This is a genomic window from Xanthomonas vasicola pv. musacearum NCPPB 4379 (assembly GCF_000277895.2).
Classification (GTDB): domain Bacteria; phylum Pseudomonadota; class Gammaproteobacteria; order Xanthomonadales; family Xanthomonadaceae; genus Xanthomonas; species Xanthomonas vasicola.
Genome location: NZ_CP034655.1, coordinates 3,168,225 through 3,225,301 on the forward strand (window position 1 = coordinate 3,168,225; position 57,077 = coordinate 3,225,301).

A 57,077-nucleotide genomic window follows, 5' to 3' on the forward strand; every position below is an offset into this window, starting at 1 on the left:
GCCTGCTTGCTCTCGCTCTTGCCGCCGGCCTCAGCCTGCCGGCCGTTGCCCTGGCCGCCGAGCCGTTCGTTGCCAGCGACATCCGCGTCGACGGCCTGCAGCGCATTGCCTCCGGCACCGTGTTCACTTATCTGCCGGTGAACCGCGGCGACACCGTGGACGATGCCAAGGTGGCCGACTCGATCCGTGCGCTCTACCGCACCGGCTTCTTCGAGGACGTGCAACTGGACCGCCAGGGCAACATCCTGGTGATCACGGTCAAGGAGCGCCCGGCGATCAACAAGCTCACCGTAACCGGCAACAAGGACATCAAGTCCGAGGAACTGCTCAAGGGCCTGGGCGACATCGGCCTGACCGAGGGCGGCACCTTCGACCGTCTAAGCCTGGATCGCGTCACCCAGGAACTGACCCGCCAGTACAACAACCGCGGCAAGTACAACGTGGAGATCACTCCGACGGTGAGCCCGCTGGACCGCAACCGCGTCGATGTAGCCATCGCGATCAAGGAAGGCAAGGCGGCCAAGATTCGCCACGTCAACCTGGTCGGTACGGAAAAGTTCGCCAACGAGGATATCCTGGACAACTGGGAATCCAAGGAGCACAACTGGGCTTCGTGGTACCGCCGCGATGACCAGTACTCCAAGGAAAAGATGTCCGGCGACCTGGAAAAGCTCAACTCCTGGTACCTGGACCGCGGCTATGTGGACTTCAGCATCGACTCCACCCAGGTTTCGATCAGTCCCGACAAGCGCGACATGTTCATCAGCGCCGGCGTCACCGAAGGCGAGCAGTACAAGATTTCCGAGATCAAGGTCACCGGCGACACCGTGCTGCCGCAGGCCGACATCGAGCGTTTGGTGATCCCCAAGGCCGGCGACATCTTCTCGCGTGCGTTGCTGGAGTACAGCTCCGATGCAATCACCAACACGTTGAGCAACGTCGGTTATGCCTTCGCCAAGGTCAACCCGCTCCCGACCCCGAACCGCGAAGACCGCACCGTGGCGGTGAACCTGCAGGTGGTGCCTGGCCCGCGCGTGACCGTGCGCCGCATCCTCTACAAGGGCAACAGCCGTACCTCCGACGAAGTGTTGCGTCGCGAAATGCGCCAGTTCGAAAACACCTGGTACTCGCAGGCGGCGATCGACCGTTCCAAGATCCGTCTGCAGCGCCTGGGCTACTTCGAAAGCGTGGACGTGGAAACGCCCGCGGTGCCCGGCAGCAACGACCAGGTCGATGTGGTCTACAACGTCAAGGAGACCACCTCCGGCAGCTTCGTGTTCGGCCTGGGTTACTCGCAGAGCTTCGGTGTGACCACCTCGGTGCAGTTGTCGCAAAACAACTTCCTGGGGGGCGGCAACCGCGTGGCGGTGGAGGCCTCGCGCAGCAGCTATCAGCAGCGCTATGCGTTCTCTTATACCAACCCGTTCTTTACCGACGACGGCGTGTCGCTGGGCTACAACCTGTCCTGGCGGTCGCTGGATTATTCGGACTTCAACACCGCGCAGTACAACAGCAAGAACGGTTCGGCACAGGTGGTATTCGGCGTGCCGATTACCGAGAACGATACCGTCTCGGCGATGGTCGGCATCGACAGCAACCAGATCAACACGTTCCAGGGCCAAACCCCGCGGTCGATCATCGACTACATCGATGCAGTCGGTTCGCGTACCTTCCATGCCTGGCGCACTGAGCTCGGCTGGGCGCGCGATACCCGCAACGATTTCTTCATGCCGACGCGCGGCATGTACCAGCGTGTTGGCCTGGAAACTACCCTACCCGGCTCCACGGTCGAGTACTACAAGCTCAACTACCAGATCTCCAACTACTGGCCGATCATCCCGGCGCTCGTGTTGAACACGCGCTTCGAGCTGGGCTATGGCGATAGCTATGGCAGCGACACCACCCGCGTGTTCACCAACCCGGATGGCTCGACCCGGACCGTCACCGCCAGCGGCCTGCCGTTCTATGAGAACTTCTACGCTGGCGGTACCAACTCGGTGCGCGGCTTCGAAGACAACACCTTAGGCCCACGCTCGGAGCGCACCATTAACTACAGCCGCGGCCAGCCGCTGGGTGGTTCGTTCAAGACGGTGGGCTCGGTGGAAATGTATTTCCCCAAGCTGTTCGATAGCCCGTCGGCGCGCATTTCCGCGTTCTTCGACTTCGGTAACGTGTACAGCGGCGTGGACAATTTCAAGGCCAACGAGTTGCGCGCCTCCACCGGTGTGGCGCTGTTGTGGCGCGCCCCGGTCGGCCCCATTTCGATCAGCTACGCGTTCCCGCTGAAGAAGGAAGACAACGACGAGATCGAGCGTCTGCAGTTCACCTTCGGCGGCCAGTTCTAAAGATCGGCACGCGACACAATGGCGGCCCGGATGCTCGGGCCGCCTTTGTTTGTTGAACACCCTGGTGTGAAGCAGACTTAGAAATACGTGTTCCAGACGTTGCCCAGGCAGGTGGCGGTAGCAGCCAATCGGACGAGTCCACGCATTGCACCTGCTGGTCCCACACGCTCTGCGCGTCGGCGCGTTGCTGGGCGAAGTCATCTGCCGATGCACTGGTGACCGCGCCTAGCAGGATCACGCTACCGAAAAATGGAGAGGACGGTTTTCATATGCTTCTTCCTGGGTTAGCCGCGTCGTTGCGGCCCGGCAAGAGATACGCTCGACTGTTTAGCCAACCTTTGGCGGCGTTTTTTGTCCCGTAAAGCCAGCTACTTACTGTTTACGCGAGGTGTACCCTGATGCGCTTGACCGCCAGTGCGATTGCCGAACAATTTGGGTTGACCGTCGTTGGTGACGGCACCACCGAAGTCAACGGCGTCGCTACCCTGGCCCATGCCGGCGCTGGGCAGCTGAGTTTTTTGTCCAACCCGCGCTATCGCCCACAACTAGCTAATACCCACGCCGCTGTCGTGGTGTTGCGTGCCGACGATGCCGACGCCGCCAAGGGCACCGCGCTGGTCGCCAAGGATCCGTATACCGCGTTCGCCAAGATCGCCGCGCTGTTCGATGTCGCGCCGGTACGCGAGCCTGGCATTCATCCATCTGCGGTGATCGATTCGACTGCACAGATCTCGGCCAGCGCGCACGTCGGTCCGTTCGTCAGCATCGGTGCGCGTAGCCGCGTCGGCGATGGTTGCGTGATCGGCACCGGCAGCATCATCGGCGAAGACTGTGTGGTGGACGACGGCAGCGAGCTGCTCGCCCGCGTCACCATGGTCACCCGCGTGCGGCTGGGCAAGCGCGTGCGCATCCACCCGGGCGCAGTAATTGGCGCCGACGGCTTTGGCTTGGCGATGGATGCCGGCCACTGGATCAAGGTGCCGCAGCTCGGCGGCGTGGTGATCGGCGACGATTGCGAAATTGGCGCCAACACCTGCATCGACCGTGGCGCGCTGGAAGACACCGTGCTGGAAGAAGACGTGCGCGTGGACAACCTGGTGCAGATCGCCCACAACTGCCGCATCGGCGCACACAGTGCCATTGCCGGCTGCACCGGCATCGCCGGTAGCGCCAAGATCGGCCGTTACTGCCTGCTTGGCGGGCATGTCGGCGTGGTCGGCCACCTGGAGATCTGCGACAAGGTGGTGATCACCGGCAAGTCTGTCGTGCGTAATTCCATCCATGAGCCGGGCGAATATTCGTCCGGCACCCCTCTCACCGACAATCGCACGTGGCGCAAAAATGCCGCGCGCTTCAAACAGCTCGATGTGCTCGCTAGGCGCATCCTGGCTGTTGGCAAGGAGAAAGAATGAGCCATCCCGCTTACGAACTGCCGATCGACGTCAATCAGATCCAGACGCTGCTCCCGCACCGTTACCCGTTTCTGCTGGTCGACCGCATCATCGAACTCGATCTTGAAACCAAGTGGATCGTGGCGCAGAAGAACGTCAGCATCAACGAGCCGTTCTTCCAGGGCCACTTCCCCAATCGCCCGGTGATGCCTGGCGTGCTGATCATCGAGGCGCTGGCGCAGGTCGGTGGCTTGATGACCCAGCTCGGCCTGGGCCGCGATGCCTTGTCGCAGCTGTTCTACATGGTCAAGGTCGATAAGGCCCGCTTCAACAAGCAGGTGGTCCCGGGCGACGTGTTGATCATGGAAGTACAGATGAAGCGCCTGATCCGCAACGTGGGATGCTTTTACGGCGAAGCCAAGGTCGATGGCGAGGTGGTGGCCAGTGCCGAGGTGATGTGCGCCGGCGCTCGGTAATCACCCGCTTTCGGAGTAAGACACGATGCGTGATTCAACACCTTTGATTCATCCGACGGCGGTCATCGATCCATCGGCAACGCTGGCCGACGACGTGCGCGTCGGCGCCTTCTCGCTGATCGGCGCCGATGTGCAGATCGGGGCGGGCACCGAGGTGGGGCCGCATTGCTCGATCCACGGCCCGACCCGGATCGGTCGCAACAACCGCTTCATCGGTCACGCCGCGATCGGCGGTGAACCGCAGGACAAGAAGTACGCCGGCGAGCGCACCGAACTGGTGATCGGCGACGGCAACGTGATCCGCGAATTCGTCACCATCAACCGCGGCACCGGCGGCGGCGGCGGCATCACCACGGTCGGCAACGACAATTGGATGCTGGCCTACACGCACGTAGCGCACGACTGCCATGTGGGCAACCACTGCGTGTTTTCCAACAACACCACGCTGGCTGGTCACGTCACCGTGGGCGACTACGTGATCATCAGCGGCTTCGCCGGCGCGCATCAGTTCTGCCGCATCGGCGCGCACGCCTTCCTGGGCATGGGCGCGTTGACCAATGGCGACGTTCCGCCGTTCACCATGGTAGGCAGCGAGTCGCTGGGTCGCCCCCGCGGCATCAACAGCGAAGGACTCAAGCGTCGTGGTTTCGATGCCGAACGCATCAGCGCGATCAAGCGCGCCTACCGCACGCTGTATGTCGCCGGCCTGCTGCTGGCCGACGCAAAACTGCAGCTGGCCGAACAGGCCAAGAGCAGCGACGATGTGCGCGGAATGCTCGAGTTCATCGAAGCAGCAGAACGGCCGTTATTGCGATGACGGGAATCGGGAATCGGGAGTCGGGCATCGAGACAGGCGTGCATGATCGCGCGCCTGCAGGCGGCGACCCGACGGCTCTGCCGATTCCCCATTCCCCACTCCCCATTCCCGTTGCGCATGCGCGCCCTCCCCGCTTCGCATTGATTGCCGGCGAGGCCTCTGGCGACATCCTCGGCGCGGGGCTGATAGAGCAGTTGCGGCTGCGCTATCCGAATGCCGAATTCGTCGGCATCGGCGGCGATGCGATGCGTGGGGTCGGTTGCCAGACCTGGTTCGATGCCAGCGAGTTGGCGGTGATGGGCCTGACCGAAGTGCTGCGGCACTTGCCACGCTTGCTCAAGCTGCGCAGCGCGTTCCGCGAGCGCGTGCTGGCATGGAAGCCGGACGTGTTCATCGGCATCGACGCGCCGGATTTCAATCTGCCGGTGGAGCGCTGGCTCAAGCAGCGCGGTATCAAGACCGTGCACTACGTCAGCCCCTCGGTGTGGGCATGGCGCGAGAAGCGTGCCGAAAAAATCGGCGTCAGCGCCGATCTGGTGTTGTGCCTGTTCCCGATGGAGCCGCCGATTTACGCCAAACACGGCGTGGACGCGCGCTTTGTCGGCCATCCAATGGCCGACGATATCGCCTACCAGGCCGACCGTGAGGCTGCACGCGCCAAACTCGGTCTTTCCGCCTCCAGCACCGTGCTGGCGGTGCTACCCGGCAGCCGGCATGGCGAAATCAGCCGGCTCGGCGACGCGTTTTTCCAGGCTGCCTGGCTGGTGTCCGAACATATCCCAAACCTGCACGTCTTGGTGCCGGCGGCCAACGCGGGCTGCAAGCAATTGCTGGCAGAGCAGCTTTCGCGCTCGTCGCTGCCAGTGATGCGCTCGCACCTACTCGACGGCCAGGCGCGCACCGCGATGCTGGCCGCCGACGTGGTGCTGTTGGCCTCCGGCACCGCCACGCTGGAAGCGATGTTGGTCAAGCGCCCGATGGTGGTCGGCTACAAGGTCGCCCCGCTCACCTACCGCATCGTCAAGCTGCTGGGGCTGCTCAAGGTCAACCGCTACGCCCTGCCCAACATCCTGGCCAACGACGACCTTGCCCCCGAGCTGATGCAGGACGACTGCACGCCCGAGCGACTGTGCGTGGCGCTGCTGGACTGGTTCAAGCACCCCGATAAGGTTGCCGCGCTGCAACCGTGTTACCTGGCACTGCACGCCGAACTGCGTCGCAATGCCTCCGCACGCGCAGCCGATGCAGTGGCTGAGCTGCTGACGCAGCAGGAATCGGGAATCGGGAATGGGGAATCGGTAGGAGCTGGGCCGTGAAGCGCTCTGCGTCCAACGGTGACATTGTCTTTCCGGCGAAGCAAAACGCGCTTTTCCACGATTCCCCGTTCCCGACTCCCGATTCCCGTTTGGTCGCCGGCGTCGACGAAGCCGGCCGCGGTCCGCTCGCTGGCCCGGTCGCTGTTGCCGCAGTGGTCTTCGACCCCAGCAAGCCGCGCATCAACGGGCTGGACGATTCCAAGCAGCTCACCGCCGAACGGCGCGAGCAGTTGTATGCGCGCATCGTCGATCGGGCGCTGGCGTGGTCGGTGGTGTTGATCGACAGCGAGGAAATCGACCGCATCAATATCTACCAGGCGACCATGCTCGGCATGCGGCGCGCGGTGGAAGGTGTGGCGCATGTGGCCGGGTTTGCGCGTATCGATGGCAACCGTGTGCCCAAGGGGCTGCCCTGCCCGGCTGAAGCGCTGATCGGTGGCGATGCGCTGGACCGCGCCATCATGGCCGCCTCGATCGTGGCCAAGGTCACCCGCGACCGGCTGATGCACGAACTACATACGCAGCACCCAGAGTATCGCTTCGACCAGCACAAGGGCTACAGCACGCCGGTGCACCTGGCTGCATTGAAGACCCACGGGCCATGTCCGCAGCATCGACGCAGTTTTGCACCGGTGCGGTTGGCGTTGGAAGGTCGTGAACAGGGATCAGCCGCGATCCATGACCCGGAGCAGTTGCAGGTCGCGCAGTTGGTTACATCTCTCTAACGAGGCCCAGCAGTCCGTACTCGACTCGCCTGGCTGCTTCCGATGCTTCCGAGGCCAAAACAGCTGAGGCAGGAACTGACTGCCGCCGCTGTCGAAGGTGCGATGGTCCGCAACCAACCGTCCTGCCTGCTTGTCGGGATCAGGAGATCAGGAGAGCTGCAAGCCGTGCAACCGGCCAAGGCCGTTGAAGAAATAGATCGCCACCTCGGCCTGCCTGCGCGTATCAGAACCCGGTCACGGTCGCGAGTTGCAGGATGCGCGAGTCCGTTCAGGCACGGATCGTTCCACCCGCACCGGCCCGGCAATCCCATCACTTCCAGACGCAGGTCCATAGCGCCCCAGCGCCCCGGACGCCAAGCGATTCACCAACATTTGGAGCGGCTAACAAAGGTAGCGAGCAGCTGTCAGGTGGGCACGGACGGCGCGCTCAGAACCGCAGTGTACGAGCGGTACATGCCGATTCCGAGCACCGGCCGCGCCCGCCTGGCGGCTGCGCAGTCGTTTTGTTAGCTGCTCTTAGGCACCACGCGCTCGGCTCCGAGGTGTCACCCCAACCCCGCCGCCCCAGCTGTCAAGCCTTGTTCGTCTCCGCCCCCGCCGGTACCCTGACCGCGCATTATTCCGGTCTCGCATGTCCACTTCCCGCTTCGTCCATCTGCACGTCCACACCGAGTTCTCGCTGGCGGATTCCACCATCCGTGTGCCCGAGAAACCGGATCAGGCTGACCCGAAAAAGGCCAAGCAGGCCAATCTGCTGAGCCGCGCAGTCGAGCTCGACATGCCCGCGCTGGCAGTCACCGACCTCAACAACCTGTTCGCGCTGGTCAAGTTCTACAAGGCCGCCGAAGGCGTTGGCATCAAGCCGATTGCTGGTGCCGATGTGATGATCGCCACGCCGGACATGACGCCCTGGCGCATGACCCTGCTGTGCCGCGACCGCGAGGGCTACTTGAGCCTGTCGCGGCTGCTCACGCGCGCCTGGATGGAAGGCCACCGCCCCGAAGGTGGCGTGGCGATCCATCCGGAATGGCTGCAAGCCGGCCATGCCAACCTGTTTGCGCTGGCTGGCCGCGACAGTCTGGCCGGGCGGTTGTTCGGCGAGGGCCGCGCCGACCTGGCCGAGCAGCAACTGGCCGACTGGCAACGCGTGTTCGGCGATGGCCTGCATCTGGAACTCACCCGTACCGGCCGCGATGGCGAAGAACGCTTCAACCAGTTCGCGCTCAACGCAGCCGGCGTGCGTGGGCTGCCGGTCGTGGCCAGCAACGATGTGCGCTTTTTGTATGCCAGCGACTTCAATGCGCACGAAGCGCGCGTATGCATTTCCTCGGGCCGCGTGCTCGACGACCCCAAGCGGCCGCGCGACTACAGCGACCAGCAATACATGAAGTCCAGTGAGGAGATGGCGGCGCTGTTCGCCGACATCCCCGACGCGATCGACAACACCCACGCGCTGGCGCAACGTTGCAACATCGAAATGCGCCTGGGCACCTACTTCCTGCCCGCCTACCCGGTGCCGGAAGACGAGACGCTGGACAGCTGGATCCGCAGCCAGTCGCGCGACGGTCTGGCCGCACGTCTGGAAAAAAGCCCGCTCGCGCCCGGCAAGACGCGCCAGGACTACGTGGACCGGCTCGAGTTCGAGCTGGACACCATCATCAAGATGGGCTTCCCCGGCTACTTCCTGATCGTGGCCGACTTCATCCAGTGGGGCAAAAACCAGAGCATTCCAATCGGCCCGGGCCGCGGTTCCGGTGCCGGTTCGCTGGTGGCCTGGGCGCTGCAGATCACCGATCTGGACCCGCTGCCGTACAACCTGCTGTTCGAGCGCTTCTTGAACCCCGAGCGCGTGTCGATGCCCGACTTCGACATCGACTTCTGCATGGACCGCCGCGACGAAGTCATCGACTACGTGGCGCGCAAGTACGGCCGCGAGCGCGTCAGCCAGATCATCACCTACGGCACCATGGCCGCCAAGGCGGTGGTGCGCGATGCCGGGCGCGTGCTCGGCTTCACCTACGGTCTGGTCGACAGCGTGGCAAAGCTGATCCCCAACATCCTGGGCATCACGCTCAAGGATGCGATGGGCGAAGGCAAGGATTCGGAGATGGCCTCGCCGGATCTGATCCAGCGCTACCAGGTCGAAGACGACGTGCGCGACCTGATGGATCTGGCGCGCCAGCTGGAAGACCTCACCCGCAACGCAGGCAAGCACGCCGGCGGCGTGGTGATCGCGCCCGAGCCGCTGAGCGAGTTCTGCCCGCTGTTCGCCGAACACGACGAAGACGGCCGCGGCAAGAATCCGGTGACCCAGTTCGACAAGGACGACGTCGAAGCGGTGGGCCTGGTGAAGTTCGACTTCCTCGGCCTGCGCACGCTCACCATCATCGATTGGGCGGTCAAGGCGATCAACGTGCGCCACGCGCGCGCCGGCATCGACCCGGTCGACATCACCACCATTCCGCTCGACGATGTGCCCACCTACAAGGGCGTGTTCGCCTCGGGCAGCACCGGTGCGGTGTTCCAGTTCGAATCCTCGGGCATGCGCCGCCTGCTCAAGGACGCGCGCCCGGACCGCTTCGAAGACCTGATTGCGCTGGTGTCGCTGTACCGCCCGGGCCCGATGGATCTGATCCCGGACTTCAACGCGCGTAAGCACGGCCAGCAGGAGATCGTCTACCCCGATCCGCGCACCGAAGCCATCCTGAAAGACACCTACGGCATCATGGTGTATCAGGAGCAGGTGATGCAGATGGCGCAGATCGTCGGCGATTATTCGCTGGGCGGCGCCGACCTGCTGCGTCGCGCGATGGGCAAGAAGGTGCCGGCCGAAATGGCCAAGCACCGCGAAATCTTCCGCGAAGGTGCGGCCAAGGGCGGCGTCAGCGCAGCCAAGGCCGACGAAATCTTCGACCTGATGGAGAAGTTCGCCGGCTACGGTTTCAACAAGTCGCATGCGGCCGCCTACGCATTGGTCAGCTACCAGACCGCGTGGCTGAAACGGCATTACCCGGCCGAATTCATGGCCGCGACGCTGTCTTCGGACATGGACAACACCGACAAGGTGGTCGGCTTTCTCGATGAGGTGCGCAACCTCGGCCTCACCGTCAAACCGCCGCGCGTCAACGAGTCGGCGTACATGTTCGAGGCGGCCAGCCCGGACACCATTCAATACGGCCTGGGCGCGATCAAGGGCGTCGGCCTGGGCGCCTGCGAGGCGATCGTCGAAGAACGCCAGCGCGGCGGCCCCTACACCACGCTGCTGGATTTCTGCACGCGCGTGGGCACCGCAAAGCTCAACCGGCGCACGCTGGAAGCAATGATCAATGCCGGCGCGATGGATGGCTTGGGAAAGAACCGCGCCTCGCTGATCCTGCAGTTGCCCGAAGTGATGAAGGCCACCGAGCAGATGGCACGCGAACGTGCCTCGGGCCAGAACTCGCTGTTCGGCGGGCCGGACCCGAGCGCGCCGGCGATGCGCCTGGACCTGCCCGAAAGCAAGGAATGGCCGCTGGGCCAGCTGCTCACCGGCGAGCGCGAAACGCTGGGCTTCTACCTCAGCGGCCATCCGTTCGACCCGCACCGCGAAGAAGTGCGTGAACTGGTCGGCTGCGACCTGGGCGCGTTGGAAAAGATCCTCGCGTCGCAACAACGCGGCGGCGGTGGCGGCGGCGATGGCGAAAAACGCGCCTGGCGCCCGGAAGTCAGCGCCATTCTTGCCGGCCAGGTGATCGGCGTGCGCCGCAAGGGCGACAGCCAGGTGTTCGTGCAACTCGAAGACGGCCGCGGCCGGGTCGAATGCAGCGCGTTCTCCGATGCGATGGCCGAGTTCGGCCATCTGCTCACACGCGACCGCATCCTGATCGTCAAGGGCGGCCTGCGCGAGGACGAATTCAACGGCGGCTACAGCCTGCGCATCCGCCAGTGCTGGGACTACGAGCAGATCTGCGCCGACCACGCACAGCGCCTGTCGCTGCGTCTGGACCTGCGCGAAAAACAGGCCTTCAAGCGCATCGACGCGCTACTGGCCAAGCACCGCCCCGGCAAGACCCCCTTGCGCCTAGACTTGCTGCTACGCGCGCAAAGCGGCGGCGTGGCCGGCATGCTCGACCTCAACGGCAGCCACTCGGTACGCATCGACCAGCAGCTGATGGACAGCCTGCGCGCCGACCCGGCGGTGCGGACCTTGAAGATCAAGTACAACCCGCCGTGGGCGTGAGAATCGGGAGTCGGGAATAGGGAATCGCAACAGCGGGGCGGCCGAATACCTTGCTCTGATTCCCGATTCTCCATTCCCGATTCCACTCCTAACCCCACCGTACGGGTCGAGCGGGCGCATTCGGCTACACTCCCCGCCTTACGTTGACGACGCCATTGCATGAATCCTAACTACCTCGACTTCGAGCAACCCATCGCCGATCTGGAAGCAAAGATCCAGGAACTGCGCAAGGCCAGTACCGGGCCTGCGGTCAACGTGGAGACCGAGGTGCGTGCGCTGCGCGACAAGCTGCGCGTGCGCACTGCGCAGATCTTCCGCGACCTGTCGTCCTGGCAGGTGTCGCAGCTGGCGCGCCATCCGCAGCGCCCGTACACGCTGGATTACATCAACACCATCTGCGACGAATTCCAGGAGCTGGCCGGCGACCGCGCCTATGCCGACGACAAAGCGATCGTGGGTGGCCTGGGCCGTATCGACGGCCGTCCGGTGGTGATCATCGGGCACCAGAAGGGCCGTGACACCAAGACCAAGGTGGCGCGCAACTTCGGCATGCCGCGTCCGGAGGGCTACCGCAAGGCGCTGCGCCTGATGAAGCTGGCCGAGCGTTTCCGGCTGCCGCTGCTGACCTTTATCGACACCCCTGGCGCCTACCCGGGCATCGGTGCCGAGGAGCGTGGCCAGTCCGAGGCCATCGCGCGCAACCTGCTGGAAATGGCCGAGCTGAAAATTCCGGTGATCTGCACCGTGATCGGCGAAGGCGGCTCCGGTGGCGCACTGGCAATCGGCGTGGGCGACCGCACCCTGATGCTGGAATACGGCACCTATTCGGTCATTTCGCCGGAAGGCTGCGCCTCGATCCTGTGGAAGGACCCGGCCAAGGCCAAGGACGCCGCCGAACAGCTCGGCCTCACCGCCAAGCGCCTGAAGGGCCTGGGCCTGGTCGACAAGGTCATTCGCGAACCCACCGGTGGTGCGCACCGCAATCCGGAACAGATGGGCAAGCGCCTGAAAGCCGTGCTGCTCAATGAGCTGGACGCACTGGAAAAGATTCCGGTGGATGCGTTGCTGCAGCAGCGTTACGAGCGCCTGCGCAGCTACGGTGCCTACGAAGGGCAATGATCTACGTGCATGATGACGGCCGCGCCGAGTGCGCGGCCATGGAAAGGACGCCACACGCGCGGCATGCATTGAATCGCTCGGCAATCTGATCAGGGCGGCCACACCATGCAGAGAAAGCCGCAAATCGAGGCGGGTCTCAGAGCCGAGATCGATCACTTGCTGGAGCAATCCGCGCAGATTTTTCGCCGCGGCACCCTGGCGGAATCGCTCGCCCTGGGATTATAGGTCTGGGCGCTGATCCCCGAGCCCAAGCAGCACGGGGATTACTACCCGCAAAGCCTGTCTACGAGTTTCGTAGAGGATTACGCAGACCTGCACGACAGAGACAACCTGTGCGGTGGATCGAGGTGATGGCACGGATGTAGGACGACCCGGACCACACCGACCATCTTGTCCTGATGACCGAATGCGATGCGATGCTGCAGCTGGGAGATGAAGCACGCGCCAGCGCTGTCTTGGGCAAGATTTACGCGTTGTACGGCAGGAAGGGATTTGCCGGACACCAGAAAACGTATCTGGAAATGCTGCTCAAGCAACAGCCGACAAGCGCATCACCTCACCACGCCTGACGCGCGCGTCAGACATCACCTTGGAGATGTAAAGCAATGAAGTCGTACAACTCTGATGGCGTACAAACCCCTATGCCACTTACTGCTGAAACAGCGACGCTCGCCATGCAGGAAGATCGCATTGATCGCCTGACTGTCTCGGACAAATGGAAGAAGCGTTTCAAGGTGATCACCAAGGCCGGTGGTCCAAGGTTGCCAGATTTTCGCTCCCTGCCGATTGCCGAACGGAGAGGAATCAACTTCAACTGGCTTGCCTTCTTGCTGGGGCCGTTCTATTTCCTGGCAAAGGGGCTGTGGCGTCAGGCCATTGTTTACGTGCTGCTTGCGATTGCCTTGGCAACCCTCTTGGAGCTCGTCGGCCTCGGTAGGTCCGGGAGAGCAGTAGGCTGCGGATTCGCCGCCATCTACGCAGTCCGAGCTAACGTGAGCTATTACGCCAACGTTGTGCAAGGCCAGGCGCCGTGGGTCTGATGTTTCACACTGCAGTCAAACCGACGCCGCTCTGCGGCGCAGTCTGACTCAAGCGTTACCCAGCATCATCGACAGTAGCTGCATCGCTTACGCAGATCGATCTGCCTGATAAGTCGCTGCCCGCCGACCGACAGCAGCGTGATGCTTCACAACAGAAGATCTGCACGCAGACCCGTCAGCAGAGGCAGCATCGCTCGCCTGCGACACCGAACCGCGCAGGCGCGTTTTCGGCGCAGTGCGAAATACGCTCAGAACGGCTTGGCCAGCACCAGCCAGATCACGCCGACCAGCAGGAACACCGGTGCTTCGTTGAACCAGCGCAACGCCCGCCCACTGGGCACTGCACGCCCCTGTTCGGCGCCTTTGACCCAGCGGCCGGACACGATGTAGTGGGCAAGGATCAATGCCACGGCAAACAGCTTGGCGTGCAGCCAGCCGCCCGTCACCATCGTCGGGAAATCCGGGATCACCCGGTAGCCCTGCCACAACACCGCGCCCAGCAGCAGCGCCAGGCCAAGCATGCTGTGGCCGAATTTGTACAGCCGCCGCCCCATCAACACCAAGCGTGCGCGTACCGCGGTGTCGTTCCCGGCTTCGGCAATGTTGACCAGAATGCGCGGCAGATAGAACACCGCGGCCATCCAGGCGATCACGAACAACAGATGGAAGGTCTTGATCCACAAATACAGGGTCATGCGCTGGCTCCACTGGCTCGCGTAGGATTACCCGCATTTTCACCTATCCGCGCACGCGAAAGCAGCTGATGTCCATGCAGTACTCCGACTCCAAACAGTACGACGCCCACTATTTCCGCCGCTGGTATCGCGATGCGGGCCTGGCCGACCCCGCGCGCCTGCGACGCAAGGTCGCACTGGCCGTTGCCCAGGCCGAGTACTACCTGGAACGGCCGATCCGCAGCGTGCTCGACGTCGGTTGCGGCGAGGCGGCATGGCGTGCGCCGTTGTTGGCGTTACGACCGAAGCTGAGCTACCTAGGCTTCGACAGCAGCGCCTATGCGGTGCAGCGCTATGGCCGCAGCCGCCAGATCCACCCCGCCCGCTTTGGCGATTTCGCCTGGCTGCGCCCGTGCGCGCCGGTGGACTTGCTGATCTGCTCGGACGTACTGCATTACGTGCCCACCCGCGAATTCAACCAGGGCCTGCCCGGATTGGCCGAGATGTGCGCGGGGGTGGCGTTTCTGGAAGCCTTCGCCGAAGAAGATGCGTTCGAAGGCGATCACGACGGCTTCCAGGCGCGACCGGCGCGCTGGTATCGCAAGCGCTTCGCCAGCGTGGGTTTTGCTGCGCTGGGGTCGCATTGCTGGTTATCGCCGCAGTTGGCCGGAGCCACGTCTGCGTTGGAACGTGGCTAACCGGAGTGTGGACAGCCCAATAATTCAGGAACAGGGGCGTGATCCCCGCCAACCCATCTCACGCCGGCGCGTTTGTTGCCACACTGCATATGACGGCCTCAACCGTCCGCAGCCCCATTAAGGTGCAAATGCGCCAAAACCGGTATGCTGCGCGGCAGCAAAACCGCACGGATGGGTGGAATGCTTTATCAACTGCATGAGCTGACTCGCAATCTGCTAGCCCCCTGGGTGCATCAGGCCCAGGCCAACTCCAAGATGTTTTCCGACCCGGACAGTCTGTGGGCTTCGCTCCCGGGCGCCGAGCGCATGGCCGCCAGCAACGAGTTGTTCCACCGTCTGGGCAAGGAATACGAAAAGCCCGCCTGGGCGCTCGACGATGTCGAGGTCGATGGCCATTCGCTGCCGATCATCGAACGCGAAGTGCTGAGCAAGCCGTTCTGCCGGCTGCTGCGCTTCAAGCGTTTCAGCGACCACGTCGAACTGATCGGAAAGATGAAGGAGCAACCCGCCGTGCTGGTGGTTGCGCCGTTATCAGGCCACCACGCCACGCTGTTGCGCGACACCGTGCGCACCCTGCTGCGCAACCACAAGGTCTACGTGACCGATTGGGTGGATGCACGCATGGTGCCGCTGGAAGCGGGCGCGTTCCGGCTCGAGGACTACATCACCTACATCCAGGAGTTCATCCGCCATATCGGCGCCGAGCCTCTGCATGTGGTGAGCGTGTGTCAGTCCACCGTGCCCGTGCTGGCGGCGGTGTCGCTGATGGCGAGTAATGACGAACCCACGCCACGTTCGCTGGTGATGATGGGGGGGCCGATCGACGCACGTCGCAGCCCCACCCAGGTCAACAACCTGGCGACCGAAAACGGCATCGAGTGGTTCCAGAACAACCTGATTCACGCGGTGCCGTTCCCGTATCCGGGCCATGGCCGCCAGGTGTATCCGGGCTTCCTGCAGCACGCAGGCTTTCTGTCGATGAACCCCAACCGGCACGTGATGTCGCACTGGGATTTCTACACTGATCTGGTCAAGGGCGACCTGCAGGATGCACAGGCGCATCGGCAGTTCTACGACGAATACAACGCCGTGCTCGACATGCCGGCCGAGTATTACCTGGACACGATTCGCGTGGTGTTTCAGGAGTTTTTGCTGCCGCAGGGCAAGTGGAAAGTGGATGGCCAACTGGTCAAGCCATCGGCGATCCGCAAGACCGCGTTGCTGAGCATCGAAGGCGAATTGGACGATATCTCCGGCCTCGGTCAGACCGAGGCGGTGCACGATCTGTGCACCGGCATCGATGCTGCACATCGTCGCCATCTGGTGGTGGAAGGTGCCGGTCACTACGGCATTTTCAGCGGCCGTCGCTGGCGGGAAGTGGTGTACCCGCAGGTGCGCGAATTTATCGCCCGCTACGATGCGGACCCGGTCGGCAGCCGCGACCCGGCCACCGTGACGCCGATCCGCAAGCGCAGTAAACGCGCCTGACCGACGCAATGAAAAATCCCCGGCACGGCCGGGGATGTTTTTATCGTTCTCTACGTGCAAGCGCTCGGGCAAGGTCATGTGCTGCGGCAAGCGCCGGCATCGACGCTGCGCACGCCGACATCTCGACAAGGCGCATCACGCACCCGCCTCACCACTTCTGACCAACAGCTGCTTGGCGAACATGCCATGCAGCTTGCCGAAGGCGCGTGCCACATGCAGCGTGACGAATAACAACAACACGCCCACCGCGAACAACGGCAGCGTCAGCCAGCCGCTGGCCATATCCACGCCATCCCAGGTCAGCACTGCGGCGTTGTCGAACAATCGTGCCAGCGGTGACGCGGCCAGACCCAACGACAGCGACAGCAGCGTGCAAAATACGGTGAAGTAGATAACGCCCAGCGGCAGCATCAACAGGAAGTACAGCATCGTGCTCCAGGTGCGCACGTCGGTGAACATCGCACCGATGCGTTGCAACCAACCACCTTGCAGACCCGGATGTGGCGGGCGACGCGGCATGCGCACACCGAGCAGCGTTTCGACCACGCGACCTTCCACCAGAGAAAGCACACGCACCGAGCCGAAAAACAGCACCAGCAACGGCACCCCGATGATCAGGATCATCAAGCCGATCGACAGGCTGGCGCCGGTCACGACCCAGGTGAAATAAAACACGCCGGTGAGCAGCGACAGCAGCATGTAGAACAATGCGCCGTAGGTGCGCGGGTCGGCGGCCACGCCGAAAAATGCGCCGATCCACGATGCCCGCTTGGGTGGCACCGGTGGGCGCAACGCACGGGTCACGGTGACTTCGGTTTCGCGATAGATCTCGGCCACTTCCTCTGGCGCGCCGTAGCTGCTGGCGACGCCTGCAATGACCTCGGCTTCGCTCTTGCAGTTCTGCTCTGCCAGTTCGGCACGCAGATATTCTTCGGCGTCGTAGAGCGCGTCCTGAATCATCGCCGGGTCGGCCCCGGACAACGCTTGGCGCAACTGCAACAGATAATCGGGAATGGTGGCCGGCAGCGGATGTGCCTGTGCAATCGTGTTCATACGTGGGTCACCTCCAGCACTGAATCAACGGAATCTCGGGTGGCACGCCAGGCGGCGGTCCAGTCGCGCAGGCAGCCACGCCCGCTGTCGGTAATGCGGTAATACCGCCGCGGCGGACCGGAGGCCGATGGCTCGATATGGCTTTGCAGCAACCCGGCCCCTTCCAGATTTCGCAGCACCGGATACAAGGCGCTCTGCTTGCCGCTGAGCACGCCTTCCAGACGCTCGAGACGTTTGGCGATGAGATAGCCATACAGCGGCGCATCGGCCTGGGCCAGGACGGCCAGCAAGGCCAGCGACACCGTGCCCGCACTCAGCTCCTTCTGAAATTTGCGTAGGTAGATATCCGGCTCGCTTATCGGCCATCTCTGCTAGGTCGAAGGTGATGCCATGTAGAACCTAGCTATAGCGAACGTGCCGGTCGTCATGGGCGGGAATTGGGGATTCGGCATTAGGGATTCGCCAAAACAAAAGACAAAGGCGTGGTCGGCAGCTTGTTTGAGCAATTGTCAGCATCGCAGCGAGCTCCACCGCAGAACGCAACGCCGCCGTTGCGAATCCTCAATGCCCAATGCCCAATCCCCAATGCCCAATCCCCAATCCCCGTCCCACTAGCGCCCGCCTGCGCAAATCCCAGTGCCTTCATTAGCTTAGAACCTTTGGGTTACAGCCTTTCTGGCGCCGCTTTACTACAGTCGGTGTTCCCGTGCCGATAAGCTTCGCTCAGGGGTTTTCACTTTTCGATGGGGCAATGCAATGCAAATGACACGCTTGGCGCAGCCGGCCGTGGCCGATATTTCCTTTGGTGCCACCCGGCGCCTGTGCCTTGCGATTGGGTTGGCGTTGCCGGCACTCAGCTTTGCGCAGGTGCAACCGACTCCCGCCAATGCCGAGCAGGCCGTGGCCGAGCCGGCGAAAGCGCCGGTCACCGCCGCACCGGCAACTGCCAAGGGCTATCCGCTCGAAGCACAAGGTTGGGGGGCCAAACAGGGCGGCAATATGTGGCAGGTGCGCTGGGCCGAAGACTGGTCGTATCTAAAGGACCCGTCCAAGCGCAAAAGCCCGTTCGATCCGCTCAAGTTCATCCCGCTCAATCAAGACGGCGATGTGTATGTGTCGCTGAGCAACGAGCTGCGCATGCGCAGCAACACCATCACCAATCCGGGCCTGGTTCCCGGTAGTCATTCGCAGCAGCAGTATCTGCTGCGCGCGTTCTTCGGCGCGGATTTCCATGTCGGCGAACACTTCCGTCTGTACACGGAGTTGGCGCACGGCAGCCTGGATGGACGCAACGAGGGTACCAAGACCGGCACCCAGGAAAACAACGCGATCCTGCAGCAGGTGTTCTTCGACGTGAAAGGCCGTATCGGCAGCGCTGACACCGGCTTGCGTGTTGGTCGCCAAGTCTTCGTCGATGGCCCCGCCACGTTGATGGCGTTGCGCGACAACACCGATATTTTCGTGACCTTCAACGGCGCGCGCGCCTGGGCAATCGGCGACAAGACACGGGTTGACGTGTTCGATTTCAATTTCAACCTGGATGGCACCGAAGGCCTGGGCGACGATCGCATCGACCGCTCGCGGCACTTCCGCGGCGTGGTCGGCGGCTATCGCTTGCCGACCGCCAAGCCGATGTATCTGGAGCCGTTCTTCTACCAGTTCCGTAACGACAACCAGGTCTGGGGCCGCCAGACTGCCGAAGAAAACCGCAATTACTACGGCCTGCGCCTGTGGGGCAACGTGGGTAAGCTGCGTACCGATTCATTTGTGACCGTGCAGCGCGGCAGCTTCGGCGGACGCGATCTGCGCGCCTACATGGCCAGCACCTCCAACGCGTGGTCGTTGAGCGAATCGGGCTGGAAGCCGCGTCTGGGCTTCCATAGCGAAATCGCGTCCGGCGGCGGTGGCACCTCCGGTACCGGCACGTTGCGCAACAACAACTTCCTGTACGGCAACACGATCTACTTCAGCTGGGCCACGTTCTTCGGCCCGGTGAACCTGGTCACCGCCGCACCGACGTTCACGTTCTCGCCGACCTCCAAGATCACCGTGAATCTGGAATGGGAAACGCTGTGGCGCCAGACCACCAGCGATGCGATCTACAACAATCAGGCACGCGCCTACGCACGCACCCAGAACACCGGCGAACGCCGTATCGGCACCATGCCGCGCATCAATGCCACCTGGAATATCGACCCGAATTGGTCGGTGACCTTCCGCGCCGAACACCTGATGGCAGGCCCGGCGTTGGAGAAAGCCGGCTACGGCGATTCGACCTTCGTGATGGGCTGGTTGAACTTCCGCTTCTAAGCGCCAGGTACTCGATGCGCCTGCGCGCATCGGGTCGTTCTGCCATCGCTGTTATGCATGCATGCCGCTTCCTGTCTGGGGCGCGGCATGTTGCGTTTGGGCATTGCGGCTTAGGCCATTGCGCGTTGCGCCAGGCGTGCACTCAACAGCAGTGGCGAGCGCGCCGATTCGGCGAATATCGGCTAAGACAATCAGCTGCAAACTTATTGGAGCGATGCGTTTTTCCCGCGACACATCCGATGGATGCACCGTGCCGATGGAGCATCGCCGGCTCTATTGAATGGCATTGGCCTGACGTTGTTCTGTGATCCGGCTGGCCGGCAATGGCCAGCGGTACTCAGCCGCCCCGTCTTCGCGGCGGGCGTACTGAGCCAGGATCAGATGCTTGCCGTCGCCATCGACTTGCAGCGGGCGCGTCTGTCCGCGCAGCGCAAGCGGTAGTGCGGCAAGTCGCTGCGTCAACGGCGTTGCGTCGGCCGGGTGATCGCGCAACCACAGCATCGTCGAAACAGTCCGCAATGCAGCGGCAGTGTCCTGCAGCTTGTGTTGGTAATTGGCGTAGTCTGGACGCGACACGCTTGCCAACAGGCAACCGCTGGCATTAGCCACGCAGGTCACCGATGTGGTCTCGGGCACCGGAACGCTGTCTTGCGGTAACGCCTGATCCTGCGCCAGCACTGCCAGCACCGGCGCGCTGCAGGCCCAGGTAAAGGTCGGCGCCAACAGGGCCTGGGTGCGCTCGCCGTCCAGCAGCTGTGGCCCTACGCGCTCCAGCCAGCCACGATCATGCGGAGCAGGCGCGTCCTGCAGCAGCGAGAACACCATCCGCGATTCGCCATGCAGCGCATGGCAGAGCGAGATCTCTTGCGTCGTCGCCGGTGCGAACGCCGCGGCACAATGCATAGGCAGCGACTGCTGGGCGGGTAGCTCGGCCAGCATGTCGGCAAACAGTTGCGCATTGCCACGCAGCATCGCCGCGCCGATCATCGTGATCGCCAGATTGTCGCTGCTCCGCATCAGCACACGGGCAACCTGCGCATCGGTGCAGACGCCGGACAAGGCCTGGGTGGTGCGCCCCTGGACGAAATCCAGGGCGCTGGCCGTCATCGACAACGGCATTCGCGGCAATTCGGGCAACGGCGTATCGCCCCGTGACCGGAATGGGCTGCGGTAGTCGGCGTAGTTCGCCAATGCCCGCATCCTTGCCAACATCGGAGCCTGTGTCACTAGCGCATCGGCATAGGCCTGCGGATCTTCGCGCACGCGCTGCACGCATCCGCCTGCGCTGGCCGTGCACAGCGCGGGCGCGGTGGAGGGCCAACGTGGCAAACGCGGATAGCCCGCTGCGGTGCTTTGAAATGGCACGCGATCTGGCAGCCGATTGAATCGTTCCACGTCCTGGGCCAGCACTGTCTCGCGCTGCGCTTCCGGGATCGCGTACGACAGCGACCACAGCGCGCCGAACATATTGGACCCGCGCAACGGTGGCAGCGGCTGACGCAGCTGCGCCAGCGCCTGACGCTGCGCTTCGGGAATCGGCCAATGCCTGGAGACCGCGTACACCGCCACTGCGGCCGCGAACAGGATGCAGAGGCCGAGCAAGGCCGCTTTGAAAAACTTGGCAATCATGTGCATACATCCTTCCCAGGTGCCGCGCATCTTAGTGCCATCGGCGCAGGCCTGCGACGGGCAGACGCAACCGTGTCGCCGCAGGACATTGTGCGATCTGCAGACGCGCATGTAGGCAAGCACAAGGCGTTGCGGTGCCCAGACGCACGCGAAGCATTTTTGCCAATCCCGAATGCACGCAGCCAAATCCGCGCGACATTGCCACCGAGCGCGGCCGAATGCATACACTATGCCGATGTCCGAATCCCCCACTCCGCACGCACGCCCTTCCCTGCAACGGGTCTTTCTGACCGGATTGCTCACCTTGCTGCCTGTCTGGTTGACCTGGGTGGTGGTGAAGTTCGTTTTCTCGCTGCTCTCCGGCATCAGCAGCCCCTGGGTGGTGCCGTTGTCCGAACGCATCGCGGCCTCGTTCCCCGATTATCTGGGCTGGTTCAAGGCGTTATGGGTGCAGAACACCATCGCGCTGATCGCCACGGTGGCCGTCATCCTGTTTGTCGGCATCCTGAGCCGGCGCGTGATCGGCCAGCGCCTGCTGCACTGGTTCGAAGCGATCATGCGGCGCATTCCGCTGGCCAGCGTGGTCTACGACAGCGCGCGCAAGCTGCTCGATATTCTGCAGACCCAGCCCGGCAGCACCCAGCGCGTGGTGCTGATCGACTTTCCGCATCGCGATATGAAGTCGGTAGGTCTGGTCACCCGCGTGATCAAGGAGCAGGGCACCGGCCGCGAGCTGGCGGCGGTGTATGTGCCTACCACGCCGAACCCCACCTCCGGCTACCTGGAAATCGTGCCGGTGGAACTGCTCACGCCCACCGACTGGAGCGTGGATCAGGCGATGAGCTTCATCATTTCCGGCGGCGCAGTGGCGCCCGAATCGGTTCCCTTCACCCGAACTGCGGATCGCTAAGACCATGACACAGGTGCGTACCCTAGACGATCGTGCGGTACGCCTGTTCATTGCACTGGCAGCCTTCTTCTGCGTCAATGCGGCGCTGGCCGAATTCATCGGCGTCAAGATCTTCGCGCTGGAAGACACGCTCGGCATTGCGCCGTTGAACTGGAATCTGTTCGGCCAGAGCGGCTCGCTCAGCTTCACCGCCGGCACCTTGCTGTGGCCGGTGGTGTTCATCATGACCGACACCATCAACGAGTTCTTCGGCAGCCGTGGGGTGCGCTTCATCTCGTGGGTGGCTGTCGTCCTGATCGGCTACGGCTTCGTGTTCGCATTCGCGGCTATCGCACTGGCGCCGGCTGGCTGGTGGGTCACTGCGGCGCAGAACCAGGGTGTGCCGGATTACCAGGCCGCATTTGCGGCGGTGTTCGGGCAAGGCCTGTGGACCATCGGCGGCTCGCTGGTGGCATTCCTGTTTAGCCAATTGATCGATGTCTCGGTGTTCCACCGCATCCGCGGCGTCACTGGCGAAAAACACGTGTGGCTGCGCGCCACCGGCTCCACCGCGGTCTCGCAGGTGGTGGACAGCTTCGTGGTGATCTACATCGCCTTCGTGCTGGGCCCGCAGCATTGGTCCATTGACCAGTTCCTGGCGGTGAGTACGCTCAACTACATCTACAAGATGGGCTTTGCGGTATTGCTGATCCCGCTGTTGTATCTGGCGCGCCGCGGCATCACCGCATACCTGGGCGCCGAGCGTGCTGAACAGCTACGCCAAGAAGCCGCTGCCGACTAAGCCGCGCGGCTCCGGCCAAGGTCATCGCCCCGCAATGTGTTGCGGTGACACCACCTGACCGCAGTGGTCTTCATCATTGCGTAGCAGGCGAGCGCAGCGTGCGCTCTGGCCCACGCGCGGCATTTCTCCACATGCCGCAGCGCACCACACCACGCAGGCGCAGCACCGCGCCCATGCGCCGCATGAATTGCCGATAGGCGGTATGACTCTAATGGGTGGCCGTAACCGTGCGGATCGGGCAAGCTCCCCGCTCGCTTGTTTCCGGAGCCGGTAATGCCCCTTCGCTTTTCCCGCCTGCTGTCCCTGGCCATGGCCGTCCTCGTAAGCCTGTCGCTGGCGGCGCCGGCCGACGCGGCCAAGAAGAAGACCGCCAAGGCACAGACAACGCAAACGCGCGCGAAGGCGAGCAAAGGCAAGAAGACCGCCAAGCCGGCAGCCAAGAGCACCAAGGGCAAGGGCAGCAGGGCCGCTACGGTCAGGCCACGCGCGGTTGTCGCGCCGGTGGTGCTGACCAAGGCGCAGCAGCTCAACCTGTTGTACGACCAGTACTGGGACGCCTCGCTCAAGCTCAACCCGCTGCAGGCCACCTTCCAGGGCGAGAGCCGCTACAACGACCAGTTGCCGAACTTCCTGTCGCCTGCGTTCCGCCAGCAATCGCATGACTTCACCGTGCTGTGGTTGGGCAAGGCCGAGGCACTGGGGCCCGATGGGCTAAGCGGGCAGGATCTGCTCAGCTACCAGATCTTCGTGCGCGATGCGCGCAGCGCGCTGGCCGCCGAGCAGTTCCCCAGCTGGATGCTGCCGATCAACCAGTTCTACAACATCGCCAGCATTGCAGTGGTGTTGGGCTCGGGTACCGGCGCGCAGCCGTTCAAGACGGTCAAGGATTACGACAACTGGTCGCGGCGTGCGCTCGGCATCCCCGACCTGTTCGAGCAGGCCATCGCCAACATGCGTGCCGGCATGCAGGCCGGCGTGGTGCAGCCCAAGGTGCTGATGCAAAAGGTGTTGCCGCAGCTGGACGCGATCATTGCGCGCAATGCCGAAGACAGCCTGTTCTGGGGCCCGGTGCGCAACCTGCCCGCCGACATGCCCGAAGCCGACAAGCAGCGCATCACTGCCGAGTACAAGCGCATGATTGAAGTGCGCATCATGCCGGCCTACCGCGCATTGCGCGGCTTCATCGCCACCGAATACCTGCCCGCCTGCCGCGACAGCGATGGCCTTGCCGCCTTGCCGAATGGTGCCGCCTGGTACGCCTACGACGTACGCCAGAGCACCACCTCCGACCTAACACCGGAGCAGGTACATCAGATCGGCCTGGATGAGGTCGCTCGCTTGCAGAGCGAAATCCAGACATTGGCCAAACAGGTCAAATTCCGCGGCACCCTGCCCAAGTTTTACAAGTTCATGCAGACCGACCGGCGCTTCAGCTACCGCAGCGACACCGAGTTGCTGGGCACGTACCGCAGCCTGCAGGGCCGCGTGCAGCTGGCGGTACCGCGGCTGTTCAACACTCAGGGCATGCCGGCGCTGGAAGTGCGCGCGGTGGAACCGCAGCGTGCGCAATCGGCTGCCAGCGGCTCGTACATGCGCCCCAGCGGCAACGGCAGCACCCCGGGCATCTTCTACGTCAATACCTCCGACCTGCCCTCGCGCAAAACCTGGGAGGCCGAGAGCCTGTATCTGCACGAGGCCGTGCCCGGCCATCACTACCAGCTCGGGTTGCAGCAGCAGCTGACCGATTTGCCCAAGTTCCGCCGCCTGGGCGGCGAGACGGCGTACATCGAAGGCTGGGGCCTGTATGCCGAATCGTTGGGCCGCGAGCTGGGCCTGTATCAGGATCCATACAACTATTACGGCTATCTGCAGAATGCGTTATGGCGCTCGGTCCGCCTGGTCACCGACACCGGCCTGCACAGCAAAGGCTGGACGCGGAACCAGGCCATCGACTACATGGTGGACAACTCGGCCATGACCCGTACCGATGCCGAAGCCGAGGTGGATCGTTACATGGCCATCCCCGGTCAGGCGCTGGCCTACAAGGTGGGCGAGATGAAGATTGCGCAGTTGCGCGAACAGGCGCAGCGCGAGCTGGGCCCACGCTTCGATGTGCGGGCCTTCCACACCGAAGTGCTCAAGGACGGTTCGGTGCCGCTGGATATCTTGCAGAACAAGATCCAACGCTGGATCGCTACACAGAAGGGCTGAGGCAAGCGGTCGCGGTCGTTAGACGGCGCTGACGTCGTCAGGCGCTGGTTAGCGTTGGCTTTGAGGCGGATTTGCCTTGTGTGGTCTCGTGCAACGCCGGCACCGCCTCGCAAGCTGCTTTCTGCGGGCAAGCCCCAGCTTCCCAGGTTGATCGCAAGATGGATTGTGAGCGCGTTTACAGGCCCGGTCAGTCCGCCAAACGTGCCGCCGCCAATGCGGCGATATCGCGTGGTGTGGTGCGGCAGCAGCCACCGACCAAGCGCGCGCCGGCCGCCAGCCACTGCGCATGCTGGTCGGCCAAGGTGAGCGCAGTTCCGTGGCCGGCATGCCAGCGTTTGTCGCTGGCGTCGTAGTGCTCGCCGGAGTTCGGGTACACCACCAGCGGTAACGCGGTCAGCGCCGACAGGCTGTGCAATGCGTCCGTCACCTGATCCAGCGCAATGCAGTTGATACCTATCGCGATCACCTGTGTACAGGCATCCAGGGCCGGCACCACCTGCGCCAGCGGCGTGCCATCACTCAGGTGCGCGGCGTCGCGCAAGGTGAAGGAAAACCACGCATGCAGCTGCGGAAACTCGTGTTGCAGCAACCGCCGCAACGCCACGATTTCGCCGGCCGCTGGCAATGTTTCGCAGGCCAGCAGATCTACGCCCGCCTCAGCCAGAGAAGCAATGCGCGGGCGATGGAAGTCCATCAACTGCTCCACCGGCAGCACGTAGTCGCCACGATATTCCGAACCATCGGCCAGATACGCGCCATACGGCCCAACCGAGCCGACCACCCACAACGGCGCGGCCTGCGGCTGCGCGTGCAGATGGTCGGCACGTGCCTGCACCGCCAGTTCCACGCTGCGTGCGATCAACGCCTGTGATTGCGCAACATCCAACCCGCGCGCGGCAAACCCCAGCGGCGTGGCCTGATAACTGGCGGTGATCGCGCATTGCGCACCGGCAGCGAAGTAATCGCGATGCACCTGATAGATCAACTGCGGCTGCTCCATCAGCACACGCGCCGACCACAGCGTATCGTTGAGATCGCATCCGCGCTGTTCCAGCTCGGTGGCCAGCGCGCCATCCAGCACCACGTAACCGTCGTGCTGCAAGGCCTGGCTGAAAGGGGCGTTGGCGCGCGGATGGCGTGGAAGAATCGTCATGCGTGCAGTCTCCGGGTCGCAAGCCATTGGGTGAGTGCGTAGGCGCCATAGCACAGCGCCACGAACGGAATGCCGCACCACAACGCGATGCGCTGCTGCGGATCGAATGCCAGCCCGATGCAGGCCAGCAGACACAGCGAAAAGCCGAGGATCGGCGTCCATGGGTACAACGGCGCGCGATACGCCAACGTTTCCGGCGCAACGCCATCGCGCAGCAGTTGGCGACGGAAGCGGTAATGCGCGGCGCAAATGCTCAACCACACCACCACCACCGCAAACCCCGAGACCGCCGAGATCGCAACGAACACGGTGTCTGCCGCATACACGCCCGTGAGCAGTGCCAGTAACCCACCCAACATGCTCAGCGACACCGCACGCAACGGAATGGCGCGGCCGGTCAACCGCGCCAAGCCCGACGGCAAGGTGCCTTCGTTGGCCAACGACCACAGCATGCGCGCGGCGGCATACAGACCGGAATTGGCCGCGGACAGGATCGCGGTGAGGATCACCGCATTCAAGATGTCTGCCGCGTACGGAATGCCCAACAACTCAAATGCGCGCACGAACGGGCTGGTCTCCACCGCCGCCTGTTGGGCAGGCAGCAGCGCCGCCAGCACCAGCACCGTGCCGACGAACAACACCACCAACCGGACCAGCGTGGTGCGGATCGCCAGTGGAATCGCGCGCGTCGGCTGCGCGGTTTCGCCGGCGGCCACACCAATCAACTCCGTCCCGGAAAATGCAAAATTCACCGCCACCATCGTCATCAAGATCGGCAGCGTGCCGTGCGCGAACCAGCCTTCGGCGCGCAGGTGGCGCATCCCGGGTGCGGGCGACCCATCGGCCAGTGGCAGCACGCCGATCACCGCCGCACCACCCAGCACGATGAACACCAAAATGGTGACGACCTTGATCAACGAGAACCAGAACTCGCCTTCGGCAAACCAGCGCGCCGACACAGTGTTCAAGCCAAAGATCAGCGCGCAGAACAGCAGACACCACGGCCACGCCGGGCTGTGCGGAAACCAGTACTGCATGCAGAACGCGGCTGCAGTCAGGCTCGAGCCCAATGCCACCGTCCAGGTCAGCCAATACAACCACGCCACCACGTAACCGGTGGCCGGACCCAGATAACGCGCGGCATACACATGAAACGCGCCGGTCTGCGGCATCGCTACCGCCAACTCCCCCAGGCATTGCATCACCAGGTACACCACCAACGCGCCGAGCAGATACGCCAGCACCGTGCCCAGCGCGCCGGTGCTGGCAATGATGTACCCGGTATTGAAGAACAAGCCGGTACCGATCACGCCGCCCAGCGAGAGCATCACCAGATGGCGCACCTGCATGCTGCGCTGAAACCGCGGTGCAGTGGTGGACGATGGTTCGGGCATGGGCGCGCGTGATCGGGGGCGCTCTATCCTGCCACGCGCACGCAGACGGGCACAGCCGTACGCAGGCGAGCTGTGACGCAGGGCCTGCTGCTCAGTCGCTGACGGTTATGCTGCCGATTGGTTTTTGCTGACTCTCCCCATGCCACACCATCGCCGTGCCGCCTTGCACACATCGTTTTGCCGCCTCGCTAGCCTGAACTGGCCTGGGCGCTCACCCACTCCACATAGCGCAACGTGCGCAGGCACTGCTGACCGTGCTGCGCTTTACATCGCAGGCACGCGTCTGCGCTATGCATGCAGGCAGTGGTCTAACACCTCGATATCCTCCGCATTGCCGATGGCGCTACTTCGGAGCGCCGCATGATGCTCGCTGGAATCCACCACGTGGCAATCATCGCCGGCGACTACGCGGTGTCCAAACAGTTCTATTGCGAGATTCTGGGCTTGCGTGTGCTCGATGAGCATTACCGACAGGCGCGCGACTCGTGGAAGCTGGATCTGGCGCTGCCCGACGGTGGGCAGATCGAGCTGTTCTCGTTCCCCAACACGCCACTGCGGCCCAGCCGTCCGGAAGCGCGCGGCTTGCGCCACCTCGCCTTTCGCGTCGAAGACCTGGATGCCGCCGTCGCGCATCTCAACGCACACGGCGTAGCAACCGAAGACATCCGCATCGACGAATACACCGGCCGCCGCTTCAGCTTCTTCGCCGACCCGGATGACTTGCCGCTGGAGTTGTACGAGGTCGGCTGAGCTGGCGTGCAAAACCCGGCGGTGCTGCGGCAATCTCATACGTGCCGGGGGCATCGCACTTCGTCAGGCACCGCGTCAACTCTTGGCGCTGACGGCGGACACTCCCCAGCTGCCAGGACTGTCGGACGTCAGCCACCGGGCGCCGCGTGAACGCACCCTGCAGCGCGTCTTTCCCGCACCATACTCCACGGTATACATTCGCGATCAGGCCGCCGACGGTGGCCCTAGCAATCCCTGGGAGGGGAATCATGCGCAAGACCTACAAGACCCTGGTGCTGGCCCTGCCGCTGGCCGCCGCCTCGCTGCTGGCCCAGGCTGCCGAGTCGCCGGTAGGCCGCTGGACGACCATTGACGACGAAACCGGCAAGCCCAAGTCGGTGGTGCAGATCGAGCAGGCCGCCAACGGCACGCTGACCGGCAAGGTGATCGAGATCCTGCAGTCCAACCATGGGCCCAACCCGACCTGCGACAAATGCGATGGCGCGCTCAAGGGCAAGCCGATCAAGGGCATGACCATCCTGTGGGGCCTCAAGCCCGACGGCACTGCGGTATGGAGCGGCGGCTCGGTGCTCGACCCGGCCAAGGGCAAGACCTACAAGTCCAAGATCACCCTCACCGACGGCGGCAAGAAGCTGCAGATGCGCGGCTATGTCGGCATCGAAGCGCTGGGCCGCACCCAGACCTGGGTGCGTGAGTAACCGGGAAACGGGAATCAGGAATCGGGAATCGGAAATTGGGAATCGTAAGAGCGGGCGCCCTTTGGGGCGCCTTTTTTTTATGTTCGCCAGATCAAGACCCCTGCGAGAGGGACGGCAGTAGCGCTGGAAGCGATCGTGCCTACACGTGCCAAACGCCGGAACGCATCAGCGGCACGGCAACCGACCGCTGCAACCGATTCCCGATTCCCAACTCCCCATTCCCCATTCCCACTAATGCGATAATCGCGCGTCCCCCGCACTACGCCTGCCATGACCCGCACCGCACTCGTCACCACTGCCCTGCCCTACGCCAATGGCCCGCTGCATCTTGGTCATCTGGTCGGCTATATCCAGGCCGATATCTGGGTGCGCGCGCGCCGGTTGCGCGGCGACAAAACCTGGTTTGTTTGCGCCGACGACACCCACGGCACGCCGATCATGCTTGCTGCCGAGAAGGCCGGGGTGACCCCGGAAGCCTTTATCGCCAGCATCCAGGCCAGCCACGAGCGCGATTTCGCTGCGTTCGGGGTGACCTTCGACCATTACGACTCGACCAATTCGCCGGTCAATCGCGAGCTCACCGAGGCCTTCTACACCAAGCTGGAGGGTGCCGGTCACATCAGCCGCCGCTCGGTGGCGCAGTTCTACGACCCGGCCAAGGGCATGTTCCTGCCGGACCGCTACATCAAGGGCATCTGCCCCAACTGCGGCAGCGCCGACCAGTACGGCGACAACTGCGAAGTCTGCGGCGCGACCTATGCACCGACCGAGCTGAAAGAGCCGAAATCGGTGATCTCCGGCGCGACGCCGGAGCTGCGCGATTCGGAACATTTCTTCTTCGAAGTAGGCCATTTCGACGGCTTCCTGCGCGAGTGGCTGGCTGGCGATGTGGCGCTGCCCGGCGTCAAGGCCAAGCTCAAGGAATGGCTGGATACCGAGGGCGGCCTGCGCGCCTGGGACATTTCGCGCGATGCGCCGTATTTCGGTTTCCAGATTCCCGGCCAGCCGGGCAAGTATTTCTACGTGTGGCTGGATGCGCCGATCGGCTACCTGTGCAGCTTCAAGACGCTGTGCGCGCAGATGGGCGAAGACTTCGCATCGCATCTGCGTGCCGGCACGCAGACCGAGCTGCATCACTTCATCGGCAAGGACATCGTGAATTTCCACGGCCTGTTCTGGCCGGCGGTGCTGCATGGTACCGGCCACCGCGCGCCAACCCGCCTGCACGTCAATGGCTACCTGACCGTGGACGGCGCCAAGATGTCCAAGTCGCGCGGCACCTTTGTGATGGCGCGGACCTTCCTGGATGTCGGCCTGGAACCCGAAGCGCTGCGCTATTACTTTGCGGCCAAGTCTTCCGGCGGGGTGGACGATCTTGACCTCAACCTGGGCGATTTCATCGCGCGGGTGAATGCGGACCTGGTCGGCAAGTTCGTCAACCTGGCCAGCCGCTGCGCCGGTTTCATCGGCAAGCGCTTCGACGGCAAGCTGGCCGAGGCACTGCCCGATGCAGCGCAGTACGACCGCTTCGTCGCCGCACTGGCGCCGATCCGCGAGGCCTACGAGCGCAACGATGCCGCCAGCGCGATCCGCCAGACCATGGCGCTGGCCGACGAGGCCAACAAGTACATCGACGACACCAAACCGTGGGTGATCGCCAAGCAGGACGGCGCCGACGCGCAGCTGCAATCGGTGTGCACGCAGGGCCTGAACCTGTTCCGGATCCTGGTGGCCGCGCTCAAGCCGATCCTGCCGCGTACCTGTGCCGAAGCCGAAGCGTTCCTGTCGGCACCGATGACCAGTTGGGAGGACGTGATCCGCCCGCTGACTTCGCACACGATCCAGCCCTACACCGCCTTGTTCACCCGTATCGACCCCAAATTGATCGACGCCATGACCGACGCTTCCAAAGACACCCTCGCTGCACCGGCTGCAACCAGCACCAAGCCAGCAGCGGCCAAGGCAGATGCAAAGCCTGCTGCACCCGCCAATCCCGAGTCCCCAATCTCCACTCCCAGCTTCGTCGGCATGGACGACTTCGCCAAACTCGATCTGCGCATCGGCAAGGTGCTGGTCTGCGAATTCGTGGAAGGCTCGGACAAGCTGCTGCGCTTCGAACTGGATGCCGGCGAGCTAGGCAAGCGGCAGATTTTCTCGGGCATCCGCGCCAGCTACGGCGAGCCGGAAACGCTGGTCGGCCGCAGCGTGGTGTTCATCGCCAACCTGGCCCCGCGCAAGATGCGCTTCGGCATCAGCGAAGGCATGATTCTGTCGGCCGGCTTCGACGGCGGCGCCCTGGCGCTGCTGGATGCCGATAGCGGCGCGCAGCCAGGCATGCCGGTTAGGTGATGGGATTGGGGATTGGGGAATTGGGATTCGTAAGAGCCGGTTTTGCTCGGTCTGCAAGATCTGCCAATTGCGAGTTTGAAATCGCAGCACTCACCACTCCAAACATGGCATTAGGCTTGAGGGCGGTTGACAGAACCTGCTGAAAACACGAAATAGTTAGGCAGGTGCGGAGCCGCGCTATTAAGCCCCTCTCCTCGCGGGAGAGGGTACGAGGCGAAGCCACACGGGACTGGCAACTGCACGTGGCTTCGCCTATACCCTCATCCGCTCCTGCGGGGCACCGTCTCCCCCATAAAGGGGGACAATGTCCCAATGGGAGAAGGAAAATCAGCAACACCGCTTCAACCCATCCCCAATCCCCGCCCCATGCACCTAGCCCTGTTCGACTTCGACCACACCATCACCACCTGCGACACCTATGAGCGTTTCTTGCGCAAGGTGGCGACGCCGGCGCAGCTGGCGGCGGCGAAGTGGCAGGTGCGACCGTGGGTGCTGGGGTATCGGATGGGCGTGGTGGCCGCAGCAGCATTGCGCGCGCGGGTGACGCGATTGGTGTTCAGCGGCCGCTCGCTGGATGATATTAGCGCGCATGGTGCCGAGTACGCGCGCACTGCCCTGCCGGGCGTGCTGCGTCCCGAGATGATGCAACGCATCGACTGGCATCAGGCACAGGGACATGAAGTAGTGCTGGTCTCGGCATCGCTGGATCTATATCTGCACCCGTGGTGCGCAGCGCATGGGCTATCGCTGATCTGCAACCGGCTGGAACATGCTGCAGGCGTACTGACCGGACGTTATGCCGAAGGCGATTGCGGCCCGCACAAGACGACGCAGATCAAGGCGCGCTACGACCTGCCAGCTTATGCATGCGTGCATGCGTACGGCGACAGCCGCGAAGACAAACCGATGCTCGCGCTTGCGCAACAGCGCTGGTATCGCGGTAATTTGCTGCCCTGAGATGGCCGCGATGTCCGCCCCTGCCCCCGATCTGGTCGAGCGCCTCGACCGCCTGCTGCCGCAAACCCAATGCGGGCAATGCGGGTACGACGGCTGCCGCCCGTATGCACAGGCGATGGCAGATGGATTAGCCACGATCGACCACTGCCCACCCGGCGGCGACGCGGGGGCACGCGCATTGGCGCAGGTGCTGGGCGTGCCGGCATGTCCCTACGATCGCAGTCGCGGCACGCACAAATTGCCGCAGGTGGCCTGGATTGTGGAAGCCGATTGCATCGGCTGCACCAAGTGCATCCAGGCCTGCCCGGTGGATGCCATCGTCGGCGGCGCCAAGCACATGCACACGGTGATCGCGCCGCTGTGCACCGGCTGCGAACTGTGTCTGCCGGCCTGCCCGGTGGATTGCATCGAGTTGCACCCAGCCGGCTGAGTGCGATGCTCAGCGCGATGCCGCGATCTGTGGACGCGTGCGTGGCCACCGGTTCACGCATATCGCGTCACGGTCCCACGTTGCGCAAGCCAGATCTGAGCGAGCGCGAATTGGAGATACGCCCCCGATCAACCAGCTGATCTGCCGCATCCGGCTAGGGAATGCCAGAAACAGGGCATCTACGACACCGCAAGCGGACCAACATTTGATCGAAACCCGGGTTGTAACCGTGTATGGCTGCGCACCATCTACATGCGCCACGAAGATCTGCGCATAGACAGAGCGATGCGCCAAGCTGCGACCGGGAACATCCATCGAGCTCACGGGTCCACCGTTGCCTGTGCATGCCACTTGATTGCGGCGCCCGCATGCGCCCACCGGCGCTGCACCATGCGCGCTTGCCTGCGCGTATTCATCACGCGGGTTGCCGCTGTGCTCACTCATCGCAACAAGCCCGCCAGAACCAGCGCGCGCCACGCAGACAGCGGGCATCCAGAGCGCTTCATGCGTCACGCCGGAGTCGAACCACACATCCCGTTGCCAGCGACTCCAGGCCATTCGCCCCGGCCCTCCAACCCACGTGCTGTCAGAAACGTCCTGACGCAACCGGCGCATCCGTGCTGCGGCCGCGCCCGTATTGGTAAGCACTCCCATCGAGGATCTGTCGATGCGCCCACTTGCCGCTGCCCTCACTGCGCTCAGCGTCCGTTGCCGGCCAATTCCGCCGGTGCTGCTGGTGCTATGCAGCCTGCCACTGAGTGCAGCGGCAGTGACGCGGGTGGATGGCGATGCCTTCGATGGCGACAGCGGCGCGTTGCGGTACCGCGAATCGCATTGGCTGCTCGACGACGGTGGGCGGCTGGTGCTGTACCGCTGCCCGGACGGGCGTGCGTTCGCGCGCAAGCAGGTCGACGGCGGCGGCACTTCGCCCGATTTCAGCCTGATCGATGGGCGCGATGGGTATCGCGAAGGTGTGCGCCAACGCGAAGGCGTGCGCGAAATGTTTCAGCTCGCACCCGGCAAACCCGAACGCCGCACCACGCTGCCGCCGAGCGCCGGCGCACGGGTGATCGATGCGGGGTTCGACACCTATCTGCGCAACCAGTGGGATGCCATCGCAAGCGCGCCGCAAAAGGTGGATTTCGTGCTGCCCAGCCTGCAGCGGCAGCTGGGCTTCCGGGTCGAACGCATGGGCGATGCTGCAGGTCAGCGGCGCTTCCGCATCAGTCTGGATGCCTGGTACGGCGCGGCGGTGCCCTCGCTGGAGGTGCGTTATTCGATCGCCGACAAACGCCTGCTCGAATTCCGCGGGGTCGGTAATCTGCGCGATGCGAACGGCCGCTATCCGCGCGTGCGCATCGTCTTTCCGGACACCGCTGCGCGCGCGGCCAGTGCCGAGGAATTGCGCGAGGCGCGCGAGCAGCCGCTGGCCAAGTCGTGCAGCGCCCCGTGAGCCAGGCCCGCGCCATCTTCACGTTCGACCACGCGCCGGTGCGTACAACGGCCCGGGCACCCATTCCCCGCACTGGAGCACCATCGTGGCAAAAGCCTATCTCTGGATCAATGCAGTGCTCTACGTCGCCCTGGCGGTGTGGTGCACGCTCTCCCCGGCCAAGACCGCAACCGCGGTGGGCTATACCCAGCTCTCGCCGGCCGGGCAATCCGAATACCTGGTCATCTACGGTGGCCTGCAGCTGGGCATGGCGTTCCTGTTCGGCTATTTCGCATGGACCGATCAAGCCCGCACTGGGCTGGTGGTCGCCCTTGCGTTCTATGTCCCGATCGTGCTGTTCCGCAACGTCGCGCTCGCGCGCTTGTGGCCGGTCTCCGCACCCACGGTTACGCTTGCCGGCGTGGAGATCGTGTTGCTGCTCGCTGCAGTGCTGCTGTGGTTCCAACGTAAGTGAAAGACACGCTCAGCCCAGTCCGGTAGCATCGCTGCTACCTAACCCAACGCCCGACCGCATGAGTGCCATTCCTGGCCACGACGACGATGAGACCGGACGCCTGCTGACCGCAACTGCGGGCGGCGACCGGCATGCTTTCGAAGTGCTGTACCGGCAGACCTCCGCCAAGCTGTTCGGGGTGTGCCTGCGCATGATCCCGCAACGCGCCGAAGCCGAAGAGGTGCTGCAGGATGTGTTTACGCTGATCTGGCACAAGGCCGGGCAATTCGACCCGAGCCGCGCACGCGGGCTCACCTGGCTGGCGATGATTGCGCGTAACAAGGCAATTGATCACCTGCGTGCCAACGCGCCGCAGCGCCGCAACGTGGCGCTCGACGATGCCGGTGAACTGCGTGCCAGCGATGCCTCGCCGCTGGAGCGCACCGAGCGCGCCAGCACGCGCCGGCGCATCGATCATTGTCTGGCCGAACTGGAACCGCCGCGCAGCGAGTTGATCCGCACGGCGTTCTTCGAAGGCATCACCTACGAAGAACTCGCCGCGCGCACCGACACGCCGATCGGCACGGTCAAAAGCTGGATCCGTCGTGGTCTGGCCAAACTCAAGGCATGTCTGGAACGATGAGCACGCCCTTTCCCATCGACCAGGAACCGCCGCGCGACGTGCTTGCCGGCGAATACGTGCTTGGCCTGCTGAGCGCAGAAGAACGCCTGGCGGCCGAACAACGCGTTGCCACCGACGGACAGTTCGCCCAGGCCGTCCTGCAGTGGCAGGAACTGCTGGCGCCACTGCTGGAAGAAATCGCGGCGGAGACGCCACCGGAGCAGGTGTGGGCACGTGTGCGCCAGACGCTGGGCTTCGATACGCCCTTGCGTGCGGTGCCGTCTGCGGCGCCGGTCAGCACCAATGCGCCGGCAGCACCGTTGTGGAACAACGTGCGGTTCTGGCGCTGGGCCAGCGTCGGTGGTCTGGCCACTGCAGCGGTCTGCGTGCTCGCCCTGCTCAACCTGCGCACGCCGCCGGCACCGGTGCAGCCGCCGCCGACCGGCGAGGTGGTGCAGACCCCAGTCACCCCGCCAGCCACAAATCCGCCTGTCGCAACCGGGATCGCCATGACCTCGACCCTGGCTACCGAAGACGGTCGCCCTGGTTACGTGGCCTTGATGGATGCCGACAAGCACACCATCACGGTGACGCCGCTGGACCGCACTGCCACCGTCGGCAAGGTACCGGAGCTGTGGCTGATCACCCCCGATGGCAAGGCGCATTCGATGGGCACGTTCGACGATCAGCGTGCACGGCGTGCGCAGATCCCCGATCAGTTGATGCCAATGCTCAGCAACGAGGCGCTCCTGGCCGTCACGCTGGAACCGCCGGGCGGCGCACCGGGTGGTGTTGCCACCGGCACTGTGGTTGCGAAGGGCGGCATCAGTACGCTGGCAATGGCGCCCTGATTCAGCGCGCCTGACCTCGCTTGCGAGCACATCGCAAGCGAGGCTCCATCGAAAACAGCCTCATCCGCGCCAGTGTTCTCCGGCGCGGGCAATGTGTGCGCAGTTGCGCGATTCATTCGCGACGCCAAGCGAACCCCGCTCATGCATGCGACGATCAAGCGGCCTGGTGCATCTGTTTGCCGGCAGCTTCCGTATTGGGCCACGACTAACCATGGAGAATCACGCGTGCCGAGCACTGGCCTCGACCCTCGCGCCGCAGCGCCGCAGCCCGCAGCCACGCCACCGCGTGGCGGGTTGGCGGCGCGCATCGGCAGCCTGCGCCGCTGGGTGGATTCGCAAACAGACGAGCCCCTGGACGAAGCGCGCGCCGATCGCATCGACTGGCTCCGCGCACTGCCCTTCATCGCATTGCACCTGGCCTGCCTGGCGGTGTTCTGGGTAGGCGCGTCCTGGTTTGCGGTGGGTATGGCGGTGGCGTTGTATGCGTTGCGCATGTTTGCGCTCACCGGGTTTTATCACCGCTACTTCTCGCACCGTGCGTTCAAGACCTCGCGGGTGCTGCAGTTCGTCTTCGCCGCCATCGGAGCCACCTGCGTGCAGCGCGGGCCGTTGTGGTGGGCAGCGCATCATCGCAACCACCATCGGCATACCGATACCGGCCGCGACCCGCATTCGCCGGCGCAGCACGGCTTTTGGTGGAGCCATACCGGCTGGTTCCTGACCCCGCGTAATTTCCGCACCGATTGGGAAGTGATTCCCGATCTGCGCCGCTTTGCCGAACTGCGCTTTCTGGACCGCTTCGACATCGTGATGCCGTTACTGCTGGCGCTGGGCCTGTACCTGCTCGGCGACTGGCTGGCGGTTGCGGCGCCCGCGCTGAAGACCAGCGGTGCGCAATTGCTGGTGTGGGGCTTTGTGATCTCCACCGTGGCGCTGTTCCATGCCACCTTCACCATCAACTCGCTGGCGCACCGCTTCGGTAGCCGGCGCTTCGACACGCGCGACGACAGCCGCAACAACTGGCTGCTCGCCTTGCTCACCTTCGGCGAAGGCTGGCACAACAATCACCACTTTTTCCCCGGCTCCGCGCGCCAGGGCTTGCGGTGGTGGGAATACGACGTGACCTGGTACGGACTCACCGCGATGTCGTGGGTGGGGCTGGTCTGGGACCTGAAACCCATGCCGAAGAAGCTCACCCAGCGCGCCGAACGGGTGACGCGATGAGCGAGGGCAGGATTGCCGTGGTCGGCAGCGGCATCGCCGGCCTCGGCGCGGCGTGGCTGTTGTCGCGGCGCTACGAAGTGACCTTGTTCGAGGCATCGGATTATCTGGGCGGCCATACGCACACGCACGACATCCGGTTGGAGGGTCAGCGTTACGCAGTGGATAGTGGCTTCATCGTGTTCAACCCGCAGCATTACCCACTGCTCACGCGGATGTTCGCCGAGCTGGATGTTGCCGCGCAGGAGACCACGATGAGTTTTTCGGTACACGATGCGCGCAGTGGGCTTGAATACAACGCCGGCAGCCTGGGCGGGTTGTTCTGCCAGCGCCGCAATCTGCTCAGCCCACGGTTCTGGGGCATGCTGGCCGACCTGCGCCGCTTTTATCGCCAGGCACCAGCGGTGCTGCACAGCGGCGAGCGTTTCAGCACGCTGGGTGCGTATCTGCAGCGGCACGGCTATTCGGATGCATTTCGCGACCAGCACCTTGTACCGATGGCGTCTGCGCTGTGGTCTTCACCCTCGCAGACCATTCTCGAATTCCCCATGGGCCAGCTGATCGGCTTCATGGCCAATCACCACATGCTGCAAGTGAGCGGGCGTCCGCAGTGGCAGGTGGTGCGTGGCGGATCCAACAGCTATGTGCGTGCGTTGAGTCGGAGCTGGCAGGTGATCGAACGCCTGTCCACACCGGTGCGGTCGATCCGTCGCACGCCCAATGGCGTGGTGCTGGAGGCATCGCGTTGCGAGGAACACTTCAACCACGTGGTGCTGGCCTGTCATGCCGACGATGCGCTGGCCTTGCTCAGCGATGCCACGCCAGCCGAGCAGCAGATTCTGGGCGGCATCACGTATCAGGACAACGATACCGTGCTGCACACCGATGCCAGCGTGCTGCCACGCGACCGACGCGCCTGGGCAGCATGGAATGCGCATGTGCCGGCCGACCCCAATGCCGCCTGCACGGTGAGCTATTGGATGAACGCACTGCAGTCGATCAGCTCCCCGCAGCAGTTCATCGTCAGCCTCAATCGCGATCACGCTATCGACCCGAGCAAGGTGCTGCGGCGCATGCGCTATCGCCACCCGGTACAGAATGCAGCCGCACTTGCAGCGCAGACGCGCAAGGCCGAGATCCAGGGCGTGCAGAACACCTGGTTTGCCGGCGCAGCGTGGGGCTTTGGTTTCCACGAAGACGGCCTGCGCAGCGGTGTGGATGTCGCGCAGGGCCTGGGAGTGCAGTGGTAATGCAGCTGCTGCGCGAAGCCCACACCGACGCGGCGCCGTTGCCCTCTGCCGAGGGCAGCGGCGCCGGTCGCGTGGTGGAGCCGTTGCGCAGCGCGATCTACACCGGTTGGGTGCGGCACCGCCGATTCATGCCCAAAGCACTGCAATTCCGCTATCGCCTGTTCCTGATGTATCTGGATCTGTCCGAACTGGATCAGGTGTTTGCGCAGCGCTGGTTATGGTCGGTGGGGCGCGCCAACCTGGCGCAGTTCCGGCGCAGCGATTATCTAGGCGATGCGAATATTCCGCTGGACCAGGCGGTGCGCGATTGCGTGCAGGCGCACACCGGCGAGCGCCCCGAAGGCGCGATTCGGCTGCTCACGCACTTGCGCTACTTCGGCCACGTGTTCAATCCGGTCAGCTTTTACTATTGCTTCGATCGCCACGACGGCTTGCGCTGGATCGTGGCCGAAATCACCAACACGCCCTGGCAGCAGCGTCATACCTATGTGCTGCCGGTTGCGCAGGCGCGCACGCATCGCGATGTGCATGCGTGGCGCTTCGACAAGCGCTTCCACGTTTCGCCGTTCATGGGCATGCAGCATCGCTACGACTGGCGCTTCAGCGTGCCGGACGCGCAGTTGCGCGTGCACATGGACGTGCTGGACGCCGTCGGCGACGATGCCGGCGGCGCCATCGACAACAGCGGCACGCGCCGCTTCGACGCCACCTTGGTGCTGCAACGGCAACCGCTCACCGCGCGCAATCTGGCGCGCACCTTGCTGGCTTACCCGTTGATGACGGTCTGGGTGGTGGTCGCCATTCATTGGCAGGCCTTGCGCCTGTGGCTGCGCGGCAATCCTGTCCACGACCATCCTCACCCGCCTGTGCGAGAACCCCGATGAACGCCACGTCCCTGCCCGATCACGCTGCGCCGCGCGCGGCTTCCTGGTCAGACCGTCTGCTGCGCAAGCGCTTGCTGGCCACGCTTGGCGAATTGCGTGATGGGCAACTGCAGCTGCAGGAAGGCGGCACTGTCACCACGCTGGGCACGGCCACTGGAGCGGAGGCCTTGCAAACGCAATTGCGCGTGATCGATCCCGGCTTTTATCGCCAGGCCGCGCTCAACGGCAGCGTCGGTGCGGGCGAGTCGTATATGGATGGGCAGTGGCAGTGCGATGACCTGGTGGCGTTGATGCGGCTGCTGCTGCGCAATCGTGAGCGATTGGATGCGATGGAAACCGGTACCGCGCGTGTGGGCGGCTGGGCCATGCGCAGCCTGCATACGTTTGCGCGCAATACCCGCAGCGGCAGCCGGCGCAACGTCGCTGCGCACTACGATCTGGGCAACCCGCTGTTCAAGCTGTTTCTGGATGAAAACCTGATGTATTCGTCGGCTATCTTCGTCGATGGCGAAGAAGCGCTAGGCGAAGCAGCGCTGGAGCGTGCGGCCACCCGCAAGCTCGAACGCATCTGCCAGAAATTACGCCTGGGCCCGCAGCATCATGTGGTGGAGATCGGCACCGGCTGGGGCGGCTTTGCGCTGCATGCTGCACGCGAACATGGCTGCCGCGTCACCACCACCACCATTTCGCGCGAGCAGTTCGATCTGGCCACGCAACGTATCGCCGCAGCCGGTTTGAGCGATCGGGTGACGGTGCTATTGCGCGACTACCGCGACCTGGAAGGCCGCTTCGACCGCGTGGTGTCGATCGAGATGATCGAAGCGATCGGCCACCAGTATCTGGACACGTATTTCGCCAAGGTCGGCAGCCTGCTGGCCGACGATGGCGAGGCGCTGATCCAGGCCATCACCATCGAAGACCACCGCTACAAACAGGCGCTGCACTCGGTGGATTTCATCAAACGGCATATCTTCCCGGGCAGTTTTATTCCTTCGGTGGCGGCAATGACCGGTGCGATTGCGCGCGTCAGTGATCTGCGCCTGTTCAATCTGGAAGACATCGGCCCGAGCTATGCGCTGACCTTGCGCGCATGGCGGCAGCGCTTTATGGCGCAGTTGCCGCAGGTGCGTGCGCTGGGCTACGACGAGCGCTTCATCCGCATGTGGGAGTTCTATCTGGCGTATTGCGAAGCCGGTTTCCTGGAACGCTCGATCGGCGATGTGCATTTGTGGCTGAGCAAGCCCGGTGCGCGCCCGCCGCAGTTCGTGCCCGGCCTTGCTGCCGACGCATGAAGCAGCTCGGCAACTACCTTGGCCTGCAGGTGCTGTGGCTGGTGGCAGTCAGCGCGGCTGCGCATGCGCGCATCTGGCCAACGCTGCTGGCGCTGGCTGTGTTCGCGCTTTACCAGCTGTGGCCATCGCGACGTGCGCCGGGTGATGTGCCGTTGATGATCGCGGCGTTGTCGCTGGGATTGCTGCTGGACACCACGCTTGCCGCCGCCAACTGGGTGCGCTACGCCGCGCCGTGGCCAGGCAGCCTGCTGGCGCCACCGTGGATCCTGGCGTTGTGGCTTGGCTTTGCACTCACCCTCAATCATTCGCTGGCCACGGTGATGCAGCGGCCGTGGCTGGCAGTGCTGCTCGGCGCCATCTTCGGTCCGTTTTCGTATTGGCTGGCGCAACGCAGCTGGCACGCGGTGGAATTTCAATCGCCTTACCTGCACGCCGTGCTCGCCACGGGCATTGGCTGGGGCGTGGCTTGCGGCGTGTTGTCTCTGTATGCACGCCGGCTGGCGCGACCATCGCCTGAGCACATCGCCGGAGAACTGCAATGAATGCCTGGCCGCTGCTGCATGTAGGCGTGTTCGCAAGCGTGGTCATGGTGATCGGCTGGCTGTGGCAACGCCGCAGCGGCAACGCTGGCCCGGTCGATGTGTTGTGGGCGAGCTGCCTGGCAGTGGCTGCACCGTATTGCGCGTGGGTGTCCGATGGCGCCGTGCTACCGCGCGTACTGGTGGCGATTCTCGGCGGCGTATGGGGTGCGCGGCTGGCGCTGCATCTGGGCGTGCGCGTGTTCGGCGACCCGCACGAAGATGGCCGCTATCGCGCGCTGCGCGAGCATTGGAACGGCAGCCAGAGCAAGTTCCTCGGGTTTTTCCTGGCCCAGGCGGTGGTGGTGATGCTGTTCGCCGTGCCGTTCCTTGCTGCTGCCAGCAACCCGCGCCCTGACTGGAGCGTGTGGACCAGCCTCGCCATTGCGGTGTGGCTGATCGCGGTTGGTGGCGAGGCGTTGGCGGACCGGCAGTTGTCGGCGCACAAGGCCAACCCTGCCAATCGCGGCAAGACCTGTCGCACCGGTCTATGGCGGTACTCACGCCACCCCAATTATTTTTTCGAGTTCGTGCACTGGTTTGCGTATCTGGCGCTAGCCGTGGGTGCTGGCCCGTGGCCGGTGGTGTTGTGCGCGCTCGGCCCGGTGGTGATGTTCGTGTTTCTGTATCGCTTCACCGGCATCCCCTACACCGAGCAGCAGGCACTGCGCTCGCGTGGCGAGGATTACGCCCAGTACCAGCGCAATACCAGCGCGTTCTTTCCGCTTCCCCCTTCGTCCTGAGTTGCCTGGAGAGTTGCATGTCTACCGTTATCGTCCCGCCCTCCACACAACCCGAAGAATCCTTCGCCACCCGGCTTGCCGAATCCGGCGTCCTGCCCGACGCCGCGTTGCGCTACGGCATCCGTCGCCTATGCGCGCAGCGCCTGCGCGATGAGCGCGGCAACGATGCCGATGCCAACGGCGAACGCCAGCGCGCCTTCATCGACAGCCTGCGTGCCAGCGCGATCGCGATCGAAACCGATGCGGCCAACCGCCAGCATTACGAATTGCCGCCGCAGTTCTTCACCCTGTGCCTGGGCCGCCGGCTCAAGTACAGCAGCTGCTACTGGGACGCCAGCACACCGAATCTGGATGCCGCCGAAGAACGCATGCTGGCGCTGTACGGCGAACGCGCGGAACTGGTCGATGGTCAACGCATTCTGGAGCTGGGCTGCGGCTGGGGGTCGTTGACCCTATGGATGGCCGAGCGCTATCCGGGTGCCAGCATCACGGCGGTCTCCAACTCGCGCCCGCAGCGCGCGCACATTCTGGAGCAGTGCCGCGTGCGCGGGCTGAGCAACGTGCAGGTGATTACTGCCGACGTCAACGCGCTGGCGCTGCCGCCAGGCGGCTTCGATCGCGTGGTGTCGGTGGAAATGTTCGAGCACATGCGCAACTACCGCGAGCTGCTCGCACGCGTCGGCAGCTGGATGGCGCCGGGCGGCAAGTTGTTCGTGCACATTTTTTGTCACCGCGACCTGGCCTACCCATTCGAGGTGGCTGGCGAAGACAACTGGATGGGCCGGCATTTCTTCACCGGCGGGCTGATGCCGGCGGCCGATACCTTGCTGCATTTCCAGCAAGACGTGGTGATCGAACAACGCTGGGTGCTGTCGGGCGAGCATTACGAAAAAACCGCCAATGCCTGGCTGGAAAACCAGGACCGCCACCGCGACCAGATCATGCCGCTGTTGAAGCAAACCTACGGCGACGACGCACAGCGGTGGTGGCAGCGCTGGCGCATGTTCTGGCTGGCCTGTGCGGAACTGTTCGGCTACGACCAGGGCCGCGAATGGGGCGTAGCGCATTACCGCTTCGTCAAACGCTGATCGCGCGCCGCCAGCATTCGTTGGAAATACGACTGGCGGCTACCCGTGCAACACACGTGCACGCACGTACCGTGACAACGGCGCAGCAGTCACTGGGTCGCAATGATGCGGTGCGTGCAATCGCGCGCACCGCATGTCGATCGCTTTACTCGTTGATGCGATCAGCCCGCCGCAGCGGTGACCACAATTTCCACCTTCCACTCCGGCCGCGCCAACTTGGCTTCGACGGTGGCGCGCGCAGGCGTGAAGCCGTGCGGCACCCACTCGTCCCAGGCCTTGTTCATGCCATCGAAATCGGCGATGTCGCCGAGGAAGATTTCCGCACGCAGGATCTTGGTCTTGTCGCTGGCCGCCAGCGCCAGCAGCTTGTCGATCTCGCCCAGCACCTGGCGGGTCTGCCCGGTGATGTCTTCGCTGGTGTCATCGGCAATCTGGCCGGCCAGATAACACACGCCGGCATGGACGGTCATTTCGGACATCCGCGAACCCGCATCGAATCGCTGCACCATTTCTGACTTCCTACGGTTGATTGACGCCCGCATTGTCCCGCGAATGCGGCAAGCGTGCAGCCCCGTCGCGCACGCAGCGCGCCAACCATGTGCCTGCCAGCACCATCCAGACCACGATCAGCACGATGGCGATCTTCTGGCTGATGCCCAAGGGCGCGCTGGTCACGGTGACATGGAACAGCAACGTTGCAAACGCGGCCCAGCCCAGCAGGAAGGCCGCGGGAAAATGCGCGCGCCACAGCGGATCGCGGCGGAAATACCACGACTGCAGCAACACCGCCGCAATCACGCAAAGAAACGTCATATCGGCCGACAACACATGCACCATCGCGGCCGCCTGCGGCGCCAGCTCGGGCAGCCAGCTATCGCCGATCGACACCATGCACAGGCCTACTGCCGCCATCCAGAACAGTCCCAGCACGGTGCGGCTGCGCGCTGCCGGCGCCAACGCCGCATACAACCCCAGCGCCAGACACGCAATAGCGACTGCCAGCAGGCAGTAGGCGGTGCGCAGCACCAAGCCGTACGGGCCGTGCAGATAGGCGCTCAGTTGGGCATCCACCCACCACAGGTCGCTGCGCAGCCATTGCAGCGCCAGCACCAGGCCGATGAAAGCCAGGCCCGCAATGGCCGCGATGCGGCCGGCGTAGCCGCTCCAACGCGGCGGCAGAGCCTGCGCCGGGTAATCAAACCTCGGGGAATCGGGTGGATTGCGCATCAGCAGCCTGTCTGCCTTCCAACTGTCATAGCAGTCCTGTCGTGTCCGTGCGGCACGTGTGTGCAGCTTTGCCCTATGATGCGCGCGGCCGGCCCGCACATCAACTATGTCGGTATGACCGAACCACGCGCTCACTTGATGTCGGCACCTTCGCAATCACGCTGCATGTGCCCTCAACCCGACCGGCCCATGCACTGCAAATGCGCGCGCGGCACACCTTGTGCATGCACCCTCCTTCCCTTTCAGCAGATCCCGTTGCCCTCATGACGGATACCCCCGCCTCTTCCGAAACGTCCGCCAGCGGTTGGCGTCGCGCCCTGCCGGTAATCATCAGCCTGGCCATCCTGGCGATGGCCCTGCATGCGCTGTCTTCGCAGTTCACCGACCACGGCTATCGCCAGATTCGGCATGCGTTCCGTGCGCTGGGCGCCGGGCAGATCGCGCTGACGCTGCTGCTCGGCCTGAGCAGCTATGCGTGCCTGGTGGGCTTCGACTGGGTGGGGCTCAAGCGCACCGGCAAGCAGCTGCATCCGGCGCGGGTGGGCATCACTGCCTTCATGGCGCATGCGGTCGGGCAGACCTTGGGCTTTGCCGCACTCACCGGCGGCGCCGTGCGTCTGCGCGGCTATGGCAGCGTGGGCCTGACCCTGGCCGAGATCGGCCAGGTGGTGCTGATGAGCACGCTGGGCTTCATCTTCGGGGCCTGGGTGCTGCTTGGCCTGGCCTTGATGCTGGAACCGGAAGCCGCTGCGCGCGCGTTGCCGATCACTGCGCAGGCCATCCGCATCGCTGGCATCGCCCTGCTGGCTGGCTATGTCGCCATGCTCGTGCTGGTCGGCAAACAGGGCCGCGAGTTCGGCATCCGCAGCCATCGGTTCTGGTTACCAGACCGCACCACCGTGCTGGGCGTTACCGCACTCAGCGTGGTCGAGCTGGGCCTGGCCGCGGCTGCGTTCTATATGCTGCTGCCGCCGGATCCGGGCACTGGCTACTTCGGCTTCATCGGCATCTGGCTGGTAGCGGTGGTGGCCGGGCTGATCTCCACCGTGCCGGCCGGCCTGGGCGTGTTCGAGTGGAGCCTGCTCAAACTGCTGCCGCATGTCACCCCTGCCGCGGTGCTGGCGGCGGCGCTGGCCTACCGGGTCACGTATTACATCGTGCCGCTGCTGATCTCGGTCGCGATGGCTGCGGCCTCCGGGCTGCGTGCGCCAGTGCGCGTCAGCGCCAGCACCGCACGCACCGTGTGGAAGGCCCTGCGCCCCTGGCTGCCGCAGATTCTGGCGCTGGCCGTGTTCGCCGTAGGTGCGGCGCTGGTGATCGACGGCACCTTGCCGACACCGCGCGCGCGTCAGGAAGTGGCGCCGTTGCCGCTGATCGAAACCTCGCATCTGCTGGTCAGCCTGGGCGGCATGATGCTGCTGCTGATCGGCCAGGGCCTGCAGCGCCGCAGCCATGCGGCCTGGATGCTGGCCTTGGGCGTGTGCTTGCTGCTGCCGCCGTTGGCGCTGCTGCGCGGCAGCCATATCTCGGTATCGCTGTCGGCGGCACTGGCAGCGGTTGCGCTATGGGCGGCGCGACGCGAGTTTTACCGCCAGGGCGCGCTTCTGGACGAAGCGTGGTCGTGGCGCTGGCTGAGCAATTTGGGCCTGGTATTGGTCGCCACCTTCTGGCTGTTGTTCTTCGTCTACAGCCATGTCGAATACAGCAACGATCTGTGGTGGCAGTTCGCGACCTCGGCCAATGCGCCGCGTGCGTTGCGCGCCGCACTGATCCTGTGCATAGGCGTGATCGTGTTCGGCATGGCGCGCCTGCTGCGCGGCGGGCGCCGCCCGATGCCGGCGGCCGATGCATCGACGCTGCAGACGCTGGGGCCGATTCTGGCCACCAGCACCGATACCCAGGCCTGCCTGGCGCTGACCGGCGACAAGGCGTTCCTGTTGGATGAGCAGAGCAGCGGCTTTGTGATGATGCAGCGCTACGGCGGCTCGCTGATTTCGATGGGCGACCCGGTCGGCCCGCCGGAGGTGGCGCGTGCGCTGATCTGGCGCTTCCGCGAAGAGGCCGACCACATGGGCCTGCGCCCGGTGTTCTATCAGGTTGGCGAAAAGTACTGGCAGACCTATCTCGACATGGGGCTGACCCTGGTCAAGCTGGGCGAAGAGGCGATCGTGCCGCTGGAAGGCTTCACCCTGGAAGGCCGCGACCGCGCCGACCTACGCCAGGCCTGGAACCGTGGCAAGCGCGGTGGCCTGAGCTTCCGCATGTTGCAGCCCGAGCAGGTGGACGAGGTATTGCCGCGGCTGGCCGAGGTCTCGGATCAGTGGCTGGAAGAAAAATCCGGCGAGGAGAAAGGCTTTTCGCTGGGCAGCTTTGATGCGGACTACCTGCGGCGCTTCCCGGTGGCGGTGGCCGAGGCAGAAGGCCAGATCGTGGCGTTCGCCAACGTGTGGTGGGCACCGGCCGGCGGCGAGCTGTCGGTGGATCTGATGCGGCACAGCGCAGAGGCACCGAAGGGCACCATGGATTTCCTGTTCATCGAGCTGTTCCTGTGGGGCCAGGCCAACGGCTATACACGGTTCTCGCTGGGTATGGCGCCATTGTCGGGGCTGGCCGAGCATCGCCTGGCCGGACGCTGGAATCGCTTCGCCAGCCTGGTCGCGCGCCACGGCGAGCGTTTCTATGGCTTCAGCGGTCTGCGCCGCTTCAAGTCGAAGTTTGCTCCGACCTGGCGCCCGCGCTATCTGGTCGCCCCCGGCGGCATGCACCTGCCGGCCGCGTTGCTGGACGTCACCCGCCTGATCTCGGCGGATCCGGGACGGCAGGAGTAAGACCTTGCGGAACGCTGGCGCCAGACCTGCGGGTCTGGCGGGCACTGGTTAGCTGCTTACTAGCGTCAATGTCGAAATTTCGGTAGAACTCAGTTCCTGAAATGTTGGCTTGGCAAGAAGCTGCCGCGAGCTTGGAAGCCCGGTGTTGCATCTGGGAGCAGGCCCGTGCGGCGGCATGGATACCGCCAGCAGGTTTCCAGGGATGCACAGAGTGTCCCGCCACCGGATGCGGCACCGGGCCGCTGACCAACTCTGCGTTTGATAACTATAGTTCCCGAGCGAAAGCATCAGTCACTGCGGGCGCTCGCACGCGTGCCATCGTCAGCGGCTGAAAGAGCGGCATCTGGATGGAATCATCGAACGTCTATACTTTGCCTTTGACAGCAACGTACAGAGTCGAGACGCCGACATCGACACGTCGGCCGGCGCATCACAGCAACCAATGTTGCGCGCCTTACTTCGACAGCGCGTGCATCTGGTCCATGATCGTCTTGGCCAGGGTCGTGTAGTCGCCCTTGAAATGGTGATCGCCCGGCAGCGCCACCCGCTTGGCCACGTTTGCGGGCAGGCTCGGGCAGAGCGCGTCGTCGTCGTCCTGGCCGTAGATGCACACTGTGGTCCCCGCCGGCAGACGCTGTACTTCCGGAGCGATCGGCAGGCCCTCGTCGTCCGAGCCCAGCCAGTTGCTGACGTGGAATTCGTAGTCGGCCAGCTTGCCGACCGACAACAGTGCCGTCATGCGCAGGTTCTGCTTGGTCGCAGCGGGTAGTTTGTTGATGGCCGCCGGCAGCACGTCGGCGCCCTGCGAAAAACCGATCAGCACCACGCGCTGACGGTCCCAACGTTGCGCATAGATGCGGGCAATGCGATCCAGGTCGTCGGCAAAGCCTTGCGGCGTGCGCTCGGTCCAGAAGTAACGCAGCGAATCCAGGCCGACCACCGGAATGCCCTGCGCCGCGAGTGCGTCAGCCACTTCTTCGTCCAGCCCGGCCCAACCGCCATCGCCGGAGACGAAGATCACGAAGGTGTCGTCGTCGCTATCGCCGTCTGGCTTGGCCGGCAGCTCCACCACCGGCAGGTCGGCCAGACCGCCTGGCGGCGGCGGCAATGCTACGCCCTTCTGCTCGCCCAGCGAGCGCACCGCGGCGCGCAGGCCAGGCAGGATGTCGCCTTTCGCAGACCGCCGGAAGGTTCGCGCCTGCGGCACCTGCTTGAGGAAACCCTCTTCGGCAGCCGCGGGGCAGCGTTTGTCCTGGCTGGCGGCAAGTACCCAGGGAATCTGCAGCGGTAGCGGCAGCAGCGTGTTGGTGCCCGGGCTGACACCCGGCTGGCAGATCGCCTGGTTGGACACGTTGGTTGGGCACAGCCCGTCGGTCAGCACGCCGGCCAGCACATGCGGCTTGGATTGCGCAGCGATTGCATAGGCCAGCGCCGCGCCCTCGCCATCGCCCACCAGCAGCGGCAGGCGGTAGGTGGGGATGTGGTAGAAGGCCTGCATGTAGCGCGAGAAGTTTTCCACGTCGCCAACCGAGAACGGGCAGGTACCGCCGGCCTTACGCAGCACCGCGTACAGGTGTGCAGTATCGACCACTGCCACCATCGCACCGTCGGCGCGCAGGCTTTCCGCCTGGGCCTGGCGCTTGGCGGCATTGCCGGCACCGGCCAGCCAGATCACCACCCGTTGCGGCTCGCCCTTGGGCATCAGCACCGGCACCTGCTCGAAACGACCATGGCTGACCGGTTCCGGCGCCTGCGCGGCGGCCATGCCCGACAGCGTCAACATCGCCGCGCCGCAGAGCGCGCTCCACATATCAAGTCGTCGCATGTCGCACCATCGGGAAAAGTGGTTCAAAGATAATCGTTCCAGGCGGCAGAGCGAAGTGCAGGACTTGGCTCATTGCGCCTTTGGCCCGCTGACACCCGGCTGGCGTGCTTCCCATGCCGCCAGGGCTTGGCGGTATCGCGTCAGCTCCTCGGCATACAGATCGTGCACGCACAGCGGGCAGCCGCTCTCGCAGCATTCGTAGGGTGCAGGCGGCTGTGGGGCGATCGGGCGAGGGTCGGGGCTGGAAGCAGCGCTGTCGTGCATGCGGCCATTGTAGCGTGCGCATCGGCCTCATCCGGGCCTACCGCCCGGACGTTACGGGTTCACTCAGCGCCCCAGCCGCCGGCGCAGATTGGCGCGCGCCGCAGCGTCGTGATGGGTGTGGAAGTAGTCGCTAAGGAAGATGCGCGGTTGTTTGAGCACACCGGCCAGGAAGCGGCGGCGATTGAGCTTGAACAGCAGGCGGGGCACGTGCCCGCGATATTCCTCGGCGATGGCCGCATCGTAGGCATCGAACACTGCCGCGGGCGCGGCCAGGATCGCCATGTCGCAATCCAGAAACAGCGCGGCCTCTTCATCCACATCTTGCGGTTGCAGTTGCCCATGCCGGGCGGTGAGCAAGATCAGCGCCTGCACGCGCTCAACATCCAGCTGCGCCTGCGGCCACCAGCATGGAATGGATTCGGCCGCCATCAATGCCGATTGCGCCTCGTTGTCGCTGCGTCCGGGTTGATAGATCGCATCGTGGAACAGCACCGCCAACCAGACCTCTGCCGGCTGCCGCCAGCCCGGCCCGGCGGCCACCTGCGCATAGTGCTGCAGCACCGCGCGCACGTGGCCGAAGTGGTGGTAGGCGCGCGGCGGTTTGGCATAGGCCTGCTCGAGTGCGGTCAGGTGGTCTGCGTGCAACGGCAATGGCGAGGGAATGTCCATGCGCGCAGGCTACCGTGTGCGCGCGGCCGTGCACATCAGCGCAGCGACCAGCGGCCTTCGATCTGGTAGCGCGACTGGCCAAGGAAGCTGCGCACCAATGCAAAGTCGCGCACGGTCCAGGCAAGCGCATCGCAGCGCCGTTGTGGCACCGCCTGATTGCAGTACAGCAGGGTCATGTGTGGCGTGTACTGCGCATCGCCGGCAATGCCGACATGCGCAAGCTGCTTTCCCACTGCGCCTTGCAGCTCATATAGCCCACGCACCTGCTCTTCGCCACGCAATACGCAGGGAAGTTGCGAGCGCCTGCCACCGAAGGTGCCAACGCGGTCGAATTCCACTGCGAACGCATCCATCGCTACGCGCGCCGCGGCCTGGCTGGCGCGGCTCACCAACGATGGCGGCAGACCACCGGCGTAATCGCCCAGATGATGCAGGGTTACATGTAGCCGTTCGCGCGCCAGCGGCTTGCCTTCCGCGTGCCCGCCTTGCAGCAGGCTGTCTGCAATTCGCGCCGCATGCTCGGCAGTGGGCGCATCGGCCATGACCGCGAAGAACAGCCGTTCAGTCGTCTTCTCTTCCCCAAGCCCAAGCGACAATTGCGCGTCGGCCGATGACAGGTACAGGAACTGTTGCTTCATGGGTGGATGCCACGACCGCGCAACGCGGGCCTGCCTGAAGAAGGGCGGCGGATACTAGCAGACCCGCTGCCTGCCGAATATGCCGTCGTGCGCATCGCCGACGTGAAACGCGTTGCGATGCGTGGAACCGCGATTGCTGCGTTATGTCGCGCTGTGGCGCGTTGTTGCAACACAAAAAGAAACGGGCAACTCGCGCTGCCCGTTTCCGCCTTTATCGTTTTACCCCGGAGCTGCACCGGATCGGTGACGATGCACTTCGGTCAAGCGCGCAGGTTATGCGGCGCTCTTCATTGCATGCTTGCGGTTACGCATGACGTCGTGGCAAGCGCGCACTTCCGGCAGCAGGCGCAGCGCGGCTTCGCGTGCAGCAGCCGGAGTGTCCTGGTCGGCAATGGTTTCGTCAAATGCCTTCAGCAGGCGGTCTTCCGATTCTTCCAGCTCGGCCACGTAACCGTACTTGGTGTCACCCAGGGTTGCGCGCACCTTGCCGTAGAACTGCTGCATGCTACCCACCATGGTGCCGTGCTGCTCCGGCGTACCACCAGCGGCGGTGACCACACTGCTCAGGCTGCTGACGATGTCGGTCTTGACGCCTGCAATGCGACGGAACAGCGTCGCAAGCTCTGCATCGCCCACCTTGGCTGCGGCTTCATCGTAGAAGTCCTTGCCGTCGCGCGAGATGGCGATGAGGTCGTTGAGACTGTGCTCGGTTTTGCTCTGAATGCTCATGTGTGGCTCCTTGTTGGATGGACCGACGCTGCACTGTGCGATGACTGTGCCTGCGGCGGTTGAGTCAATCGATGGGTTGATTGCAGTGCCGTTGCGTTGTGTACGGCCTCATCCTCGCGTCGTTTGCATAATTGAAATGTGAGCGATGCGAGCGTCATCCTCACGCCACCGTGCAAGCGATGAATCGCAATTCATCCATGCCAACAGCGGGTCAAGATCACTTCGGCTGACGGCTGGCCCACATGTTGTCGACCAAATTCGGATAGGGCCGCCCCGCCTCTTCAGCACGCTGTTTGGCAGCCGCTTTCTGCGCGTCGGTCAACGGTGTCGACTTCGCCTTGCTTTTGGGATTCGGGCGCTTCCACGGCGGTGGAGTAAATTCAGTCATGGCACTGTTCGGCTCGCTTGATTGAGCGCACAGTCTCGCCGGCAGGCTGTGAGATGGCTGTGGTGATGCAACACGCGCATCGCTGTACAACTGCACGGCGAGGCGAGTGTGCGAGCACTTGGCGCGGCATTGCCGCACCAGATGCGCACGACCGGATTGGCGTGTGCCACCTCACCAGTTCGCCAATACCGTGCGCTGCTGGCGACGCTCTTGCCACACTGCTAGTGCGTACACCACCAACCCGCCGAGCGCGGTGGCCGCGCCAACGTAGCCGGTGGAGGTCCAGCCCCAACCCGCCGTGATCGCCATCCCACCCAGCCATGGGCCAAGCGCATTGGCCGTATTGAATGCTGCGTGGTTCGATGCTGCGGCCAGGGTTTGCGCTTCTGCCGCCACATCCATCAAGCGTGTCTGCAAGGCAGGCGCTAACGCCCCCATGGTGCCGACCGCCACGATGGATACGAACACCCATACCTCTGACTGCGCGGCCAGCGGAAACGTCAACATCACCACCACCGACCACACCAGCAATACCGGCACCGCACGGAACTGCATACGGTCGAACAACCAACCGCCCAGGATGCTCCCCAGCACCCCGCCTAAGCCAAACGCCACCATTGCCAATGGAATGCGCGCTGCGGTCACGCCGGTCACCGCAGTCAACGTCGGCGCGAGGTAACTGAAGACGCAGAACATGCCGGAGAACCCAACTGCACCGATCGCCAATGCCAGCCACACCTGTGGCTGATTGAACGCCCGCAATTCGCGCAACGGCTGCTGCCGCGGCTCATCGGGCTGCGGTGGCAGCAGGATCGCCACAGCTGCGACCGTACCCAGCGCAATCACCGACACCGAGGCATACGCCCAACGCCAGCTCACAATTTGCCCCAGCCAGGTCGCCAGCGGGTTGCCCACCAGCAGCGCAACGCTCAAGCCCAACAACACCCGCCCCACTGCAGTGGCACGTTGATTGGGCGGGCTGATCGATGCGGCGACCAAGGATGCAACGCCGAAGTACGCGCCATGCGGCAACCCGGCGATAAAGCGGCACAGCAGCATCGTGTGGTAGCTCGGCGCCAAGGCGCTGGCCACGTTGCCAAGCGCATAGAACACCATCAACAGCAGCAACAAGGTGCGCCGCCGCCAGCGCGCTCCCAAAATCGCCAGCAATGGCGCACCGACCACCACGCCCAATGCATATGCGCTGATGACGTGGCCGACCTGCGGCTCGCTGATCTGCAAGCCCTGCGCAATCTGCGTCATCAGGCCCATGGTGGAGAATTCGCTGATGCCGATCGCAAAGCCGCCCATCGCCAGCGCAAGCAGGATCAGCACGTAATCGCGCCGGGACACGCGTGGCGAAGAAAGATCGGTATCGGTCATGCCCGACTCCGGTGATGGCGGGGCGGCCTATTATTGTGCAATGCAATAGAGCAGGAAAGCGCGACACCAGGTCGGTTCAGCGCAATCGCCCAACCCATCACAGTTACATCGCTTTCAACGCGATGGGGACGCTGTGTCCTATCTGCATCGCTCGAAACTGCATGAGTGCGCCACCATCGCTATGGGGCACCGCGATCGACGCGGCGTCGCGCCTGGCGCGTGATCAAATCGACTGGTTGCTGATGTCCAAATCCACTGAATCCCCCTTGTTCTTCCCGGTGCGCCTGGGCGCGCTGGATCTTGCCAACCGCGTGATCATGGCCCCGCTGACGCGTAACCGCGCCATCGCCGGTCAGGTGCCCTCGCCGCTTGCTGCCGAGTATTACGGCCAGCGCGCCACCGCCGGCCTGATTGTGGCCGAAGGCACCCAGATCAGTCCGCTGGGCCAGGGCTACCTCGACACGCCCGGCATTTACACCAAGGAACAGATCCAGGGCTGGCGCGCCGTCACTGACGAAGTGCATCGCCGCGGCGGCAAGATCGTGCTGCAGCTGTGGCATGTGGGCCGTGTCTCACACACCAGCGTGCTGCCGCCGGGCGAAGTGCCGGTTGCGCCCAGCGCCATCCGCGCGGAAGGCAAGACTTTCACCAAGAACGGCTTTGAGGATGTGTCCGAGCCGCGCGCACTGGCATTGGACGAAATTCCCGGCTTGATCGAGGACTACCGCATCGCGGCGCGCAACGCGATCAATGCCGGCTTCGACGGCGTGGAAGTGCATGCGGCCAACGGCTACTTGCTCGACCAGTTCCTGCGCGACAGCTCCAACCAGCGCACCGACGCCTATGGCGGCGATATTGAAAACCGCACCCGCCTGCTTGCCGAAGTGGTGCAGGCAATCGCCGATGAAATCGGTGCCGACCGCACCGGCGTGCGCTTGTCGCCAGTGACCCCCGTGTATGGCGCGCACGACTCCGACCCGCAGCCGCTGTTCGAGCGTGCGGTCGAGCGCCTCAACCTGATCGGCGGGCTGGCCTTCGTGCACGTGATCGAAGGTGCCACCGGCGGCCCGCGCGACAACATCGCTTTCGACTACGCCGCGTTGCGCGGCAAGTTCGACGGCGCCTGGATCGCCAACAACGGCTACGACCGCGGCATGTCCGAACACGCCATCAGCAGCGGCTATGCCGATGCGATCGCCTACGGACGTCCCTTCATCGCCAACCCGGATCTGGTGCGTCGCCTGCGCGAGAACGCGCCGCTGGCCGAGCTCGACCAGGCCACGATGTACGGCGGCGGTGCCAAGGGCTATACCGATTACCCCGCATTGCCGGAGTGATCGTTTGATCAGCCGCTGACCACGCGAACGCACCTTGCCAGCCGGCACGGTGCGCTCTCTATGCGGCATGGCACATGCACTGCATGCTTGCTGCTGCCGGATACGTAGTTACTTGCCTTGCAAACAGACCGCTCGTAGCGCCTTGCACATGGGCGCTATGACATACCCTCAGCGTTCGTGAAGTGGGATGTATTTAGAAGCCTGCATGCCGCATCGCGTATCCGGCGTTGCGTTTTTTTCTTTCGTTTTTGCTGATTGCCATGCGCGACTGACACGCGTCGCCACTGCGCCTCTGATCTTCACCGCGAAGCACCACATCACCACTCGCGGTTCGCCGCAATGCACGCTACCGTCGCGATTACCAGCACGCCAACGCGGGCGGATGATGCAGCAACCTCATTGCCAAGGATGTGCGTGATCGTTGCAGTTCTGCTCGATAGCACGGTTTTTGGCTGTGGCGTGCTTGCTGCATCGGCACCAATGCAGTGACCAGCAGCGCCCAGTGCCGACTGCCTTGACGCACGCCAGGTTGCCGAATTGCATCAGGCCGACGCGCGTATCCTGGCAGTTGCCGAGCGCGATGGACGGCTATTCCGCCTGCAGTTGTCGCAGGACTGCCCGCAACTGGCCGCACAACCGGATGCCAGCCTGTTGGCTGCAAACGGCTGGGTCTGCAATGGCGCACAAGCGTATGTCAGCACCGGTCAGCAGGGTTGCGCGATCGATCAGGTCGCCCCACTCACCGCACGCGACTACGCCAGCCCTGGGCGTCACGCGACCACGACGGCGTGCCAACGCTGGAACGCATCAGCGTGCGCGAGGCGCGCCGCCGCAATTTCGCCGGTTCCTCCAGCTACTGCTTCAATCCCAGCATGCTGCGCTCCTGGTCGTAAAACGGCCAGGGCCTGGTGGTGGAAGTGTCGCCGCGCCATCCTGGCACACACCGTCATTACCGGGTTGAATTGATGGACAGCTGTCGTGAACTCAGCGGCGCTCCATCCATCCGCTTCATCTCCGGCATGGGCTTGTATGCGATCTGCGGCAATCCGGGCGACAAGGTCGATGTGCTCGACGAAATCGGCATCGCCGGCGCACGCGTGGGGGCTGGTGCGGAAGGTGATCTCAGCAGCATGCGCGGCGGCATGTTGTCGCGCATGTGGCAGAACTGCATGGTAGCAGCGGTGTATCCGCGCGATTAGCGCAGCCGGCCTTCACCACCCATCTGCGAGCGCCCGCCATTCGGAGCGACATCGCACGTTAACGGCGAGCCGCCGCTGGATGCAGTGTTACCGAGAAGGCCGCATCGCGCGCATGCGCGCTCCTACACTGGCAAATCGCGCTTCGCCGCTTGAGGCAGCTACCAGTAGGGATAAGGCAGTCGTCAGCTAAGCATGGACGACGTCCAAGGGCGCAACCTGCGAGTGGACCATGCCGTACCGAGCACCGACCACGCTGCCTGGCGGTAAACGCAGTCACTGAGACACACTTACGCCTTGCGCAGGAAACAGGTCTTCAACACCAGGCCCTTGATCTTTTCGGAATTACCTTCGATGTGCTCGGCATCGTCTTCGACCAGGCGGATATTGCGGATCACCGTGCCCTGCTTGAGCGGAATCGACGAGCCTTTGACCTTGAGATCCTTAATCACGGTTACCGTATTGCCGGCCTGCAGCACGTTGCCGTTGCTGTCGCGCACCACCGTCGTGTTTGCCTCGGCGTCGCCGGCGCTCCATTCGAAGCCACAGTCGGCGCAGATCGACATCGCACCGTCGAGATAGGTGTTCTCCAGGCCGCATTGCGGACAGGCGGGGACGGTGGACATGCAATTCCTTGATCGAAGTGGGCGTGGATTGTAGCCGCCCAACCGCGCGATCACGCACCCGGCACGGCGATAGCGCGATAGTGCGGCGCTTGTCGAATACCCCGCAGGTCGCGCGTGTCCAATCAGCCAGCCCCCAATCCCCCGCGCGCAACCGCAGACTCCAGTAACGCCCACGATGCCGCCGCGGCTGCAAGCGGCAAGAGCCCAGGCAAGCCCAAAGGCTCGCATCTGGTTGTCTACGTGGCGCTGGCCGGCAACCTGGCCATTGCCGTCGCCAAGTTCATCGCCGCCGGCATTTCCGGCAGCTCGGCAATGCTCAGCGAAGGCGTGCATTCGCTGGTGGACACCATCAACGAAGTGCTGCTGTTGTATGGCTTGCGCCGCGCCGCGCAGCCGCCCACACCCACGCATCCATTCGGCTACGGACGCGAGCTGTATTTCTGGAGTTTCATCGTGGCGCTGTTGGTCTTCGCGATGGGCGCTGGCGTGTCGCTGTACGAAGGCATCGTGCATCTGCGCAACCCGGAACCGGCCAAGAGTCATCTGCTTGCCTACATTGTGCTTGGCGTGTCGATCGTGTTCGAAGGCATTTCGTGGGTGGTGGCGTTGCGCGAATTTC

The 57,077-nt window shown here is 64.0% G+C and carries 51 protein-coding genes, 1 other RNA gene and 2 pseudogenes (2 of these 54 cut by a window edge); 36 read left to right on the forward strand and 18 right to left on the reverse strand.

The window, feature by feature from the left end; all coding sequences use genetic code 11:
* Window positions 1–2,345, forward strand: the 3' portion of a protein-coding gene (gene bamA / locus KWO_RS14740) for an outer membrane protein assembly factor BamA (RefSeq protein WP_010380387.1). Its footprint begins 22 nt before the window's first position; the window shows 2,345 of its 2,367 coding nt (coding positions 23–2,367); its start codon lies beyond the left edge, outside the window; its stop codon occupies window positions 2,343–2,345.
* Between the two features lie 77 nt (window positions 2,346–2,422).
* On the opposite strand, the pseudogene KWO_RS23400 reads toward bamA, so the two are convergent.
* A pseudogene (locus tag KWO_RS23400) lies at window positions 2,423–2,614 on the reverse strand (hypothetical protein).
* 129 nt (window positions 2,615–2,743) lie between these two features.
* Between KWO_RS23400 and lpxD the strand changes: the two are divergent.
* The 5 genes from lpxD to KWO_RS14770 are packed head-to-tail and all read left to right on the forward strand — an operon-like array spanning window position 2,744 to window position 7,070.
* On the forward strand, window positions 2,744–3,757 hold the full coding sequence (lpxD, locus tag KWO_RS14750) for a UDP-3-O-(3-hydroxymyristoyl)glucosamine N-acyltransferase (protein WP_010380389.1): 1,014 nt from the start codon (window positions 2,744–2,746) through the stop codon (window positions 3,755–3,757).
* Entirely contained in the window at window positions 3,754–4,212 is a 459-nt protein-coding gene (gene fabZ, locus KWO_RS14755) for a 3-hydroxyacyl-ACP dehydratase FabZ (protein ID WP_010380391.1), read from the forward strand. Before lpxD ends, fabZ begins: the two co-directional genes overlap by 4 nt.
* A gap of 25 nt (window positions 4,213–4,237) precedes the next feature.
* Window positions 4,238–5,029 carry an acyl-ACP--UDP-N-acetylglucosamine O-acyltransferase gene (lpxA, locus tag KWO_RS14760; RefSeq protein WP_010380392.1) on the forward strand — a complete coding sequence of 264 codons (792 nt, stop codon included), beginning with the start codon at window positions 4,238–4,240 and terminating at the stop codon, window positions 5,027–5,029.
* Window positions 5,026–6,345, forward strand: a complete 1,320-nt coding sequence (lpxB, locus tag KWO_RS14765) for a lipid-A-disaccharide synthase (RefSeq protein ID WP_050560779.1) — start codon at window positions 5,026–5,028, stop codon at window positions 6,343–6,345. Before lpxA ends, lpxB begins: the two co-directional genes overlap by 4 nt.
* The gene (locus KWO_RS14770) at window positions 6,342–7,070 is read left to right on the forward strand and encodes a ribonuclease HII (protein WP_010380396.1); all 729 of its coding nucleotides are present in this window, start codon (window positions 6,342–6,344) and stop codon (window positions 7,068–7,070) included. Before lpxB ends, KWO_RS14770 begins: the two co-directional genes overlap by 4 nt.
* Window positions 7,071–7,449: 379 nt before the next feature.
* Here the strand turns inward: KWO_RS14770 and KWO_RS14775 are convergent.
* A non-coding RNA gene (locus KWO_RS14775) (sX9 sRNA) lies at window positions 7,450–7,525 on the reverse strand.
* A 176-nt stretch (window positions 7,526–7,701) separates the two neighbouring features.
* Here KWO_RS14775 and dnaE point away from each other — a divergent pair.
* From dnaE to KWO_RS14795, 4 genes and pseudogenes are all read left to right on the forward strand, one after another.
* Window positions 7,702–11,289 carry a DNA polymerase III subunit alpha gene (dnaE, locus tag KWO_RS14780; RefSeq protein WP_010380398.1) on the forward strand — a complete coding sequence of 1,196 codons (3,588 nt, stop codon included), beginning with the start codon at window positions 7,702–7,704 and terminating at the stop codon, window positions 11,287–11,289.
* A gap of 159 nt (window positions 11,290–11,448) precedes the next feature.
* The gene (locus KWO_RS14785; protein ID WP_010380400.1) at window positions 11,449–12,408 is read left to right on the forward strand and encodes an acetyl-CoA carboxylase carboxyltransferase subunit alpha; all 960 of its coding nucleotides are present in this window, start codon (window positions 11,449–11,451) and stop codon (window positions 12,406–12,408) included.
* Window positions 12,409–12,475: 67 nt separating this feature from the next.
* Window positions 12,476–12,977 (forward strand): annotated as a pseudogene (locus KWO_RS23075) (hypothetical protein).
* Window positions 12,978–13,013: 36 nt separating this feature from the next.
* Entirely contained in the window at window positions 13,014–13,448 is a 435-nt protein-coding gene (locus tag KWO_RS14795) for a DUF2628 domain-containing protein (protein WP_010366136.1), read from the forward strand.
* A gap of 248 nt (window positions 13,449–13,696) precedes the next feature.
* Here KWO_RS14795 and KWO_RS14800 read toward each other — a convergent pair whose 3' ends face one another.
* Window positions 13,697–14,143, reverse strand: coding sequence for a HemJ family protein (locus tag KWO_RS14800; RefSeq protein WP_010366134.1), 447 nt, complete (start codon window positions 14,141–14,143; stop codon window positions 13,697–13,699).
* Window positions 14,144–14,217: 74 nt separating this feature from the next.
* On the opposite strand from KWO_RS14800, the gene KWO_RS14805 reads away from it, so the two are divergent.
* Window positions 14,218–14,820 carry a methyltransferase gene (locus tag KWO_RS14805; RefSeq protein WP_026112296.1) on the forward strand — a complete coding sequence of 201 codons (603 nt, stop codon included), beginning with the start codon at window positions 14,218–14,220 and terminating at the stop codon, window positions 14,818–14,820.
* 144 nt (window positions 14,821–14,964) lie between these two features.
* On the forward strand, window positions 14,965–16,308 hold the full coding sequence (locus tag KWO_RS14810; protein ID WP_017112999.1) for a polyhydroxyalkanoate depolymerase: 1,344 nt from the start codon (window positions 14,965–14,967) through the stop codon (window positions 16,306–16,308).
* Between the two features lie 135 nt (window positions 16,309–16,443).
* On the opposite strand, the gene KWO_RS14815 is transcribed toward KWO_RS14810, so the two are convergent.
* On the reverse strand, window positions 16,444–17,361 hold the full coding sequence (locus KWO_RS14815) for a sensor domain-containing protein (protein WP_010380406.1): 918 nt from the start codon (window positions 17,359–17,361) through the stop codon (window positions 16,444–16,446).
* Window positions 17,358–17,720: a PadR family transcriptional regulator gene (locus KWO_RS14820; RefSeq protein ID WP_026113259.1), complete on the reverse strand. Its 363-nt coding sequence runs from the start codon at window positions 17,718–17,720 to the stop codon at window positions 17,358–17,360. The genes KWO_RS14815 and KWO_RS14820 overlap by 4 nt, the downstream gene beginning before the upstream one ends.
* A gap of 397 nt (window positions 17,721–18,117) precedes the next feature.
* Between KWO_RS14820 and KWO_RS14830 the strand changes: the two genes are divergently transcribed.
* On the forward strand, window positions 18,118–19,671 hold the full coding sequence (locus tag KWO_RS14830) for an alginate export family protein (protein WP_017113000.1): 1,554 nt from the start codon (window positions 18,118–18,120) through the stop codon (window positions 19,669–19,671).
* A gap of 273 nt (window positions 19,672–19,944) precedes the next feature.
* On the opposite strand, the gene KWO_RS14835 is transcribed toward KWO_RS14830, so the two are convergent.
* On the reverse strand, window positions 19,945–21,300 hold the full coding sequence (locus KWO_RS14835) for a hypothetical protein (protein ID WP_010366123.1): 1,356 nt from the start codon (window positions 21,298–21,300) through the stop codon (window positions 19,945–19,947).
* 235 nt (window positions 21,301–21,535) lie between these two features.
* Between KWO_RS14835 and KWO_RS14840 the strand changes: the two genes are divergently transcribed.
* The 3 genes from KWO_RS14840 (at window position 21,536) to KWO_RS14850 (ending at window position 25,202) form a co-directional block, all read left to right on the forward strand.
* Entirely contained in the window at window positions 21,536–22,210 is a 675-nt protein-coding gene (locus tag KWO_RS14840; RefSeq protein ID WP_010380413.1) for a DUF502 domain-containing protein, read from the forward strand.
* A gap of 4 nt (window positions 22,211–22,214) precedes the next feature.
* Window positions 22,215–22,991 carry a queuosine precursor transporter gene (locus tag KWO_RS14845; RefSeq protein WP_010366119.1) on the forward strand — a complete coding sequence of 259 codons (777 nt, stop codon included), beginning with the start codon at window positions 22,215–22,217 and terminating at the stop codon, window positions 22,989–22,991.
* Between the two features lie 273 nt (window positions 22,992–23,264).
* Entirely contained in the window at window positions 23,265–25,202 is a 1,938-nt protein-coding gene (locus tag KWO_RS14850; RefSeq protein WP_010380415.1) for a DUF885 domain-containing protein, read from the forward strand.
* Window positions 25,203–25,389: 187 nt separating this feature from the next.
* Here the strand turns inward: KWO_RS14850 and mmuM are convergent, their stop codons facing one another.
* Both mmuM and mmuP read right to left on the reverse strand, forming a co-directional pair.
* A complete protein-coding gene (mmuM, locus tag KWO_RS14855; protein ID WP_010380417.1) occupies window positions 25,390–26,355 on the reverse strand; it encodes a homocysteine S-methyltransferase in 966 nt (321 codons plus the stop codon).
* A complete protein-coding gene (mmuP, locus tag KWO_RS14860; protein WP_010380419.1) occupies window positions 26,352–27,749 on the reverse strand; it encodes an S-methylmethionine permease in 1,398 nt (465 codons plus the stop codon). Before mmuP ends, mmuM begins: the two co-directional genes overlap by 4 nt.
* Before the next feature lie 360 nt (window positions 27,750–28,109).
* Here mmuP and gloA2 point away from each other — a divergent pair, with 360 nt between their 5' ends.
* The 16 genes from gloA2 (at window position 28,110) to KWO_RS14945 (ending at window position 43,348) form a co-directional block, all read left to right on the forward strand.
* A complete protein-coding gene (gene gloA2 / locus KWO_RS14865; RefSeq protein ID WP_010380421.1) occupies window positions 28,110–28,499 on the forward strand; it encodes an SMU1112c/YaeR family gloxylase I-like metalloprotein in 390 nt (129 codons plus the stop codon).
* Between the two features lie 248 nt (window positions 28,500–28,747).
* The gene (locus KWO_RS14870; protein ID WP_010366107.1) at window positions 28,748–29,197 is read left to right on the forward strand and encodes a DUF2147 domain-containing protein; all 450 of its coding nucleotides are present in this window, start codon (window positions 28,748–28,750) and stop codon (window positions 29,195–29,197) included.
* Window positions 29,198–29,467: 270 nt separating this feature from the next.
* Window positions 29,468–31,546 (forward strand): methionine--tRNA ligase, encoded by a 2,079-nt coding sequence (metG, locus tag KWO_RS14875; protein ID WP_010380422.1) that lies wholly within the window; start codon window positions 29,468–29,470, stop codon window positions 31,544–31,546.
* A 366-nt stretch (window positions 31,547–31,912) separates the two neighbouring features.
* The gene (locus KWO_RS14880) at window positions 31,913–32,503 is read left to right on the forward strand and encodes an HAD family hydrolase (RefSeq protein WP_010366101.1); all 591 of its coding nucleotides are present in this window, start codon (window positions 31,913–31,915) and stop codon (window positions 32,501–32,503) included.
* A 1-nt stretch (window position 32,504) separates the two neighbouring features.
* The gene (gene rnfB, locus KWO_RS14885; protein ID WP_017113004.1) at window positions 32,505–32,933 is read left to right on the forward strand and encodes an Rnf electron transport complex subunit RnfB; all 429 of its coding nucleotides are present in this window, start codon (window positions 32,505–32,507) and stop codon (window positions 32,931–32,933) included.
* Window positions 32,934–33,600: 667 nt separating this feature from the next.
* On the forward strand, window positions 33,601–34,386 hold the full coding sequence (locus KWO_RS14895; RefSeq protein WP_010380426.1) for a hypothetical protein: 786 nt from the start codon (window positions 33,601–33,603) through the stop codon (window positions 34,384–34,386).
* Window positions 34,387–34,471: 85 nt separating this feature from the next.
* Window positions 34,472–34,840, forward strand: a complete 369-nt coding sequence (locus KWO_RS14900) for a DUF4345 family protein (RefSeq protein ID WP_010380428.1) — start codon at window positions 34,472–34,474, stop codon at window positions 34,838–34,840.
* 58 nt (window positions 34,841–34,898) lie between these two features.
* Window positions 34,899–35,462, forward strand: coding sequence for a sigma-70 family RNA polymerase sigma factor (locus KWO_RS14905; RefSeq protein ID WP_010380430.1), 564 nt, complete (start codon window positions 34,899–34,901; stop codon window positions 35,460–35,462).
* Window positions 35,459–36,292 carry an anti-sigma factor gene (locus KWO_RS14910; RefSeq protein WP_010380433.1) on the forward strand — a complete coding sequence of 278 codons (834 nt, stop codon included), beginning with the start codon at window positions 35,459–35,461 and terminating at the stop codon, window positions 36,290–36,292. The genes KWO_RS14905 and KWO_RS14910 overlap by 4 nt, the downstream gene beginning before the upstream one ends.
* A gap of 225 nt (window positions 36,293–36,517) precedes the next feature.
* On the forward strand, window positions 36,518–37,516 hold the full coding sequence (locus KWO_RS14915; protein WP_017113007.1) for an acyl-CoA desaturase: 999 nt from the start codon (window positions 36,518–36,520) through the stop codon (window positions 37,514–37,516).
* On the forward strand, window positions 37,513–38,763 hold the full coding sequence (locus KWO_RS14920; protein WP_010380439.1) for an NAD(P)/FAD-dependent oxidoreductase: 1,251 nt from the start codon (window positions 37,513–37,515) through the stop codon (window positions 38,761–38,763). Before KWO_RS14915 ends, KWO_RS14920 begins: the two co-directional genes overlap by 4 nt.
* On the forward strand, window positions 38,763–39,647 hold the full coding sequence (locus KWO_RS14925; RefSeq protein WP_010380442.1) for a DUF1365 domain-containing protein: 885 nt from the start codon (window positions 38,763–38,765) through the stop codon (window positions 39,645–39,647). The genes KWO_RS14920 and KWO_RS14925 overlap by 1 nt, the downstream gene beginning before the upstream one ends.
* On the forward strand, window positions 39,644–40,939 hold the full coding sequence (locus KWO_RS14930) for an SAM-dependent methyltransferase (protein WP_010380444.1): 1,296 nt from the start codon (window positions 39,644–39,646) through the stop codon (window positions 40,937–40,939). The genes KWO_RS14925 and KWO_RS14930 overlap by 4 nt, the downstream gene beginning before the upstream one ends.
* Window positions 40,936–41,481, forward strand: a complete 546-nt coding sequence (locus KWO_RS14935) for a DUF2878 domain-containing protein (RefSeq protein ID WP_010380446.1) — start codon at window positions 40,936–40,938, stop codon at window positions 41,479–41,481. Before KWO_RS14930 ends, KWO_RS14935 begins: the two co-directional genes overlap by 4 nt.
* A complete protein-coding gene (locus KWO_RS14940) occupies window positions 41,478–42,260 on the forward strand; it encodes a DUF1295 domain-containing protein (protein ID WP_010380448.1) in 783 nt (260 codons plus the stop codon). The genes KWO_RS14935 and KWO_RS14940 overlap by 4 nt, the downstream gene beginning before the upstream one ends.
* A 17-nt stretch (window positions 42,261–42,277) precedes the next feature.
* Window positions 42,278–43,348 carry an SAM-dependent methyltransferase gene (locus KWO_RS14945; RefSeq protein WP_010380450.1) on the forward strand — a complete coding sequence of 357 codons (1,071 nt, stop codon included), beginning with the start codon at window positions 42,278–42,280 and terminating at the stop codon, window positions 43,346–43,348.
* A gap of 161 nt (window positions 43,349–43,509) precedes the next feature.
* Here KWO_RS14945 and KWO_RS14950 read toward each other — a convergent pair whose 3' ends face one another.
* Window positions 43,510–43,857: a RidA family protein gene (locus KWO_RS14950; RefSeq protein ID WP_010380452.1), complete on the reverse strand. Its 348-nt coding sequence runs from the start codon at window positions 43,855–43,857 to the stop codon at window positions 43,510–43,512.
* A gap of 10 nt (window positions 43,858–43,867) precedes the next feature.
* Complete coding sequence (locus KWO_RS14955) at window positions 43,868–44,575, reverse strand: DUF998 domain-containing protein (protein ID WP_010380454.1); 708 nt, start codon at window positions 44,573–44,575, stop codon at window positions 43,868–43,870.
* A gap of 263 nt (window positions 44,576–44,838) precedes the next feature.
* Between KWO_RS14955 and mprF the strand changes: the two genes are divergently transcribed.
* Window positions 44,839–47,403, forward strand: coding sequence for a bifunctional lysylphosphatidylglycerol flippase/synthetase MprF (mprF, locus tag KWO_RS14960; RefSeq protein ID WP_017113009.1), 2,565 nt, complete (start codon window positions 44,839–44,841; stop codon window positions 47,401–47,403).
* Between the two features lie 454 nt (window positions 47,404–47,857).
* On the opposite strand, the gene KWO_RS14965 is transcribed toward mprF, so the two are convergent.
* From KWO_RS14965 to KWO_RS14995, 7 genes are all read right to left on the reverse strand, one after another.
* On the reverse strand, window positions 47,858–49,228 hold the full coding sequence (locus KWO_RS14965) for a virulence factor (protein ID WP_010380457.1): 1,371 nt from the start codon (window positions 49,226–49,228) through the stop codon (window positions 47,858–47,860).
* Window positions 49,229–49,297: 69 nt separating this feature from the next.
* Window positions 49,298–49,492, reverse strand: coding sequence for an oxidoreductase-like domain-containing protein (locus KWO_RS14970; RefSeq protein ID WP_010366058.1), 195 nt, complete (start codon window positions 49,490–49,492; stop codon window positions 49,298–49,300).
* A gap of 63 nt (window positions 49,493–49,555) precedes the next feature.
* Window positions 49,556–50,161 carry an HD domain-containing protein gene (locus tag KWO_RS14975; protein WP_010366057.1) on the reverse strand — a complete coding sequence of 202 codons (606 nt, stop codon included), beginning with the start codon at window positions 50,159–50,161 and terminating at the stop codon, window positions 49,556–49,558.
* Window positions 50,162–50,196: 35 nt separating this feature from the next.
* Window positions 50,197–50,799, reverse strand: coding sequence for an RNA 2',3'-cyclic phosphodiesterase (gene thpR / locus KWO_RS14980; protein ID WP_010366055.1), 603 nt, complete (start codon window positions 50,797–50,799; stop codon window positions 50,197–50,199).
* 273 nt (window positions 50,800–51,072) lie between these two features.
* Complete coding sequence (locus KWO_RS14985; protein WP_010380460.1) at window positions 51,073–51,528, reverse strand: PA2169 family four-helix-bundle protein; 456 nt, start codon at window positions 51,526–51,528, stop codon at window positions 51,073–51,075.
* Window positions 51,529–51,745: 217 nt separating this feature from the next.
* Window positions 51,746–51,916 carry a hypothetical protein gene (locus tag KWO_RS14990; protein WP_017113010.1) on the reverse strand — a complete coding sequence of 57 codons (171 nt, stop codon included), beginning with the start codon at window positions 51,914–51,916 and terminating at the stop codon, window positions 51,746–51,748.
* Between the two features lie 171 nt (window positions 51,917–52,087).
* On the reverse strand, window positions 52,088–53,299 hold the full coding sequence (locus KWO_RS14995; protein WP_010366048.1) for an MFS transporter: 1,212 nt from the start codon (window positions 53,297–53,299) through the stop codon (window positions 52,088–52,090).
* A 242-nt stretch (window positions 53,300–53,541) separates the two neighbouring features.
* On the opposite strand from KWO_RS14995, the gene KWO_RS15000 reads away from it, so the two are divergent.
* Together KWO_RS15000 and KWO_RS15010 are read left to right on the forward strand one after the other, a co-directional pair.
* Complete coding sequence (locus KWO_RS15000) at window positions 53,542–54,636, forward strand: alkene reductase (protein WP_026113260.1); 1,095 nt, start codon at window positions 53,542–53,544, stop codon at window positions 54,634–54,636.
* Window positions 54,637–55,598: 962 nt separating this feature from the next.
* Window positions 55,599–55,835: a hypothetical protein gene (locus KWO_RS15010; protein ID WP_026112291.1), complete on the forward strand. Its 237-nt coding sequence runs from the start codon at window positions 55,599–55,601 to the stop codon at window positions 55,833–55,835.
* Between the two features lie 287 nt (window positions 55,836–56,122).
* Here the strand turns inward: KWO_RS15010 and KWO_RS15015 are convergent, their stop codons facing one another.
* Entirely contained in the window at window positions 56,123–56,458 is a 336-nt protein-coding gene (locus tag KWO_RS15015; RefSeq protein ID WP_010380464.1) for a zinc ribbon domain-containing protein YjdM, read from the reverse strand.
* A gap of 114 nt (window positions 56,459–56,572) precedes the next feature.
* On the opposite strand from KWO_RS15015, the gene KWO_RS15020 reads away from it, so the two are divergent.
* A protein-coding gene (locus KWO_RS15020) for a cation diffusion facilitator family transporter (RefSeq protein ID WP_017113013.1) crosses the window boundary here: on the forward strand, window positions 56,573–57,077 show its start. It continues 545 nt past the right edge of the window; 505 of the gene's 1,050 nt are visible here — the first part of the coding sequence; its start codon is at window positions 56,573–56,575; its stop codon lies off the right edge, out of view.

What these genes read in the sequence shown, in the direction of transcription:
- lpxD (WP_010380389.1), top strand. Translation starts at nt 2,744, where the DNA reads ATGCGCTTGACCGCCAGTGCGATTGCCGAACAATTTGGGTTGACCGTC.
- fabZ (WP_010380391.1), top strand. Translation starts at nt 3,754, where the DNA reads ATGAGCCATCCCGCTTACGAACTGCCGATCGACGTCAATCAGATCCAG.
- lpxA (WP_010380392.1), top strand. Translation starts at nt 4,238, where the DNA reads ATGCGTGATTCAACACCTTTGATTCATCCGACGGCGGTCATCGATCCA.
- lpxB (WP_050560779.1), top strand. Translation starts at nt 5,026, where the DNA reads ATGACGGGAATCGGGAATCGGGAGTCGGGCATCGAGACAGGCGTGCAT.
- dnaE (WP_010380398.1), top strand. Translation starts at nt 7,702, where the DNA reads ATGTCCACTTCCCGCTTCGTCCATCTGCACGTCCACACCGAGTTCTCG.
- KWO_RS14785 (WP_010380400.1), top strand. Translation starts at nt 11,449, where the DNA reads ATGAATCCTAACTACCTCGACTTCGAGCAACCCATCGCCGATCTGGAA.
- KWO_RS14795 (WP_010366136.1), top strand. Translation starts at nt 13,014, where the DNA reads ATGAAGTCGTACAACTCTGATGGCGTACAAACCCCTATGCCACTTACT.
- KWO_RS14800 (WP_010366134.1), bottom strand. Translation starts at nt 14,143, where the DNA reads ATGACCCTGTATTTGTGGATCAAGACCTTCCATCTGTTGTTCGTGATC.
- KWO_RS14805 (WP_026112296.1), top strand. Translation starts at nt 14,218, where the DNA reads ATGCAGTACTCCGACTCCAAACAGTACGACGCCCACTATTTCCGCCGC.
- KWO_RS14810 (WP_017112999.1), top strand. Translation starts at nt 14,965, where the DNA reads ATGCTGCGCGGCAGCAAAACCGCACGGATGGGTGGAATGCTTTATCAA.
- KWO_RS14815 (WP_010380406.1), bottom strand. Translation starts at nt 17,361, where the DNA reads ATGAACACGATTGCACAGGCACATCCGCTGCCGGCCACCATTCCCGAT.
- KWO_RS14830 (WP_017113000.1), top strand. Translation starts at nt 18,118, where the DNA reads ATGCAAATGACACGCTTGGCGCAGCCGGCCGTGGCCGATATTTCCTTT.
- KWO_RS14835 (WP_010366123.1), bottom strand. Translation starts at nt 21,300, where the DNA reads ATGATTGCCAAGTTTTTCAAAGCGGCCTTGCTCGGCCTCTGCATCCTG.
- KWO_RS14840 (WP_010380413.1), top strand. Translation starts at nt 21,536, where the DNA reads ATGTCCGAATCCCCCACTCCGCACGCACGCCCTTCCCTGCAACGGGTC.
- KWO_RS14845 (WP_010366119.1), top strand. Translation starts at nt 22,215, where the DNA reads ATGACACAGGTGCGTACCCTAGACGATCGTGCGGTACGCCTGTTCATT.
- KWO_RS14850 (WP_010380415.1), top strand. Translation starts at nt 23,265, where the DNA reads ATGCCCCTTCGCTTTTCCCGCCTGCTGTCCCTGGCCATGGCCGTCCTC.
- mmuM (WP_010380417.1), bottom strand. Translation starts at nt 26,355, where the DNA reads ATGACGATTCTTCCACGCCATCCGCGCGCCAACGCCCCTTTCAGCCAG.
- mmuP (WP_010380419.1), bottom strand. Translation starts at nt 27,749, where the DNA reads ATGCCCGAACCATCGTCCACCACTGCACCGCGGTTTCAGCGCAGCATG.
- gloA2 (WP_010380421.1), top strand. Translation starts at nt 28,110, where the DNA reads ATGATGCTCGCTGGAATCCACCACGTGGCAATCATCGCCGGCGACTAC.
- KWO_RS14870 (WP_010366107.1), top strand. Translation starts at nt 28,748, where the DNA reads ATGCGCAAGACCTACAAGACCCTGGTGCTGGCCCTGCCGCTGGCCGCC.
- metG (WP_010380422.1), top strand. Translation starts at nt 29,468, where the DNA reads ATGACCCGCACCGCACTCGTCACCACTGCCCTGCCCTACGCCAATGGC.
- KWO_RS14880 (WP_010366101.1), top strand. Translation starts at nt 31,913, where the DNA reads ATGCACCTAGCCCTGTTCGACTTCGACCACACCATCACCACCTGCGAC.
- rnfB (WP_017113004.1), top strand. Translation starts at nt 32,505, where the DNA reads ATGGCCGCGATGTCCGCCCCTGCCCCCGATCTGGTCGAGCGCCTCGAC.
- KWO_RS14895 (WP_010380426.1), top strand. Translation starts at nt 33,601, where the DNA reads ATGCGCCCACTTGCCGCTGCCCTCACTGCGCTCAGCGTCCGTTGCCGG.
- KWO_RS14905 (WP_010380430.1), top strand. Translation starts at nt 34,899, where the DNA reads ATGAGTGCCATTCCTGGCCACGACGACGATGAGACCGGACGCCTGCTG.
- KWO_RS14910 (WP_010380433.1), top strand. Translation starts at nt 35,459, where the DNA reads ATGAGCACGCCCTTTCCCATCGACCAGGAACCGCCGCGCGACGTGCTT.
- KWO_RS14920 (WP_010380439.1), top strand. Translation starts at nt 37,513, where the DNA reads ATGAGCGAGGGCAGGATTGCCGTGGTCGGCAGCGGCATCGCCGGCCTC.
- KWO_RS14925 (WP_010380442.1), top strand. Translation starts at nt 38,763, where the DNA reads ATGCAGCTGCTGCGCGAAGCCCACACCGACGCGGCGCCGTTGCCCTCT.
- KWO_RS14930 (WP_010380444.1), top strand. Translation starts at nt 39,644, where the DNA reads ATGAACGCCACGTCCCTGCCCGATCACGCTGCGCCGCGCGCGGCTTCC.
- KWO_RS14935 (WP_010380446.1), top strand. Translation starts at nt 40,936, where the DNA reads ATGAAGCAGCTCGGCAACTACCTTGGCCTGCAGGTGCTGTGGCTGGTG.
- KWO_RS14940 (WP_010380448.1), top strand. Translation starts at nt 41,478, where the DNA reads ATGAATGCCTGGCCGCTGCTGCATGTAGGCGTGTTCGCAAGCGTGGTC.
- KWO_RS14945 (WP_010380450.1), top strand. Translation starts at nt 42,278, where the DNA reads ATGTCTACCGTTATCGTCCCGCCCTCCACACAACCCGAAGAATCCTTC.
- KWO_RS14950 (WP_010380452.1), bottom strand. Translation starts at nt 43,857, where the DNA reads ATGGTGCAGCGATTCGATGCGGGTTCGCGGATGTCCGAAATGACCGTC.
- KWO_RS14955 (WP_010380454.1), bottom strand. Translation starts at nt 44,575, where the DNA reads ATGCGCAATCCACCCGATTCCCCGAGGTTTGATTACCCGGCGCAGGCT.
- mprF (WP_017113009.1), top strand. Translation starts at nt 44,839, where the DNA reads ATGACGGATACCCCCGCCTCTTCCGAAACGTCCGCCAGCGGTTGGCGT.
- KWO_RS14965 (WP_010380457.1), bottom strand. Translation starts at nt 49,228, where the DNA reads ATGCGACGACTTGATATGTGGAGCGCGCTCTGCGGCGCGGCGATGTTG.
- KWO_RS14970 (WP_010366058.1), bottom strand. Translation starts at nt 49,492, where the DNA reads ATGCACGACAGCGCTGCTTCCAGCCCCGACCCTCGCCCGATCGCCCCA.
- KWO_RS14975 (WP_010366057.1), bottom strand. Translation starts at nt 50,161, where the DNA reads ATGGACATTCCCTCGCCATTGCCGTTGCACGCAGACCACCTGACCGCA.
- thpR (WP_010366055.1), bottom strand. Translation starts at nt 50,799, where the DNA reads ATGAAGCAACAGTTCCTGTACCTGTCATCGGCCGACGCGCAATTGTCG.
- KWO_RS14985 (WP_010380460.1), bottom strand. Translation starts at nt 51,528, where the DNA reads ATGAGCATTCAGAGCAAAACCGAGCACAGTCTCAACGACCTCATCGCC.
- KWO_RS14990 (WP_017113010.1), bottom strand. Translation starts at nt 51,916, where the DNA reads ATGACTGAATTTACTCCACCGCCGTGGAAGCGCCCGAATCCCAAAAGC.
- KWO_RS14995 (WP_010366048.1), bottom strand. Translation starts at nt 53,299, where the DNA reads ATGACCGATACCGATCTTTCTTCGCCACGCGTGTCCCGGCGCGATTAC.
- KWO_RS15000 (WP_026113260.1), top strand. Translation starts at nt 53,542, where the DNA reads ATGTCCAAATCCACTGAATCCCCCTTGTTCTTCCCGGTGCGCCTGGGC.
- KWO_RS15015 (WP_010380464.1), bottom strand. Translation starts at nt 56,458, where the DNA reads ATGTCCACCGTCCCCGCCTGTCCGCAATGCGGCCTGGAGAACACCTAT.